Below are 56,431 nucleotides of genomic sequence, written 5' to 3' on the forward strand. Positions count from 1 at the left end.
GCGCTCCCGCCGCCCCGGGGTGCGCCGACCGGTCAGCGGCGCGACCATCGGGGCATGGACCACGCCCTCCATATCGCCCAGGACCCGGACGCGGACGCCCTGCTGAGCCGCAGCCCACTCGCCGCCCTGATCGGCATGCTGCTCGACCAGCAGGTGCCGATGGAGTGGGCGTTCGCCGGCCCCCGGACCTTGGTGGAGCGGATGGGCGGCGACGACCTGGACGCGCACGGCATCGCCGCCCACGACCCGGAGGAGTTCGCCGCGCTGCTGTCGGCGAAACCCGCGGTGCACCGCTACCCGGGGTCGATGGCCCGGCGGGTGCAGCAGCTCTGCCGCCACCTGGTGGACGAGTACGGCGGGGACGCCGAGGCCGTCTGGCGCGACGCGGCGGACGGCCTCGAACTGCTGGACCGGCTCCGCGGGCTGCCCGGCTTCGGCGCGCAGAAGGCGCAGATCTTCCTCGCCCTTCTCGGCAAGCAGCTCGGCGTGCGTCCCCCCGGCTGGCGGGAGGCCTCAGGGGCGTATGGCGAGGAGGGTGCACGGCGCTCGGTCGCCGACATCACCGGGCCGGAGTCCCTGGCCGAGGTCCGGGCGCACAAGAAGCAGGCGAAGCAGGCCGCGAAGCAGCCGAAAGCGCGGGGCGGCGGGACGTGACCGCCCGCGGGGCGGCGGGTCAGGGGGTGCCGGAGACTCGGGGCCGCGGGGCCCCGGTCAGGGGGTGCCGCGGGTGCGGTGGATCTCCAGCAGCTCGGGCAGGTCGCCGAGACGGTCCAGGCCGCGTACGGCCTGCGCGGTGCGGTGGTTGTGCGAGAGCCGCTCGCGGTGCCGGTCGAGAAAGGCCCAGTACCCGACGGTGTACGGGCAGGCGCGCTCCCCGGTGCGGTCGGTGGGACGGTAGGCGCAGCCCCGGCAGAGGTCGGACATCCGATGCACGTAGGCGCCGCCGGAGGTGTAGGGCTTCGTCGTCATCAGGCCGCCGTCGGCGTACTGGGACATGCCGACGACGTTCGGCAGCATCACCCAGTCGTAGCCGTCCACGAAGCTGCGGTGGAACCAGTCGGTCACCGCGGCCGGGTCCCAGCCGTCCTGGAGGGCGCGGCTGCCGAGCACCATCAGCCGCGGGATGTGGTGGGTCCAGCCGGTGTCCCTGACCTGTGCGAGGACGGTCGAGAGGCAGCGGGCCGCGACGGCCTCCGCATCCAGCTCCACGAACCAGTCCGGCAGCGGGGCGCGGTGGCCGAGCGCGTTGCGGTGCCGGTAGTCCGCGCCGAGGTACCAGTAGAGCTGCCAGACGTACTCCCGCCAGCCGGCGATTTGCCGGACGAAGCCCTCGACGCTGTTCAGCGGGGCGTCCCCGTCCCGCCAGGCCTGTTCGGCCAGTGCGACGCACTCGGCCGGGTCCAGCAGGCCGAGGTTGAGCGGCGCGGACAGCAGGCTGTGGCTCATCACCGGGTCCGCTGCCAGCATCGCGTCCTCGTAGGCGCCGAAGCCGGGCAGCCGGTGGGTGACGAACCGGCGCAGCGCGGCGCGGGCCTCGCGCCGGGTGGCCGGGAAGCGGCGCGGCCCGTCCCTGCCGACGAAGGCGACGGTGCCCTCCCGCTCCCAGCGGTCGAGGTCGCGCCGTACCTCCTCGTCGATCCCGTCCTCGGTCGGCTGCCAGGGTCCGGGCTCGCCGAGGGTGCGGGCGCCGCGCGGTGGGCGCTCGCGGTTGTCGTGGTCGAGGTTCCACCGGCCGCCGGCCGGCTGGTCGCCGTCCATCAGGAGGTCCTGGCCGGTGCGCATCCAGCGGTAGAAGTCCTCCATGCGCAGCGTGGCGGTACGTCCGCCGGTGCGGCGGTCCGCCCAGCCGGCGAAGTCGGTGCCGGACAGCAGGAATCCGTGGGCCGGGAGCACCTCCACCCCGGGCAGCGACTCGACGAGTCCGAGCGCGACCCGGGAGGTGGGGTGGCAGACGGTGACCTCGCGCGTCCCGACGGCGGTGCGCAGTCCCTCCCGGTAGGTCTCCGCTTTGACGTACCGCACCCGGTCGCCGAGTTCGGCCGCCCGGTGGCGCATCGCGGACAGCACCAGGTGGGCCTTCGCCCGGTGGAACCGGCGGCGGCGCAGTACCGAGCGGGCCTCGATCATGACGAGCGGGGCGCCCCGGTCGGGCCCGCCGGGGCCCGGGGTGAGGAAGTGCGGGCCGAGTTGGTCACCGAAGAGCCAGTGCGGTCGGGCGGTCATGGCGGCGGGCACATCCCCTCGCGGGCCGGGCGGTCGGTCGCCGCCGCAGCGGGGCCGTGCGGCGCTCATCGACCCTAGAGCGGGCAGCGGACGAGCCCGGGTCGGCGCGCGGGAGGAGCACTCTCCTCAAAAATCAAGCCCGGGATGAATTGACATCCGGGACCTGATTCTGCGTATATTCATCTCTTGTGTCTTTACAAAAAGACACAAAAAGAAATCCTCTTACGGGCAGCTTAACGCGTCAGGAGTCGAATTGTCAACCGAGGGAATGCGGCAGGAACAGCAATTCATCACCGCTCTCCACGGCCGTCTCGACCAGCTCGCCCAGGAGGCCGAGGAGGCGGTGCGCGGCGCGCTCGTGCAGGTCGGGAACGGCTACCAGGCCAGGCTGGAGCGGGACGTGCGGGTGGCCGAGCGGTCCGGACTGCTCAGCGCGCTCCGCGCCGGGGAGAACGGCCTGTGTTTCGGGCGCCTCGACTTCCGGGACGACCGCTCGCACCACATCGGGCGCATCGGAATTCGGCAGGACGACCCGTCCCGCACACCGCTGGTGATCGACTGGCGCGCGGACGCCGCACGTCCGTTCTATCTCGCCACCGGGCACGCACCGATGGGTCTGCGGCGCAGGCGGCACATCACCACCGAGGGACGCACGGTCACCGCGCTCCACGACGAGCTGATGGACCTCGACGACCCGACCCGCACCGGCCACGAGGGCGCGAACGCCGACGAGGTCCTGCTGGCCGCGCTGGACGCGGCCCGTACCGGCCGCATGCACGACATCGTCCGCACCGTCCAGGCGGAGCAGGACCGGATCATCCGGGCGTCCCACCGGGGCGTCATGGTCGTCGAAGGAGGGCCCGGGACCGGGAAGACGGTGGTCGCGCTGCACCGGGCCGCGTACCTGCTGTACGCGCAGCGGGAGCTGCTGGCCCGGCGCGCGGTGCTGATCGTCGGGCCGAACCCGTCGTTCCTCGGCTACATCGGCGACGTGCTGCCCTCGCTGGGCGAGAGCGGGGTGCTGCTGGCCACCATCGGCGAACTGTTTCCCGGGGTCCGCGCCACCGGCACCGACACCCCGGCCGCCGCCGAGGTCAAGGGGCGCACCGTGATGGCCGACGTCCTGGCGAAGGCGCTGCGCGACCGGCAGACCGTGCCCGCGTGGGCGACCGAGGTCGAGCACGACGGCTACGGAACGCTGAGCCTCGACCGGTCCATGGCCGAGGACGCGCGGTGGCGGGCGCGCGAGAGCGGCCTGCCGCACAACCTCGCCCGTCCCGTCTTCGCGTTCCACCTCATCGACGCGCTCACCGCGCAACTGGCCGAGCGGATCGGCGCCGACCCGTTCGGCGGACCCGACCTGCTGGGACCCGACGACCTGGCCCAGTTGGGGCGGGAGATCGCGACGAGTCGCGAAGTGCACGCGGCCGTGGAGGAGCTGTGGCCGCAGCTCACCCCGCAGGAGTTCCTCGCGGACTTCCTCGCGGAGCCGGTCCACCTCGACGAGGAGTCGGCCGCGCTGATCCGCCGGCAGGACGGTGCGTGGACGGCGGCCGACGTACCGCTCCTCGACGAGGCGGCCGAGCTGCTGGGCGAGGACGACAGCGCGGCCCGCGCCGCGGCCGAGGCCGAGCACCGGGAGCGGATCGCCTACGCCCAGGGCGTGCTGGAGCTGTCCGCCGGATCGGAGACCTACGAGTTCGAGGACCAGGAGTCCGAGGTCCTCGCCGCGCACGACGTCATCGACGCCGAGCGGATGGCCGAGCGGCAGGAGGAGGCGGACCATCGCAGCGCGGCGGAGCGGGCGGCAGCCGACCGCACCTGGGCGTTCGGGCACATCGTCGTGGACGAGGCGCAGGAGCTCTCGGCGATGGCCTGGCGGCTGCTGATGCGGCGCGTGCCGACACGCTCCATGACCCTCGTCGGGGACCCGGCGCAGACCGCCGACCCGGCCGGGCTCGGCTCGTGGGAGCGCATCGTGGAACCGTACGTCGGCGAGCGCTGGGAGCACGTGCGGCTCGGTGTCAACTACCGCACGCCCGCCGAGATCATGGAGGTGGCGGCCGCGTTCCTGCGGGCGCACGACCCGTCGTTCGCACCGCCCGGCTCGGTGCGGTCGACCGGGACGCGGCCCTGGTCGCAGCGGGTCGCCGCGAGCGGCCTCGCGGCCGCCGTGGCGTGGGAGGCCGCGGCGGCACGCGACGGCGGACGGGTCGCGGTGATCGCCCCGGCCGCGCTGCACGCCGCGCTCCGCGCGGAACTGCCGGACGCGGCGCATGGTCCCGTCCCGGACCTCACCCGCGACACGGTGCTGCTGGACCCGCGGCAGGCCAAGGGCCTGGAGTTCGACACCGTGCTGGTCGTGGAGCCGGCCGCCTACGGGGTGAGCGACCTCTACGTCGCGCTGACCCGCGCCACCCAGCGGCTCGGCGTCCTGCACACCGCCGACCTGCCCAAGGGCCTCGGCGGCCCCGAGGGCACGGAGGAGGGCACGCTTCGGGAGCGGCCGGGGAGCGCGACCGTCGACGGGAGGCGTACAGGGCCCTGACGGACCGTGCCGCGGCCGAACAGGGCCGCGGTCGCGGACCGGGGCCGTCGAGTGGGGGGTGGGCGGCGCGCGGGCCGATGCCGGGGCGGGACGACGGGGGCGCGATCGAGCGGGCGGTGGCGTCAGCTCTTCCGCTGCTCGGCGCGCGTCGCCGCACGGTCGGTGCGCTCCCCTTCCTCCTCGCGCCGCGCCTGGCGCTCCCGCTCCCGCTCGCTGTAGGCGGCCTGTCGTACCGCTTCCTCACCCGCGAGACCGGCTCCGAGAGCCCCCGCGATCGTCCCCATGGAGGCGGAGAGCCACGCGATCACCGCGAGGTCGGGGACACCCGAGCCGTGCCGGAGCGTGGTGGCCAGATAGCCGGTGGGGATGGCGACGAACGCGGCAGCCAGGGTGACGGCGTACAGCAACAGGTACATGCAGAGGACGCCGAAGGATACCGTCAGCGTCGTCACCAGGTTGTACAGCGCCGATTCGGACCGCAGGCCGCGGTTCCTGGAACTCTCCCACAGGTTGTTGTCGAAGATCAGCCAGACGATCATGGCGAGCACCGCGGCCGCGTTCGCCATGATCAGGCGGCCGATGCTGTAGGCCTCCGCCAACTGCCAGATGTTGGAGTAGAACACGCCGAACGCGGCACCGGCGGCAGCACCGGCCAGCGCCGGCGAGAGACTCGGGACCAGACGCCACGGACGGTTCGCCCGCACCATCCCGGTCAGCAGCCGCATCTTCCCGCGCGCACCGGTCAGGACGAGGTGCAGGGACTCGCCCCGAGAACCGAGTTGGACGTCGGAATCCTCGCCGTCCTCCTTCTGATCGGCGCGCTGCTCCTCGCTGTCGCTGATGACGCCGTAGGCGAAACCCAGCGCGGGCCCGGAGGGATGCCGCTCCTCACGTGGCTCCGTGGCCGCGGAGCGGGCACCACCCCGGTCGGCGAAGTGTTCGGCCACCAGATACACGATCGTGTCGCGCGCCCGTCTGCGCACCCGAAAGGCCCCGAAGGCGGGCAGCGTCACGAGCCCCACCCCGGCCTCGGGGTGGCAGTCGGCGAAGATCGGCTGCTTGCCCGCTCTTCGCGGCAACTCGGTCAGCAGGACCGTGACGTCCCAGCCCTGCTCCTCGCGCTGACGCCGGCCGATGTCGAGCAGCGGCAGCAAGCCCCTCTCATCCAGGGGCAGCAACTGCGTGGAGATCTCCACCCGCCAGCGCTCCGGGCCGCCCTCGCGCTCCGCGAGGAGAGCAGGCAGCTCCTGCCCGATCGAATCCGCGAGGTCGGCCGCCAGACCCGGGTCGGCGACCAATCCGAGGACGGCCACCGCGCCTTTCCCCGGACCGCCGCCCACTCCTCTCACGTCCTCTCCCACACTCAAGGTCGCCTCCCGATCGTCCCGCCCGGACCCACCGCCACGGACGTGGCCGCGGGCGGGTCGGCGTCTCTTCCAGCCACACATGCCTGCGGCGAGGGCCCCGTGGAGAAACCGGGCTCCCGGCGGGCCCCGAACGCGCACGGCTCGGACCCACGAGACTGCCACAGTCGGGTCAGCTGGCCGCACATCGTACAGACTGGTGAAATATCGTACTCATGAGCCAACGAAAGAGGGCCGCCGCCACGGGGAGGCTTCAGGAGCGGCCCGGCGGGAACCCCGCCCGTACCCGGCCCCGGGCATCGGTCCGAGCCACGGGCGCCGGCCGGGCGTCCGCCCCCGGGCGCGCCAGGAATGCACCCGGGGGCGGACACGCTGGAACGGATACATACCCCAGGGGGTACCTTGGTCACCCCGGACCGGAAGGAGTACCATCATGCATTTCGTCGAGACACTGGAACTGTCCGGGCTCGGGAACCGCAGCTACCTGGCGGGCGGACGGCAGCAGGCAGTCGCCGTCGACCCGCCGCGGGACATCGACCGGGTGATCGGGGCCGCCACCCGCCGGGGCGTCCGGATCGTCGCGGTCGTGGAGACCCACATGCACAACGACTACGTCTCCGGCGGCCTGGAACTGGCCCGGCTGACCGGCGCCGAGTACCTCGTCCCGGCCGGTGCCGAGGTGGCGTTCGCCCGCACCCAGGTGTCCGACGGTGACACCTTCGCGGTGGACGAGGGCCTCGTCCTGACGGCACTCGCCACCCCGGGCCACACCCCGCACCACACCTCCTACGTCCTGCGCGAGACCGGAAGCAACGACGGACCCGCGAACGGCTCCGCGAACGGCTCCGGGAACGGGCGCGAGGTCGCGGCCTTCACCGGCGGCTCGCTGCTCATCGGCACGGTGGGCCGCCCGGACCTGGTGGAACCCCGGCTGACCGAGCACCTGGCGCGCGCCCAGCACGCCTCCGTGCGCCGCCTCGCCGACCGGCTGGCCGACGAGGTGCCGGTGCTGCCGACGCACGGCTTCGGCAGTTTCTGCTCGTCCGTCCAGGCCGAGGGCGACGAGACGACCATCGGCAAGGAGCGCGGCGTCAACGCGGCACTGCTCCGCGACGAGGACGACTTCGTCGCCGAGCTGCTCGCCGGGCTGGACGACATCCCGGCGTACTACGTGCACATGGGTCCGCTGAACGGCGGCGGCCCGCCACCGCTCGACCTCCGGCCGCCGCACACCGCGGACGGGACGGAGATCGCCCGGCGGCTGGCGTCCGGCGAGTGGGTCGTCGACCTGCGCAACCGCGTCGCGTTCGCCGAGGGACACGTCGCGGGGAGCTACAACTTCGAGGCGGACGGAAAGCTCGCGACCTACCTGGCGTGGCTGATCCCCTGGGGCAAGCCGGTCACCCTGCTCGCCGAGTCCGCCGGGCAACTGGCCGGGGCACAGAGGGAACTGGCCCGGGTCGGGATGGAGCCGGTGGCCGCGGCCACCGGCGATCCCGCCTCCTGGGCGGCCCCCGGCGAGGAACCGCGCAGCCACCGCCACGGGTCCTTCGCCGACCTGGCCGCGGCGAGGGCCGCGGGCGAACGGTCAGTGGTGCTGGACGTGCGCCGGGACAGCGAGCGCGCGGGCAGCGGCCGGGTCGCGGGGTCGGTGCACATCCCGATCCACGAGCTGCACGGGCGCCTGCACGAGGTACCGGCCGGGACCGTCTGGGTCCACTGCGCCGGTGGCCTGCGCGCCGCCGTCGCGGCCTCGATGCTGGACGCGGTCGGCCGCGAGGTGATCGCGGTGGACGACGGCTTCGACGCCGCCGAGGCAGCCGGTCTGGCCGTCCCGGCCGGCGAGGAGCACTGAACCGTTCCGTCCCGCCGGGAGGGGCAGGGAGCCGATCGGGCCGGGGAGAGGGAGAGCTTCTCCCGCCGGGCGCGCATCTCGCACCCCCGCGCGGGGAAAGTACGAGAGAGACGAGGAATCACCGCATGACGCACTCCGCACTCGCTCCCGACGAGGCCCGGTCCCGGCTGCACGAGCTGATCGTGATCGACGTCCGCACCCCCGGCGAGTACGCCTCGGGCCACCTCCCCGGCGCGTACAACGTCCCGCTGGACCAGGTCGACCGGGCACTGCCCGCGCTGACGTCCGCCGCCCGGCGCGGCGACCTGCTCGTCGTCTGCCGGTCGGGAGGGCGCTCCGCCGAGGCCTGCCGGGCCCTGTCCGAGGCGGGCCTGTCCGCGTCCGTGCTCAGCGGCGGCACCGGCGCCTGGACGGAGGGCGGCCACGACCTGCACCGGCCGGACGGCGCCCGGACCGTCTGGGCGATGGAGCGCCAGGTCCGGCTCGCCGCCGGCGGCCTCGTCCTCCTCGGCCTGGCCGCCGGGCTGCGGGCGCCGGCCGCGCGCTGGCTCTCCGCGGGGATAGCCGGCGGGCTGGTCTTCTCCGCCGCCAGCGACACCTGCGGCATGGCCGTCGTCCTGGCCCGGCTCCCCCACAACCGCCCGGACGCGCAGACCCTTGCCGACACCCTCGACGCCCTGGCCCGCTGACCGCCGCGCAGACCGCGTACGGGTCCGGCCACCCGCCCGCGGCGGACACGCACGACGTGCCCCCGCGAACGCGACGCACCGGAGGCGCGCCCCCTGTCGTCCTCCGGTGCGCGCGGTCGCGTGAGGGGCCGGGCGGCGCGCTGCCGCCGGGGAACTACAGCCCGTTGGCGAACCGCTTGAACGCCGCCTGGGTACCCGAGCCGGCGATGCCGTCGATGGCGCCGTCGTAGTTCCAGTGAGCCGCCAGGTAGCGCTGCAGCGCCTTCACGGTGCCGGGTCCGACGATCCCGTCGATCCCGCTGTTGTAGCTCCAGAACTTCTGGAGCCAGCGCTGCGCGGCCTTCCAGCTGTTGGTGCCGAGCAGTCCGTCGATGGGACCGGTGTAGCCGTAGGCGTCCCGCATCGCTCGCTGGAACTTCTTCGCCTGCGTGGTGCTGAGGCCGAGATTGACCACCGCGAGCGGGGCGACCGACTCGGCGCTCGCCGCGGGCTGCGCGGCGGTCGGGGGCGCCGCGAACGCGGTGCCCGCGGTCGCCAGGCTGCCACCGGCAATCCCGACGGCCGCGGTGATGCCGACCAGGGTCTTGGTCATGGGTCGCATGTGCTTTCCCTCCCTTGGACCGAGCCGACCGCACCGGCCGGCTCGGCACCAACTCTGGGGTTGGGTGCCGCAGTTCCACCACAATTGCCGCAGAAGCCGACGTACTCCTGGGACGTCCCACGCGTTGACCTGACGGGACGTCCGCCGGACGTCGGGTCCGGTGGGACGGCGGCAGGGCCCGGGACGCGCCCCGGGACGAACCGGAACGCGGGGCGCCGGGCCCGTCAGCCCTTCAGGAGGCCGGTGACGACGCGGCCGAACAGCAGTCGGCTCGACAGGGCCGTCGGTGCGTCCAGGAGGCGGGGCAGCTTCCCCACCCGCAGCTCCTCGATCCACACCACGAGCGAGCCCGCGTCGCGGGCGGTCACCTCGAACTCCGCCCAGCCGGTGACGACCTTCCCGCGCTTTTCCAGCCGGCAGCGTCCCGGACTCCCGGCGGACGGGGGCTCCCAGCGGGTGACCTCCATCGGGTCGTCGAAGGCGGCCGGGCCCACGCCCGTACGTGCGAGGAGGCGCGTGCCGGCGCGGTTCGGCGGCTCGGTGACGACCGTGACGGCGGTGAGGGGCACGTGCTTCCCGTGGCCCTCCCAGGTGGTCAGCCTGCGCCAAGCCTCCTCGACGGGAAGTGCTGTCCGACGTTCGATCCTGATCCGGGCCATCCCCCGACCGTAGGCGCCGCCCGCGACCCGGAGCCGCCGACCCGCCGCTCCGACCCGCGGAGACGCGGGGCGGGTCGGAGCGGGGCGGGGGCGGGACGGGGACGCGGGCTCAACCCTCCTCGCCCTCCAGCTCGCCCTCGGTCTCCAGGTAGGCCTGGCGCAGTGCCTCCAGGGTCGCGGCGTCGGGCTTGGCCCACATGCCGCGGGACTCCGCCTCCAGCAGCCGCTCGGCGATGCCGTGCAGCGCCCAGGGGTTGGCCTTCTGGAGGAAGTCCCGGTTCTCCTGGTCCAGTACGTAGGTCTGGGCGAGCTTGTCGTACATCCAGTCGGCGACCACGCCGGTGGTGGCGTCGTAACCGAACAGGTAGTCCACGGTGGCGGCGAGCTCGAAGGCGCCCTTGTAGCCGTGCCGGCGCATCGCCGCGATCCAGCGGGGGTTGACCACCCGGGCGCGGAACACCCGTGAGGTCTCCTCCACCAGGGTGCGGGTGCGGACGGTCTCCGGGCGGGTGCTGTCCCCGATGTACGCCTCGGGGGCGGTGCCGCGCAGCGCCCGCACGGTGGCCACCATGCCGCCGTGGTACTGGAAGTAGTCGTCCGAGTCGGCGATGTCGTGCTCGCGGGTGTCGGTGTTCTTCGCGGCCACCGCGATCCGCTGGTACGCGGTCTCCATCTCCTCGCGGGCGGGCTTCCCGTCGAGTCCGCGACCGTAGGCGTAGCCGCCCCACGTCGTGTAGACCTCGGCCAGGTCGGCGTCCGTGCGCCAGTCCCGCGAGTCGATCAACTGGAGCAGCCCGGCCCCGTAGGTGCCGGGGCGGGAGCCGAAGATCCGGGTGGTGGCCCGGCGTTCGTCGCCGTGCTCGGCGAGGTCGGCCTGCGCGTGCGCCCGTACGTAGTTGGCCTCCGCGGGCTCGTCCAGTCCGGCGACCAGCCGGACGGCGTCGTCCAGCAGCGCGGTGACGTGCGGGAAGGCGTCCCGGAAGAAGCCGCTGATGCGCAGCGTGACATCGATCCGGGGGCGGCCCAGCTCCTCCGGCGCGATCGCCTCCAGGCCGGTGACGCGGCGGGACGCGTCGTCCCACACCGGGCGGACGCCGAGCAGCGCCAGCGCCTCCGCGATGTCGTCGCCGGAGGTGCGCATCGCGCTGGTGCCCCACAGCGACAGCCCGACCGACCGCGGCCAGTCGCCGTTGTCGCCGCGGTAGCGCTCCAGCAGCGAGTCGGCGAGGGCCTGGCCGGTGTCCCAGGCGAGCCTGCTCGGTACGGCCTTGGGGTCGACGGAGTAGAAGTTGCGGCCGGTGGGCAGCACGTTGACCAGTCCGCGCAGTGGTGAACCGGACGGGCCGGCGGGGACGAATCCGCCGTTGAGCGCGTGCACCGCGTGCTCGATCTCGTCGACCGTGCCGGCGAGCCGGGGCACCACCTCGCGCGCGGCGAAGTCCAGGATGCGGGCCACGGCGGCGCGCTGCTCCTCCGGTGCGCCGGCGGCGACGGCCGGGACGGCGGACGGGTCCCAGCCCGCGTCCTCCATGCCCTGCACCAGCACCCGGGCGCGCTCCTCGGCCTCGTCGGCGCCGGTGCGGGTGGCGGCGGACTCGTCGAGGCCGAGTGCCTCGCGCAGGCCGGGCAGGGCGGTGGTGCCGCCCCAGATCTGCCGGGCCCGCAGCACCGCCAGGACCAGGTTGACGCGTTCCGGTCCGGTCGGTGCGCCGCCCAGGACGTGCAGGCCGTCGCGGATCTGCGCGTCCTTGACCTCGCAGAGCCAGCCGTCGACGTGCAGCAGGAAGTCGTCGAAGCCGTCGTCGTCCGGCCGGGCCTCCAGACCGAGGTCGTGGTCGAGCTTGGCGGCCTGGATCAGCGTCCAGATCTGCGCGCGGATGGCGGGCAGCTTGGCCGGGTCCATGGCGGAGATCGCCGCGTACTCGTCGAGGAGCTGCTCCAGGCGGGCGATGTCGCCGTACGACTCGGCGCGGGCCATCGGCGGGACGAGGTGGTCCACCAGCGTCGCGTGCACCCGGCGCTTGGCCTGGGTGCCCTCGCCCGGGTCGTTGACCAGGAACGGGTAGACGAGCGGGAGGTCGCCGAGTGCGGCGTCCGGCGCGCAGGCCGCGGACAGGCCGGCGTTCTTGCCGGGCAGCCACTCCAGGTTGCCGTGCTTGCCCAGGTGGATCATGGCGTCGCCGCCGAAGCCGCCCTCCTCGCGGGGCGCGGAGATCCAGCGGTACGCGGCCAGGTAGTGGTGCGAGGGCGGCAGGTCGGGGTCGTGGTAGATCGCGATCGGGTTCTCGCCGAAGCCGCGCGGCGGCTGGATGAGGATCAGCAGGTTGCCGCGGCGCAGCGCGGCGAGCACGATGTCGCCGTCCGGGTTGCGGCTGGTGTCCACGAACATCCGGCCCGGGGGCGGTCCCCAGTGCTCCTCGACGGAGGTGCGCAGCTCCTCGGGCAGCTTCGCGAACCAGCGGCGGTAGTCGGCGGCCGGGATGCGTACCGGGTTGGCCGCCAGCTGCTCGTCGGTGAGCCACTCGCGGTCGTGGCCGCCGGCGTCGATCAGCGCGCGGATCAGCTCGTCGCCGTCCCCGGACTCCAGCCCGGGCACCGGCCCCTCGCCGCCCACGGCGCCGTCGTGACCGTCCCCGAAGTCGTATCCCTCCTCGCGCAGGCGGCGCAGCAGGGCGACGGCGCTGGCCGGGGTGTCCAGGCCGACGGCGTTGCCGATCCGGGAGTGCTTGGTCGGGTACGCGGACAGCACCAGTGCCAGGCGCTTCCCTGCGTTCGGCAGGTGTCGCAGCCGCGCGTGCCGGACGGCGATCCCGGCCACCCGTGCGGCGCGTTCCGGGTCGGCGACGTAGGCGGGCAGCCCGTCCTCGTCGAGCTCCTTGAAGGAGAACGGGACGGTGATCAGCCGGCCGTCGAACTCCGGCACCGCGACCTGGGTGGCGGCGTCCAGCGGCGAGAGGCCCTCGTCGTTCCCCTCCCACGCGGCGCGCGAGCCGGTGAGGCAGAGCGCCTGGAGGATCGGCACGTCCAGCGCCGCGAGCGCGCCCGCGTCCCAGGACTCGTCGTCCCCGCCGGCGGAGGCCTCGGCGGGCTTGGTGCCGCCGGCGGCGAGCACGGTGGTGACCACGGCGTCGGCGTGCCGCAGCCGTTCGATCAGCTCGGGCTCGGGGGCCCGCAGCGAGGCGACGAACAGCGGCATCGCCCGCCCGCCGGCCTGCTCGATCTGCTCGGACAGCACCCGTACGAAGGCGGTGTTGCCGCTCATGTGGTGCGCCCGGTAGTAGAGCACCGCGACCAGCGGGCGCACGTCCCCGCCGGCGGTACCGGGACCCGCGGACGCCGGGCCGCCGGTGGGCTCGGGGTCCAGCGGGCCCCAGGCGGGGGCGGGCTCCGGCGGGGCGAAGCCGTGGCCGGTCAGCAGCACGGTGTCGGAGAGGAAGCGCCCCAGCTGGTCCAGGTTGTCGGGCCCGCCGTGCGCGAGGTACGCGTGCGCCTCGGCGGCGATCCCGATCGGGACGGTGGAGTTCTCCATCAACTGCGCGTCCGGGGCCTGTTCACCGGTGAGGACGATCACCGGGCGGTCGCCGGCGAGCAGCCGGCCCAGGCCGTCCTGCCAGGCCCGGACACCGCCCAGGAGGCGGACCACCACGAGGTCGGTGCCGTCGAGCAGCGCGTCGAGTTCGTCGAGCCCGACCCGGGAGGGGTTGGCGAGCCGGAAGCCCACCGGGCCGTCGGCGGCACGGGCGCTGAGCAGGTCGGTGTCGGACGTCGACAACAGCAGGATCATGCGGCGTCAGGCCTTCCTCGGGGTCCGCGCCCCGGGCGGTGTCATGGACGGCGGGAGTTCCTGGCTCACCCGACCTCAGGGGTCGGGGCTCACAGTGGCGGGACCGCGCCGGATTCGCACCGGGCTTCCTCCCATGTCGCCGTCGCAGGCGGTGGCGGTCCGACCGGACCGCCGAGAAGAATAGTAAGCGCTGGGCGCAAGACCCCGACCGGTGCCTTTTCGCCGATCGAGCGCGAGGCGGGCGCGGCCGGACGCCGATCGGCCCGTCCCACCGGAGCTGCCCGATCCGTTCCGCGGGCGCTGCCCGTTTCGCCCGGGGTGCGGTGGCCATGAGTATGCTCGCCGCCATGCCGCCCGCCCCTGCTCCGTACCCGCTTCCGGCTGCCGCCGCCGCCCGGACGCGCGAGGACGCCTGCCCGGGTGCCTTGCGACTGCACACGGCGGACGACGGCGCCCTGGCACGCATCCGCATCCCTGGCGGACTCCTCAACCCGACTCAGGCAAAGGCCCTCGCCGCTGTCTCGCAGGATCTCGGCGACGGTCGACTGCACCTGACCTCGCGCGGAAATGTGCAGGTGCGAGGGCTCGATCCGACCTCGGGCGAGGCGCTGGCCGCCCGGCTCGGGGCCGCCGGTCTGCTGCCCTCGGCCCAGCACGAACGGGTCCGCAACATCGTCGCCTCCCCACTCTCCGGCCTGGACGGCGAGGGGTACGCCGACACCGCACGCTGGGTACGCCAACTGGACGCGCTGCTCTGCTCGCAGGAGCGGGCCGCCGGGCTGTCCGGCCGCTTCCTCTTCGCCCTGGACGACGGTCGCGGCGATGTCCGCGCCCTCGACGCCGATGTGACCTTGGTCGCAGAACCAGCCGGCAGCGTCCTCCTCCACCTCGGCGGAGCGTCCGCTCCCGCCCTGCGGATACCGAGGGGTGCGGACGCCGTACGGGCCGCCTGGTGCACCGCGCTCGCCTTCCTCGACGCCGCCGACGGGTGCGCCCCCGAAGCCGCGGCCGGGGGGCGGATCTGGCGGGTTCGCGACCTCCCCGCGCCGCACCGCCCGTCCCCGGCCGACGTCGCCGCCCTCGCCGCCCGGCACGACGTGCCGACGGAGACCGTCCCGCACCGCCCGGCGCCGTCCGCTCCGGCGCCACCGCCGGCCCCCGGCGTGCTCACGGGCGCCGACGGCCGGGTCACGCTCTCCGTCCTGCTGCCCCTCGGCCAGGTCGGTGCCGACGCCTGGGAGCGGCTGGCGGACCTCGCCGCGGGCGGAGACGGCGAACTCCGCGTCACCCCCTGGCGCGGCGTGCTCGTCCCCGGCATCGCCCCGGACACCGGCCCGGGGGACGGGCTTCCCGCCGAGCACCTGGTCACCGACCCCGACTCCCCCTGGCGGGACGTCGGCGCCTGCACCGGACGCCCCGGCTGCGCGAAGTCCCACGCCGACGTACGGGCCGACGCGGCCGCCGCCGTCCGCGGCACCGCGACCGGCTCCGCGCAGCCGATCGCGCCCGCGTCCGCCCGGGCCGGACGCCCGCTGCCGGTCTACTGGTCCGGCTGCGAACGCCGCTGCGGCCGCCCGTCGGGCCCGCACGTGCAGGTGACGGCCGGCGCCGACGGCTACCGCGTCACCACCGCGACGGCCGCCACGCCGGGCGGCACCCAGGACGGCACCCCGCAGGCCGGCCCGGATGCCGCCGCTCCCGTCACCCCGGTCGACGAGCTGGCGTCCGCGATCGCCCGGGCCCGTGCCTCCGGCACCGCCGCCGACACCCCGCACCCCGCCTCCGGGACCCCACGCGCCGCGTCCGGGGCCGCACGCACCGACCGCCAGGAGACCCCCGAGCACCCCGAGCCCGGGACACTTCCCGCTCCCCACCCCGCAGAGCCGCCGAGATGAACGAGAGCACCGTGTTCGACTACGAAAAGGACGGCGCCGAGATCTACCGCCGCTCCTTCGCCACCATCCGCGCCGAGGCGGACCTGTCGGCCCTGCCGCCCGAGGTCGCCCGGGTCGCGGTGCGGATGATCCACGCCTGCGGGATGGTCGACCTGGTCCGCGACATCGGCTGGTCCCGAGACGTCGTGACGGGCGCCCGCGCCGCCCTGGACTCCGGTGCGCCCATCCTGTGCGACGCGAACATGGTGGCCAGCGGCGTCACCCGCAAGCGGCTGCCCGCCGGGAACGAGGTGCTGTGCACGCTGGCCCATCCCGGCGTGGCCGACCTGGCCGCCCGCATGGGCACCACCCGTAGCGCCGCCGCCCTGGAGCTGTGGCGCGACCGGCTGGACGGGGCGGTGGTGGCCGTCGGCAACGCGCCGACCGCGCTGTTCCGGCTGCTGGAGATGATCGAGGACGGCGCTCCCCGGCCGGCCGCCGTGATCGGCATGCCGGTCGGTTTCATCGGCGCCGCCGAGTCGAAGGACGCGCTCGCCGCCCACCCGGCCGGACTGCCGCACCTGGTGGTCCGCGGTCGGCGTGGCGGCAGCGCCATGGCAGCGGCAGCGGTCAACGCGATTGCGAGCGAGGCAGAGTGAGCGGGCAGCAGCACAACTCGGAGACCCCCGAAGCGCGTTCCGGCGCCGGGCGGCTGTACGGCGTCGGACTCGGCCCCGGCGACCCGTCGTTGATGACGCTGCGGGCGGTCGAGGTGATCGTCGAGGCGGACGTGATCGCCTACCACAGCGCCCGTCCCGGCAGCAGTATCGCCCGCTCCATCGCGGCGGGCCACCTGCGCGAGGACCACATCGAGGAACCGCTGGTCTACCCGGTCACCACCGGGACGACCACCCACCCGGGCGGCTACCAGGGGGCGATGGACGAGTTCTACACCGAGTGTGCCGCCCGGCTCGCCGCCCACCTGGACGCGGGCCGCACCGTCGCCGTCGTCTCCGAGGGCGACCCGCTGTTCTACGGCTCCTACATGCACATGCACAAGCGGCTCTCCCCGCACTACCCGACGGAGGTCGTCCCCGGCGTCACCTCGGTCAGCGCCGCCGCGGCACGACTCGGCCGTCCGCTGGTGGAGGGCGAAGAGGTGCTGACGGTGCTGCCCGGCACGCTTCCGGAGGAGGAGCTGGCCGCCCGGCTGGCCGGCACGGACGCCGCCGCGGTGATGAAGCTCGGCCGCACCTTCCCCCACGTCCGCCGCGCTCTGGAGCGTTCGGGGCGGCTGTCGGAGGCACACTACGTCGAGCGGGCCACCATGCCCGGCGAGCGCTCCGGGCGGCTCGCGGACGTGGAGCCGGGCTCCGTCCCGTACTTCTCGGTGGCCGTGCTGCCCAGCCGGATCGGCGCCCTCCCGCCCGGCGGCGCACCGGCCGGGACGGCGGAGGAGGTCCCGGGGCAGGCGGTGGGGCAGGACGCCGCCGGCGAGCCGGTGGCGGGCCGGGTGGTCGTCGTGGGGCTCGGACCGGCCGGACCGCAGTGGCTCACCCCGCAGGCGCGCGGCGAACTGGCCGCCGCCCAGGACCTCGTCGGCTACACGACCTACCTGGGCCGGGTGCCCGTGCGGCCCGGGCAGCGGCGGCACGGCTCGGACAACAAGGTCGAGTCGGAACGCGCCGAGTTCGCCCTCGACCTGGCCCGGCGCGGCCGACGGGTCGCGGTCGTCTCCTCCGGCGACCCGGGCGTCTTCGCGATGGCGACCGCCGTGCTGGAGGTCGCCTCCGCCGACCCGTACCGCGACGTTCCCGTCCGGGTGCTGCCCGGCGTGACGGCCGCCAACGCGGCGGCGGCCGCCGCCGGAGCGCCTCTCGGCCACGACTACGCCGTGCTGTCGCTCTCGGACCGGCTCAAGCCCTGGGAGGTGATCGCCGAGCGGCTGCGCAAGGCGGTCGCCGCCGACCTGGTGCTGGCCCTCTACAATCCCGGCTCCCGCAGCCGTACCTGGCAGGTCGGCAAGGCACGGGAACTGCTGCTGGAGCACCGCGCCCCGGACACCCCCGTGGTGCTCGGCCGGGACGTCGGCGGCCCGGAGGAGTCGGTGCGCGTCGTCCAGCTCGCCGACCTCGACCCGCAGCAGGTGGACATGCGCACCCTCGTCCTCGTCGGCTCGTCCCAGACGCAGGCGGTCCGGCGCGGCGACGGCACCGAGATCGTCTGGACCCCGCGCCGCTACCCGGAGGACTGACCCGGCCGCCGGACCCGTGCCCGACGGCCGGGGCGGCCTGCTCCGCGTCGATGGTCTGCACCCCCGCCTCACCCTGCACTACTGTCGGGCCGCGCGGTCGGGCGGCGGGTGCGCGGGCCGGGGGCGAACGGTCAGGGGCGGGCGCGCGATCAGGGGACGGGGTGCTCCGGAAGGGCGTCCAGCCAGTCGGTGAGGAGGCGGTTCACCTCGTCGGGCCGCTCCTGCTGCACCCAGTGGCCGCACCCCGGGAGGATGTGGGAGGCGGAGAGCTGCGGCAGGGTGGTGGGGAAGGCCTCGATGGCCTGGCTCATCCAGGCGGTCGAGGCGTCGAGTTCCCCGCCGACGAAGAGCGCGGGCCGGCGGATCGCGGCGCCGTCCCAGGCGGCGAGGTCCTCCCAGTCGCGGTCCACGTTCCGGTAGCGGTTGAGCGCTCCGGTCAGCCCGGTGCGCTCGAACTCGGCCGCGTACCGGTCGAGAGCGTCCTCGGTGAGCCACCCGGGCCGGGCACCGCGGGGGAAGCGGTCGGCCATCCGACCGCCCGGCGGGACGAAGAAGAGTCTGCCCTCGCCACCGGGCGGCATGGTGTCCGCCGACAACCCGGCGTAGAAACCGGCCAGCCACCCCCGTACGTCCGGCTCGATCTCGGCCTCGGCACGGCCGGGCTGCTGGAAGTAGCTGACGTAGAACTCCTCCGGCCCGCCCATCGCGCCGAAGGCGTCCGTCGGGCGCGGGCCGCCGCGCGGCGCGTAGGGGACGCCGAGCAGACCCACGGCCGTGAACACCTCGGGCCTGAGCAGCGCCGAGTCGGCGGCGATCGTCGACCCCCAGTCGTGGCCGATGACCGTCGCGGTCTCCTCGCCCAGCGCGCGCACCACACCGACGTTGTCCCCGACGTGGGCGGTCATCCGGTAGGCGGCCACCTCGGCGGGCCTGGAGGAGCGTCCGTAGCCGCGTACGTCGATCGCCGCGGCCCGGTAGCCGGCGGCGGCGAGCGCAGGCAGTTGGTGGCGCCAGGAGTACCAGGACTCCGGGAATCCGTGGACCAGCAGCACCAGCGGGCCGGTGCCCTGCTCCACCAGATGGATTCGGCCCCCGTCCGGTACGTCCACCAGTCGGTGCGTCGCCTCCGGTGGCTGCGGTGCGGCGGACGGACCTGCGGGCTGCTGGGTCATGGCTCCTCCTGAGACTCTGCCGGGTGCACCGAGGGGCAGCGGGAGGCAGCGCGGCGCCGAGCCGGTGGGGCCGGGGTGGGTCGATGCGCTGCTGCTGCCCTTCGGGGCCTTGCAGGACCGACGATCGCCCGAAGCCGGCACCACGACAAATTATGTTGCCGTAGCAGCAAACCTCGCCGGAGTCTGCCGGAAACCCGACCCCTGGCCCCGCCGGGACGTACTCGCCTGCGGAACGGTTCGCGCGCGCCCCTCGTGCCACTGCCGGAGCGTCTCCGACGACCTCCCGGACCCTAGGGCCCCCGGGCCCCCGGGCCCCCGGGCCCCCGGGCCCCCGGGCACGCAGCGCCCCGCGCCGACCGCCGGCGCCCCGGCTCCGCCTCCATTCGCCCTGAGGGGCGACCCCGGGCGGCCGGACGGGTCACCCGTGCGTGGGAACCCACCGCACTCCTCCTGCTCCCGGTGCGGGGGACCGGAGCCTGCCCGCCCAAACGATTCCTCTCCGCGCCTGCCCGTGTCGCGGAGCAGAGGGAGGACGACGGAGGGCGGATGGCCGGCTCGTCTGCCGCTCCTCGGCCTGACACGGTGCCCGGTCGCGGCCTTCAGGCTGAGCGAGTGGCGTCGGCCGGTACGACCACGGTTCGCTCCTGGCCGTCTCCCACCGGCGTCGTGAGACGTGATTGCCGAAGAACCTCCATCGAAGGAGAACGATGTCCACGTTCCGCCTCCACCGTGCCCTCACCGCGGCAGCAGCTGCGGCCGCCCTCCTCACCACCTTCGGCACGGGAAGCGCCTCGGCGGCCGACCGCACCGGGCAGGACCTGATCAACCGGACCGACGGAAGCCGCCTCGCGCTGTACGGCGATTCCACCGCGGAGGGCGCCATCGCGGTCTCCCTCCGCGACCCGGCATGGAAGTACAGGACCGAGGTCTGGGACGAGGTCGGCGGTCAGTGGGAGAACGGCCGCTACACGCTGACCTTCAAGAACCAGGCCGCCGACAAGTGCCTCCAGCCGGCCGACGCGAAGCCCGCTCGCGGCACCACGATCGTCGTACGGACCTGTGACGGGTCCGACCTCCAGCGCTGGGTTCTGCGTCCGGAGGGCGACAACAACTCCCGCTGGTGGATCTGGCAGCCCAAGGTCGACACCGGCCTCGCCCTGACGCTCAACCGCTACGGCGACGGCAGCTGGAACACCCTCTACCTGGACACCTCTTACCCGAGCGCTGACCGCCTCTGGCACCTGGCGGACGACAACACCAGCTGGTGACGGCAACCGCGCCTCCCTCGCGACCGGAATGGGCGGAGGTGCGGCCTGGAAAGCACGGAGTCCCCGGCCGCTCGGCCGGGGACTCCGTGCTTTCAGACGACTCCGCAGCTCATTCCGATGACCGGCAAGGAACGTACCCGCCTGCGGGGCGGTTCGCGCGGGGGCACGAGCCGCCCCGGGGCTCAGTTGCCGACCTGCCGGTACGCGCGCCCGCTCGCGTTGGGCACGGAGCCGTCGTACAGGCCGGTACGGTGCACCTCGGTGTTGAGGGTGAACCACGCGTACCGCTCCACGAACGGCAGCCCCTCCAGCATCGCCGTCGAGCCGTTGACGAAGTCGACCTGCTGCTGCGCACCGGGGTAGCGGGGCGTGGAGCCACTGAAGTCGATCAGCGCGTACTCGGTGAGCCAGACGGGCTTCCCGTAGCGGTCGTGGACGGCCTGGACGTAGCTGCGCAGGTGGTCCACCGCGTTCGGCCCGAAGTCCGCGCCGTACCAGTGCAGCGGAATGAAGTCGACGCGCAGGCCGCGCTCCTCGGCGCCGCTCATGAAGCGGTCCAGCCAACCACCCGCGGTGTCCCCGCCGTACGCCACCGCCGGAGCACCCAGCCGCATCCCGGTGGCCTCCAGCCGCGGCCACAGGTCGAGGGCCTCCTCGACGGACATCTCCGCCTGGCCCGGCAGGTCGGGCTCGTTGAACCCGAGCAGTTGCGAGCCCTCGCGCGCGGCACGGTTCAGATCGCTGTCGTTGACGTTGTCCCGGCCCCAGATCATCGGGACGAACTCGGTCCCGGCGGGCTTCGTGATGTCGCCCGTCCCGGAGGCCCAGTTGTAGTACCAGGACGCACCGACGTCGGCCAGCGCCTCGGACGCACCGGGCACCGGGTTCATGCTCACGCCCTTGCGGTCCGAGACCGCCTCGGCCTTGACCGGTTTCCGCTTCTCGGCGCCGCCGGCCTTCTTCGTCCCGGTGGATTCCTCGCCCCCGGTGGCCTTGTCGCCCCCGGTCGACTTCCCGGCCTTCGTGGACTCCTCGGCCTCCGCGGCCTCACCGGTGCCCGCGGGCTCGGCGCCCGTGGACTTCTGCCCCTTGGCGGACACCACCGCTCCCGCCTCCGCCTTCTCCGGGCCCGCGAGAGCGGAGGGCACGAGTACGGCACCGACGAGCAGCGCCGCCAGCGCGACGAGCAGCAGCGCCGGTTTGCGGAGAAGAGGGGGAAGGGGTCTCGCACGCTTCATCAAAAGTCACCTCGGGGGGAAGGGGGGAAGGAGCAACCCGCCTGTGGAACGGCCGGTCCCGGCCGCCCCGGCGCAGCTCTCGTCCGGGCCGCCGCGACGGCCCGCCGGACCACCGCGCGGCGCGCAACGCGGGGACGGGCGGGACGGAGGGACGGGGCGGGGGCCCGAGCGGTACGCAGGGGGGATCACCGGGAGGGCTCCTTCGGAGTGGGGGGTCAGGAGCAGCGCGCCAGATCGCAGCCAGTCTGACCGGGCCCGCGCACGGCCGTCAATCAAGCCCACCTTAAGAAAAGGGAGTTGATCCCCATCGTGGAGGCGCGACCGCACGGGCCGAATGGGGCGGCGGCCGGACTCGCAGCCGCGACCCCGCCCCACTGCGCCACAAAAGCGGAAGAACACCCTCGGGCGAACTCTCCACCGCGGAGGGTAATCGGGCGACTACAGAACATATGCTGGGTCGTATCGACCTGGTGTGCGAAGAACGGCACCGAGGTGGATACGACCGATTGCGCACGCACGACCCGTGGGGGAGGTGGCGGACCGATGGGAAGCCAGCCACAGAAGAAGCCGAACGACGACGACCGCCCGGAGGCATGGCGCTGCTACGGCAGGCTGCTGAAACTGTTCCGCGAACAGGCCGGTATGACCCAGGCGGCTCTCGGCGATGCCGTCGGGTACTCCGTGGAGCTGATCGCCTCGGTGGAACGGGCCCGCCGCCCGGCGAAGAGCACGCTCACCGAAGCCGTGGAACGCACTCTGGACGCCCATGGCGCCCTGCTCGCACTCCAGGAGGAGGTGGAAATCGCCAAACTCCCGAAGTTCTTCCAGGACTTCGCCAAGTTCGAACTAGAGGCCGTCAGCCGTTTCGAGTACGAACCGCAACTGGTACCGGGGCTGCTCCAGACCGAGGACTACGCCCGCGCCGTCTTCCGCGGTCACTGCCCGCCACTGGACCCGGAGATCGTGGAGCAGCACCTCGAAGCCCGCATGGAACGGCAGAAGCTCCTCACCCGGCACCCCACCGTCCAGTTCGCCTTCGTCCTCTGGGAACCGGTCCTCAACAACCCGGTCGGCGGCCGCGAGGTACTGGCCGCCCAACTACGCCACCTGTTGAAGCTCTCAGAAGCCCGCAACGTGGAAATCCAGGTCATCTCCGCAACCACCGGCATGCACCCGGGCCTCAACGGCCCGATGGTGGTCATGGAGACGACCGAACACCGCCAGGTCGGCTACCTGGAGTCGCAGGGCGTCGGTACTGTTATCAGCAACCTACCGACGGCAAGTATGCTCGGCCTGCGGTACGGCAAGCTGCGCTCGCAGTCCCTGAACCTGACCGAGTCCATCCAACTGATCGAGCGGAGAGCGGGAGAGTCATGAGTGAGAAGCTGACCTGGATCAAGAGCACCTACAGCGGCAGCGACGGCGGCAACTGTGTCGAGGTGGCGAGCGAACCAGAGCGAGTTCACATTCGGGACTCCAAGTTCCCCGCATTCCCACACCTCACCACCACCCCCAACGCCTGGGCGGCTCTGGTCAACTTCGCAGCAACCACCTGACTCTCCCGGCCTTCCTCACACGCCCCTCCGGATGCCGGATTTCAGCGCCGCACCGGCGTCTCGCGCACTACCGGAGGTTCGCTGAAGTCCACCGCCCCCTCGGGCACTCACCACCCCACCGGACCAGTCCCTTCACCCTGGGGTCCTCATAGCCCCTACGAGGGGTAGCAGCAGTGGCCTCAGCGGTGGCTGAGGATGTTGAGGACGCGGCCGTCGGGGTCACGGACGAAGAAGCGGCGGACGCCCCACTCCTCGTCCTGCAAGGGGTGGACGATCTCGGCGCCCTCGGCGAGCAGGGCGGCGTGGACGGCGTCCACGTCGTCCACCTCGATGCTGACGTCGGGCCGGACGGGTGCCGTGCGGTCCTCGGTCATGAAGATGATCTGGGCGGTGGGGTTCACGGTGGAGGCGAGGGTCGAGACCCAGCCCAGGTTCATGACCTCCTCGAATCCGAGCAGCGCGTAGAAGTCGCGGCTTCGGACGAGGTCTTCGCTGGGGAAGTCGGGGGCGACGCGGCGGACTGACATGGCGGACTCCCTGGGGTTGCTCGTACCGTCCGGCTTCGGACGGAGGCGTCACCCGTTTGCACACAGACGGTGTACGTTGGGTCACGTTCTGCTTCGTCCGGACGACGAAGCGGCCCCCGGCGGGTGCTACCAACACTGCGCCAGGGGCCTACACCGACACGTGGAAGCAGCCACCGCCGATGCCTTGCGATGTTAACGCGCACCACCGCCCGCCCTTCCTGCAAACGCCGGAAGCGCTGATCGACAATTCCGAACTCACCGACGCCGCTCTCCGTCTGCTCCAGGCGATGGTGAAGCTGCCGCCGCGCAACACCCGCAACAGCGACGTGGTGGCCCGCGGCGTACGGATGGGCAAGGAGAAGACCAACGCCGCCCGCAAGGTGCTGCGCCTGCACGGGCACTGGCATGCGCGCAAGCGGCAGAACGCCCACGGCGAGATCCGGGACCAGCGGCTCGCCTCCCTTCTTCCCCTGTGTACGCCGGAGGCGCTGGCCGACGGTTGGGCAGCCGCCGAGGAGGCGGCCGCGCTCGGCAGGGACACGCCCCGCTCCCGGCAGCTCGGCGTCCGCATCCTCAACTCGCACGAGTGGCTCCGTACGCGCCCCTCCGCGCCCGGCGGCTCCGGTCCCGCACCTGCCGTGCCCCTCACCCCCTCCGGCCCCGCGGCCGGCGTACGCGCCCTGCCGACCACATCGGTCACCGGCGTGGCCCGGCCGGCGGGACGCCTCCCGACGAGCTGCCCGGCCGCGGGCAGCGGGCAGCTCGCGACGGGTGCGGATTCCGCGGTGCGGCGACCGGCCGCCGGGTCGCTCGCCGGTCGGGTCGTCCGGCGGCGTCCTCCCGAGGAGGACCAGACGGAGAGGAACCAGACCCCCCTCCCACTCCCCGGCCTCCGACCGGACACCCGCCGAGCCGACGGCGCCCCACCGCCGCTCGGCCAGGACCCGGACACCCGACGGCCGGAGTCGGCACGCCCGCTCCCCATCGATGGCCGCGCTCTGCCCGGAACGGAACCTCCCGCGTCGGCCGGACCGTCCGATCCACATGCGGAGCCCGGACTCCCGGCACTGGTCGGTCCGCTGGCCTGCTACGCGGAACGCGCCGAGCGCATTCTGCTCACCCTGCGGTACAGCTCGCCCCAACTGGCCCTGCCTGCTGCCGAGGCACGGAGACTCGCGCAACTCGCGGGGCAGTACCTGCTGCGGGCGGCCCACCCGACCGCGATCCGCACCGCTTGCACCCAGGGCCTCCCGGCCGAAGGGGTGCATGCACCAGCGGCGTTCGTACGGCAGCGGCTCCGCCGCTATCTCCCTCCGCTCCCCGCCTGGCCCGCGCCGAAGCCACCGTCCGCGCCGAAGCCACCGTGCCCGCCGGAGCCGCCGTCGGCACCGCAGCCGCCGTTCGCGCCACGGCCGCCGGTCGGGCAGCAGCCACCGGAGCCGAGCCCCGGGCGGCCGTCGCTCACGGCCGGCGCCGACGGCCGCTGCCCGACCGATGGCACGGGCCCCCCGCCCGGTTCCCCTCACCGCCCTGAGGGGCCTGCGGACCTCATCCGGCGCGGCTTCGGCTGGCGGGTCGCACTCGGTGTCGCTCCACCTCCGTCCGACGCCCCCGGCTGAGTCCTAGGCTGACCGCCATGACCACACTCATGATCTACGCGGGCCCGGTCGCCGAGGACGCGGCCGTGACGCGTACCGGCGGACTCCCGCTCGCACCGCCGGCCGCCGAGTGGCCGGAGTGCGCCGACTGCTCCGGGGCCATGCAGTTCCTGGCACAGGTGCGGCTCGACGACCTGCCCGCTCCGGCGGCGGCGGCAGCAGCAGCAACCGCGCCGTCCGCCCCGGTCACCGCGCCGGACACCCCACCGGCTCCGCCCGAGGGGGACGCACGCGGCGTCCTGGCGGTGTTCATGTGCGAGAACAATCCGGGTGTCTGCGAGACCTGGGCCCCCACATCCGGTGCGAACCGGGCGGTCCTGCACGGGTGCGGGGAGCTGACGACTCTCCCCGCACCCGAGAAGGGGCGCTCCACGCGGCTCCCGGAGACCTGCGGCGTCCAGTACGTGCCGGTCGACGGCGCCGACTACGACACGGCACGGGTGGGCTGGAAGGCGGAGCACGCCGAGCGCCCCCGGGACGTCCTGGGCCAACTGGGCGGCGAACCGGGGTGGGTGCAAGGCGAGGAGACGCCGGACTGCCCGTCCTGCGGCCTGCCGATGCCGCTCGCCGCCCAGTTCGAGCAGGGCCGGGACCATCGGACGGAAATGAACTTCGGTGGGGGCTGCGGCTATCTCTTCGCCTGTGAGCCCTGCCGCGAGGGGATCTTCCTCTGGCAGTGCTGACAGCGCGCTGCCGGGGCTGCGGCCGTGCCGTCGCCGGCCTGCCTCCGACGCACGGGCCCGACCTGCTCCCCGGCTGAAATGCGCACCCGCCGCAGCTGTGGTGCACCACCTGCGGGCGGCGACAGGGCCCCGGCAGCCCGTTCAGCATCTCGACGCTCCCGGACCCGCCCCGCACGGCGCTGCCCGATACCGCCCGGACGGTGTCTCGTTGGTCAGGCAGAGGCGTCCCTCCGGTGGATCGGTCCGGGGGCCCGGTGGCCACCGGGCCCCCGGGGTGCGGAGCCGCTGTCGACAGCGTGGTTGAAGGGGAGGCCTGTGCATGGTGAACGACGAGACGGTGTCCGGCCCGCCGGAGTTGCGTGAGGCGTACGAGCAGTGCGAGACCTTGCTACAGCGGTTCTACGCACCGATGTGGCGGGCGACGGAGCTGCTCCCCGCCCGGGTGCGCCCCCACATGCACGCGGTCAACGGCTTCGTGGCACGAACCGACACCATCGCCGACAGGGGCGGAAGCCCGGCGGAGCGCGGGCGACGTCTCGCCCGGTGGTACGCCGACACCCGTGACGCGCTGCGTTCGGGAGGCGGCGAGCACCCGGTGCTGCGGGCGTTCGTGGACACGGTGCGAGGGTGGGACCTCGACCGTGCGGTGATCGAGGAGATCATGGAGACGGTGCAGGCCGACTGCGTCAGTCCGCCCGCCTTCGAGACATTCCAGGACCAGCGGCGGTATCTGAGAGGCACGACGGGTGCGGTCTTCGAGCTGGCGTTCCCCCTTCTGGGCATGAGGGATCCGGAGGCATTGGCGCTGGCCTCCCTGCTGGGCGAGGTGAGCCAAGCGGTGGACAACTTCGAGGACCTGCCGGAGGACCTCGCTGCCGGCCGGTGCTATCTGCCGCGCGCCGATCTGCGGGCGCTGGGGCTGGAGGTGAGTGATCTCCGACGCGGTGAACACCCGGAGGCCCTGGCGGAACTGGTGCGTCGGCAACTCGGCTGCCTGAAAGTGCTGTTGGAGCAGGCGGCACCGGTGACGGGGAGGGTGGAACGCCCGTACCAGCCGTTCCTGCATCTGCTGGTCCTGGGAGTCAACCTGCAGCTCGACGAGGCCGCACTCCACCAGGGACACGTCTTCACCCGGGGCCTTGAGCCGTTGGTCTCCACCGACGGAACCGTTCGCCGCCCGGTATGGCCGCACGCGGACGTGGCCGCGGTGCCGGAACATGTCGCGGTCATCATGGACGGCAACCGGCGATGGGCCTCGGAACAGGGGCAACCAACCTTCCGGGGGCACCAGGCCGGTCAGTGGGCCGCGATGCGTGTGATCAACGCCGCGCTGCGGCTGGGAGTGCGGCACCTGACCCTCTACGCCTTCTCCACCGAGAACTGGACCCGTTCCCAGGAGGAGCTGGACGTACTGTTCGCGACCATGGGCGAGGCGACTGCCCATGGCGCGGAGTGGCTGCACGCGCTGGGGGTGCGGGTGCGCTGGTGCGGGCGGCGTGATCGCATCGACCCGTCGCTGGCCTCCACGCTGACGCTGGTGGAGAGCATGACGTCGAACAACGAGCGACTGTCGCTGACCGTCTGCGTCGACTACGGCGGGCGCCGGGAACTGGTCGACGCGGTCCGCGCGCTGGCCGCTGAAGCGGCCGCCGGCGCTGTCCGGCCCGAGGACATCGGCCCCGCCGACCTGGATCGGCACCTGTACGTGCCCGGCCTGCCGGACGTCGATCTGCTGATCCGCACCTCCGGCGAGCAGCGGATCAGCAACTTCCTTCCCTGGCACCTGGCCTACGCCGAGATGATCTTCGATCCCACTCCCTGGCCCGGCTTCGGTCTGGAGCAGCTACGGGAAGCCGTGAGGGTCTACGCCGGTCGCCGGCGCCGCTTCGGCGGCACCCTTCCCGAGCCGGCCCGTCCGAGCGAGCCGCTCCCTTCGGCGGAGCCGGCCTGAGAGCTTCCGCCCCGAGCCGGGCCTGGGGGCGCCGGGCCCGAGCCGGCCCTGGGGGCGCCGGGCCCGGGCCCGGGCCCGGGCCCGGCACCCCTGCCTCACGGCTTCGGCGGCGTGTACGTCCCGGCCACGGTCACATGGCCGAGGACCGTCCCGGCGCTGAACGTGGACGTGCCGAAGGTCGCGGTGTACGCCTCAAGCATCTCGGGGGTGGCGTACAGCGGCACCTCACTGAGCCGGACCTTCAGGGGCATGCCCACCGGAACGTCGTCGGTGGACAGCCTTCCCTCGTCCACGCCGCACCGGAGGACCGAAGGGTGCTCGACAGTGAGACCGTTCACCTCGCACTTCCCCGACACCAGTCGGTCCTCCAGCGCACTCTCCCAGGCGGTGAGCCGGACCTCGGCCAGCGGCGTGCGCACCGACACTCCCCCGTCGAGAGCACCGCTGCCCCGGGCCTCCGGCAGCTTCGTCAGCGAGGGGTCGCCGCTGCCGGAGCGCACGGGGAACCGCAGCGCCGGACCGCCGGAGGACCCGACCACTTCGGCCGGGGCCACGGCCTCGACCACCGCGTCCAGCCGGTCCAGCTCGGCCTGGACCGCTTCGGACCACCGGACCTCGATCCAGCCGTCGGAGACCGTGCCGTACTTCTCGTCCGCCGCGGACGCCGTGGCGGCGAACTGCGCCAGCAGGGGCGCGGCCAGCGCGGCACCCAGAACATTCCGTCGTGTCGCACTCATCGATGCGCACCATCCTTCCCCGGGCCGTGGGGCACGGCCCGAGGAGAATTCTTCAGACACCTCGCCTCGCAGACCTCCGAGTGCCCGCGAATCCCCCGAAAGGAGGCACATTGCCGAGCGCTGCCCTACTCCGCATGCCCCGGGGCCCGGCGGTCCCCGGCTCCTGCGTCGAGCCCGGGGCGGCGGCCGCGGCGGGGCCGCTCCCGCCTCAGAAGGAGAAGCAGCGGCGCTCGCCGGACTCGGCCGACGTCAGGCAGGCCGCCACGCCTTCGGGGCCGATTCCGAGCATGGGGGTCGAGAGATAACCCTGCGCGTCGTACTTGTCGGCCACTTCGACGGACTGAGTGCCCGCCTCGGGGTGGATGATCTCGATGCGGTCCCCGATGCCGCCGAACCGTATACGCACCCAACTCGCGTCGCACGAGGAGCTGTAGCGGATCTCCAGGGCCGTCCGGGCACCGAATCTGCGCTCGGTGACCGTCCGCGGCCCGCTGCTGTTGATCCCGCAGCCCTGCGGCTGGCTGTGCTTCCCGGAACACTCGCCGCCCCGGCAGCCGGGCCACACGCTGTCCGCGGCCGAGTCGGCGTCGTGGTTCCGCGCCAGCACGAGTCCGGTCGCCGTGAAGGCCAGCAGCAGGCCGCTGGCCAGGGCCGCCCACGTCCGCCGCCTGCGCCCGAGCAACCACCGCAGCACCGAGCCGAATCCGCGGACCCCCGCGGCCCCGGTGGCGCTCGCCCCGCGCCCCGTATCCGACTCCGACTCCGACTCCGACTCCGACTCCGACTCCGACCGGGACGGTCCCGCGGTGAACTCCGCCGCCCGCACCCCGTCCGGCAACCGCGCGGGGCCGGTCACGCGTCCCGAACCGGGAGCGGGGCCGGCGACGGAGCCGGGGGCCGGCCCGGGAGCGGAGGCGTCGGGGGCCGACGCACGGAGAGCGAGCGACCGTCGACGGGCCGACTCGGCGAGGTCCCGCAGGGCCAGCAACCGCCCCGGTGACTCATCGGCCAACTCACACAGCTCACGGACCAGTTCACGCGGCGGCAGCTTGTGCCCGTTGAGGTAGCGCTGCCAGGACGACTTGCTGGCGGTGGTGCGCCGGGCCAGAGCCATCAGACTCAGGCCGGTGCGGTCCCGCAACTCGGCCAACTCCCGGGTGAGGCGGGCACTCTCGACGGACTGCTCCCCCCTCATCGGCGCAGCACCTCCCAGGTGTGCGGCCCGACGATGCCGTCGTCCACCAGTCCGGCGTCGTCCTGGAGCCGCTTCACCGCACGCTCGGTCGCCATACCGAAAGCGCCGTCCACGCCGCCGATCTCGTAGCCGTGGTGCTCCAGCAGGCACTGTGCCTCGACGACGTCCCAACTGGTCGTGATCTGCTGGAGCAGAGCCTCCTCGGTCTCGCTGCGGCCCGCGTAGAGCAGGCCGTTCGCACGGTGCACATCGCACTCGTACGTGCTACCCGGTTCGAAGACGAAGGTTGACCGGTCCACCCGACGGTTGCCGCCGTCCGGCGGGCCTTCCCCCTCCCGGTCCCAGGCGAGCAGGAGCGTCACGAAGGCGAGCAGTCCGACGAGCCCGGCGACCGTCGCCGGCACCACGCTGCGGCGGCGCCGCGCCCCCGGCGCGGAGGGGCTGTCCGCGCCGGGGGCGTCCTCGCCGACGCCGTGCGCGGCGACCTCGTCCGCCTCCCGCGAAGGCTCCGGGGCCGCGGGCCCCTCACCGGCGGGAGCGGAGGGCGGGGTCTCGCCGTCGCCCGTCCCGGCAGCGGTGTCCCCCTCGGCCGGAGGACGGTCGGCGCCCGCGGCCGTTCCCGAAGGAGCCGACGGCTGCGGTGGCGGCTCGTCCCCTTCCGTCTCCCCGTGCGGCACCGCCTGGTCATGCCCCTGCTGGGGCGGGAAGCGCGACACCGCGGCGCCCTCGTCCCGCTTCTCCCACTCCTCCGCCGCGAGCGAGTGGATCGCCAGCATCCGGTCCGGATCGGCGCCGCAGACCCGCGCCAGCTCCGACACGGCCCCGGCCGGCGGGAGTTTGCGCCCGTTGAGGTAGCGCTCCCACGAGGACTTGCTGTAACTCGTGCGTCTGGCCAGCGCCGTGAAGCTGAGTCCGCTCGTGTCCTTGAGTCTTCGCAGTTGGTCGACCAACCGCCGGGCCTGCGGCCCGAGTGTCTCCCACTGTCCTTTCCCACGCGTCATGAAGAAGCCCTTCTTCCCCCCGCTACCGCGTCCCCCGACCGGCCCTGCAAAAGCTCTCCCCGGGCACGGTTCACGCAGGTCACAGCCCGAGACGTCTCAGGATACCCGCACAGGACGACGGGAGGTGGAGACGGAATCGGCCAAGCCCGCAGGCTGGGAACCGCTCCCCGCACCCAGAGATCCGGAGGACTCAGCCATGCGTATCAGCAACGGAGATCGGACCGTCGCCAAAGCGACGACCGTGGGAGCAGCGCTCGCCCTGCTGCCCGCCGCGGCGGCCTCCGCGACCGCCCCACACCGAACGCCCCGGCGGCAGCGGTCTCCTGCTCCCTCCCGGACGTGCTCATCGGCTGGTACTGCGGGTACCACGCTGCCGCCCAGTGGGCGGAGCGCGGCAGCCAGGGCAACCACGTCCGGGAGATCGAGATCGTGATCAACCAGACCACTCCCTACCGGGGCATCACCGGCAACACCCGCGCTGTGGACGGCGACTTCGGACCGGCGACAGAGAGCGCCGTCCGCCGGTTCCAGGGCCGGTACGGCGGGTCCCCGGCGGTGGACGGCATCGTCGGCCCGAACACCTGGGACCTGCTGCGCCACCTCCGCTGACGGGGAAGGCGCGAGCTACGGGCTCGGGCGCAGTCGGGCCCGGCACCACATGCCTCGACATCGGCCGCTGTGCCAGGGATGCTTCACACCATGGCAAGAACCGACGACACGCCGCCTGCGTGGGACGAGCGCACCCAGCTCACCACGTTTCTCGACTACGCACGTGACACCGCCCGTGCCAAGTGCGAGGGCGTCTCCCCGGAGAACGCCCACAAGGCGCTCCTGCCGGGCTCACCACTGATGAGCATGGGCGGAGTGATCAGCCACCTTCGCTGGGTCGAGTACTTCTGGTTCCAGGTGGTCTTCCTCGGCCAGGAGGACCAAGGCCCCTGGACCGAGGAGGACCCCGACCGCGAGATGCGTATCGCCGTCGACTACCCGCTCACGCAGTTGCTCGACGAATACGCCGAGCAGAGCGCCCGGTACCGCGACCTGGCCGCCGGGAACGACCTCGACAAGCGGGCCAAGCGTCCCATCAGCGACGGCCGCCACGTCGACCTCCGCTGGGTGCTCCTCCACCTCGTTGAGGAGACGGCCCGCCACAACGGCCACTTGGACATCCTGCGCGAGATGCTCGACGGCACGACCGGCGACTAGGTGTGCTGTCGTCCGACGGAGTTCCCGGGCGGAGCTCACGGACGGAGCCGGTCTCGGATCGCAGCCACGGTGCCGCGGGAGACGCAGCCGCGTCTGTCGAAGCGGCCCACGGCCGCGGCTCCCCATCGGCCCCGGCGACGGGCTGACGGGCCCGGCAGAAGGCCGAACCCACACCCACCACCGACCCGGCCGATCCGGTCCACCGCGTCGACATCGGCCAGGGCTGTCGCGGCGGTCGCCTGATCCGCCCGCCCGGCCCTCAGCCTCCGCGGGGACCCACCACCGGCCCGGGGAGGCCGAGCAGCTCGCGCAGCCAGGACGCGGCGGCAACCGGGTCGGGCGCCGCCGGGACGCCTTCGGGGACCGGCGGGCGCCGGACGACGACCACCGGAAGCCCGGCCTCCCGGGCGGCGGTCAGCTTCGCCGCCGTCGCCGGTCCGCCGCTGTCCTTGGTGACCACGACATCGATCCGGTGCCGGTGCAGCAGCGCCCGTTCGCCCTCCCGGGTGAACGGGCCGCGGGCGAGAAGCACCTCCATCCGGGCCGGATGCGGGGGCCCGGGCGGGTCGACCGACCGGGCCAGGAACCACAGCTCGTCCAGCGCCGCGAAGGCCGCCAGCCCCAGCCGCCCGGTGGTCAGGAAGACGCGGCGGCCGAGGCCGGGGAGGACCGCCGCGGCCTCGTCCAGTGAGCCGACCGGGTGCCAGTCGTCACCCGGTCCCGGCACCCACCCGGGCCGACGCAGTGCCAGCAGGGGAACATGGGCCTGGGCGGCGGCTCGCGCCGCGTGAAAACCGATCGTGCCGGCGAAAGGATGGGTGGCGTCGATGAGCGCGTCCACCTGGTGCTCCCGCAACCAGCGGGTGAGGCCCTCGGTGCCTCCGAACCCACCGACGCGCACCTCCCCCGGCGGCAGCCGCGGTGCGGCGACGCGGCCCGCGAGCGAGCTGGTGACCCGCAGCTCCGGAAGCCCCTGGCCGGCCAGTTCCCCGGCCAGGAGCCGGGCCTCGGTCGTGCCGCCGAGGACGAGCACGTGCCGTGGCGTACGGGACGCCGGCGCAGGTGGAGTGCTGGCCGCCGGCACAGGTGGCGTACCGGACGGCGGGACGGGATTGACGTGCACCGGTGACCTCCATGCCTGAGCCCGCGGGCTCCGACCGGCCCGACCTCGCTGAGCAGCCCGAGCAGTCCGAGCAGCCCGCCCACTCTGCCGAGCCGGGGGGCCGGGGGCAAACCCGCGCCGCCGGCCACTCCGAGCAACCCCCCGGCGTCCCGTTCGCCCCGGGAGACACCGCGGGTCCGGACGGGACCACCGAAGGTGGCGGAGGGCGTGAAGCGCAGCTCAAGCACACCGGTCTGCGCCCGGGCTGGACGACGGGGGCGTGCGCGACGGCCGCCACCACCGCCGCCTACACCGCCCTGCTGACCGGTGAGTTCCCCGACCCGGTGGCCATCACCCTGCCCAAGGGCCAGACACCCGCCTTCGCGCTCGCGGTGGAGGCGCTGACCACCGGCGCCGACGGCGCCCCGCGGGCGATGGCGGGCATCGTCAAGGACGCCGGGGACGACCCGGACGTGACGCACGGTGCCCTGGTCCGGGCCACGGTGACGGCGCTCCCGCGCGGGTCCGGGGTGGAGTTCCGGGCCGGTCCCGGCGTGGGGACGGTCACCAAGGAGGGCCTCCCGCTCGGGGTGGGCGAACCCGCGATCAACCCCGTGCCGCGCGAGATGATGCGCACCCACGTGGCCCGGGTCGCGGCGGAGTGCGGCGGCAGCGGGGACGTGCGGATCGAGGTGTCCGTCGACCACGGCGAGGAGATCGCCCGCAGCACCTGGAATCCCCGCCTCGGCATTCTCGGCGGGCTCTCCGTGCTGGGCACCACCGGGATCGTGGTGCCGTACTCCTGCTCTGCGTGGATCGACAGCATCCGCCGCGGAGTGGACGTCGCCAGGGCCGCCGGACGCACCCACCTCGCGGGGTGCACGGGCTCGACCTCGGAGCGGACCGTCGTCGCCGAGTACGGGCTGCCCGAGGAGGCGCTGCTGGACATGGGCGACTTCGCCGGGGCGGTGCTCAAGTACGTACGGCGCCACCCGGTGGACCGGCTGACGGTGTGCGGCGGTTTCGCGAAGCTCTCCAAGCTGGCCCACGGCCACCTTGATCTGCACTCCGCGCGCTCGCAGGTGGACAAGGGCTTCCTGGCCGACCTGGCCCGGCAGGGCGGCGCGGACGAGGCGCTGGCCGGAGCCGTGGCCGAGGCCAACACCGGCCTTGCGGCGCTGCAGCGCTGCGCGGCTGCGGAGGTGCCGCTCGGCGACCTGGTCGCGGCGGCCGCGCGCGACCAGGCCCTGGACGTGCTGCGCGGAGCGCCCGTCGGGGTGGACGTGCTGTGCATCGACCGTGCGGGGACGGTCGTCGGGCGCGCCGGCGTGCGCGGCCCCCGCCCCGGCTGACGGCCGGCCCCACCACGGCCCGCCACGGCCGCCCGTACGCCGGGGGTCCCGGGGGCTCCGCCGCTACGGTGCGGGGTCGGCGCAGGGGACGTGGCCGCGGTCGCGGTCGGCGGAGTACAGGTGGCTGTCGCGGAACTGCCCGGCGGCCAGCGTGCGGCCGACCATGATCACCGCGGTCCGGGTGATGCCCGCCTCCTTCGTCTGCGCGGCGATGGAGTCCAGGGTGCCGCGCAGCACCACCTCGTCCGGCCTGCTGGCCATGGCGACGACGGCGGCCGGGCAGTCGGCGCCGTAGTGCGGCAGCAACTCGTCCACGACGCGGTCCACGTAGCGGGCGGCCAGGTGCAGCACGAGCAGGGCGCGGCTGCGGCCGAGTGTGGCGAGGTCCTCGCCGTCGGGCATCGGGGTCGCCTGCTGGGCGACCCGGCTGAGGATGACGGTCTGCCCGACGGTCGGCACCGTCAGTTCGCGCTTGAGCGCCGCCGCGGCGGCGGCGAACGCGGGGACGCCCGGGACCACCTCGTAGGGCACCCCGGCGGCGTCGAGCCGGCGCATCTGCTCGGCGACGGCGCTGAACACCGAGGGGTCGCCGGAGTGCAGCCGGGCCACGTCGCGGCCCCCGCGGTGGGCGGCGGTCAGCTCGGCGACGATGTCGTCCAGCGTGAGACGGGCGGTGTCGACGAGCCGGGCGTCCGGCGGGCACTGCGCGAGCAGCTCGCCGGGGACCAGGCTGCCCGCGTACAGGCACACCGGGCAGCGGGCGAGCGTCCGGGCGCCGCGCAGGGTGATCAGGTCGGCGGCGCCGGGACCGGCACCGATGAAGTACACCGTCATCGCGGCTCCTCGAGAGGTTCGCCGGCGGGCCGCTGCCCGGCCGGTCGGGGTTTCAGGGCGGCCCACTGGGTGACAGGCATGGCCTGGCGCCAGCCGGTGAACCCACCCACCGGACGGGCGTGCGCCACGGCGAGACGGACCAGTTCGCCGCCGTGGCGCTGGTACCAGTCGGCGAGCAGCGCCTCCGACTCCAGGGTGACGGTGTTGGCGACGAGCCGGCCGCCCGGCGGCAGCGCGTCCCAGCAGGCGGCGAGCAGCCCGGTGGCGGTGAGCCCGCCGCCGACGAAGACCGCGTCCGGGGTGGGGAGCCCGGCCAGCGCGGCCGGGGCACGGCCGGTGACGACGTCGAGGTGCGGGACGCCCAGGGTGTCCGCGTTGCGGGTGATCCGTTCGGCCCGCACCGGGTCGCGCTCCACGCTGATCGCCCGGCAGGCGCGGTGGCTGCGCAGCCACTCGACGGCGATGGAGCCGGAGCCGCCGCCGACGTCCCACAGCAGCTCGCCCGGGGCGGGCGCGAGGGCGGCGAGCGTGGCGGCCCGGACGTGCCGCTTGGTCAGCTGGCCGTCGTGCTCGTACGCCTCGTCGGGCAGTCCGGGCACGGTGCTCAGCCGCAGCACGTCCGGCGCCCGGCGGCACTCGACGGCGACGAGGTTCAGTGCAGCGCCCGGCGGATGGTCCCAGGAGTCGGCGACCCCGGTCAGCGACCGCTCCTCCGGGCCGCCGAGCTGCTCCAGCAACTGCATGCGGCTCGGGCCCCAGCCGCGCTCCCGGAGCAGGACGGCGATGTCGGCGGGGGTGCCGGGCCCGGCACTGAGCACCAGTACCCGGCGGCCCTCGTGCAGCACTCCGGCCAGGTGCGCGCGAGGCCGACCGACCAGGGTGACGACCTCGGTGGTCTCCACCGGCCATCCCAGCCGGGCGCAGGCCCAGGAGAGGGAGGAGGGGTGCGGGAGCACGTCGAGCCGCTCGGCGCCGACGGTCTCCACGAGAGTGCGGCCGATGCCGTGGAACATCGGGTCGCCGCTGGCGAGAACGGCGATCCGCCGCCCGTCGTGCGCCGCGAGCAGCGCCGGGACGGCGGGCCGCAGCGGTGCGGGCCAGGGGACGCGCTCCCCCGTGCAGTCGTCGGGGAGCAGCGCCAACTGCCGACGCCCGCCGAGGAGCACCTCCGCGTCCCGCAGGGCCTGCTGCGCGCGGACGGCGAGACCGCTCCAGCCGTCCGCGCCGATACCGACCACGGCCACCGGGAGCGGGGGGCCGGGGGCGGCTGCCTGCCGGTCGGGGGGTGCGGAGGTCATTGCCGGATACCTCGGGACGGTCGGGTGCGGGACGGGCGGGGGCGAGCGCGGACGCCCGCCGCGGTGCGGCGGGCGTGGCTGCGGGCCGGGGCACGGGGGCCGGTCCCGGCACTCTACTGACCTGCGCCGGGCCGGGCCGGAGCGGGGCGGGGCGGCCGGCAGGCACGGCCCCGCACCAGCACCTCCCCGCACGCACGACGACTCCCGGCACACACCGGCACGGGCAGCAGAAAAGAGCGGCGGGCTCCCGGCCACGGAGGCCGGGAGCTGCCGCTCTACCCGAGTCGTGCTCCGCGGGTGGGACTGAGCGCCCGGTCCCGCGGTCCGTCAAGCGTCCGGAAGGCCCGCGGGCCTCCGTCGGTGCCGGTACTGCCGGTCAGCGGCAGTACTTCACCGGGTTGAGGTTCTTCACGTACCGGGCGGTGACCCAGCCGCTGCGGTCGGCCAGCTTGTACCAGATGTTGTTGCCGGCGACCCACTGGCCGTGGGACTTGCAGGCGATCCGGACGACCATGCCGCTGCTGACGCCGCCCAGCGCCCGGGAAGCGGTGGTCGCCTTGGCCCGGACGACGACGCCCGTGCGGGAGACGACCTTGCCGCGGGGGTAGCGGTGGGCGGCGACGTCCTGTGCGGTGTGGTCGGCGGTGGCCGCCTCGACCGAGCTGTTCTCCATGGCGTCCTGGGCGGAGGGACCGTCCGCGGCGAGTGCCGGGGTTCCGGCGGTCAGGCCGAGGGCGAGCGCACCTGTCACCAGCGCGGCGGCGATTCTGCCGTTCGTCTGCTTGAGCTTCATGCGGAACGTCTCCTTTTTCGCGTCCGGAAGGAAGGACCGGGAAGACAGCCGGCGCAGGCTGCGGGCTTCCCGCGGACGACGATGGGGGTCGCGAGGCCCCGGACGGCGCCGCCATACCGTCAAGTCACCCGATAAGCGCACGGGAGTGCGAGCTGTACGCGGGATGCGAACCCCAGAACGGGCAGCCGGGTGACGTGGCCGTGCACGGGCAGCGGGCCTACGTGACCGGTGCACGGGCAGCGGCGGCTGCGGGCCGGGAGGCGGACCGGTCGGTGGAACGGGCGGCGCGGTGAGACGGGCGCGGCGCGGTGAGACGGCCGACGGCCGGTGCTCAGCCGCCCGCCACCGGCTCGGCCGTGACGACCACATTGTTGAGGTAGCCGCCGTGTTCCGGTTCGTACGGGGGCGCACAGGTGATGAGGGCGAGCGACGGCGGACCGTCGCGCCGGAAGGTGTGGTCGGGCAGCTCGTCCTTGGGGACGGTGGTCCTGGCGGTGACCCGGTAGCGGAACGACGCGCCCGACTCCCGCCGGACGGTCACCGTGTCGCCCTCCCGCACCTCGTAGAGGGCGGCGAACGCGCCGAGGTCGCCGGTGCGGGCGTCGACGTGGCCCATCAGGACGGCGGAGCCCGACGCCGAGCCGGGCGCCGCGCCGAAGCGGTACCAACCGGCCTCGGACGGGTCGTCGGGCACCTCCGCGGCGCCGTCCGGCTCCACGCCGACCGGGACCACCCCGGCGTCCATGCCGGCCCGTCCTGCCGTCACCCGCACCGGCGGATCGGCCGCGGCAGCCGCGGCCGAGGACGACGCGGCCGAGGACGACGGATTCGCGGAGGACGGGGCGGCGCTGCCGTCCTCCGAGCCGGCGCGCGGGGAGGCGGGGGCCGGGGCGCCGAAGTCGTCGGGGGCGTCCTCGCCGGTGCGCGAGAAGCCGATCAGCAGCGCGACGACGGCCAGCGCCAGCAGCGCCGCCCCCGCGAGGGTGCGGCGCGGAACGGGACGCCGTGTCGGCATCATGCTCCTCCTTGACGGCCCCCGGTCGGCTGCGCAGGCGCTACTGCGGAGCCGACCGGGGCGGGGACGGTTCCCCGGCCGGGGCCCGGGGGCCGGCCGGCCGGGGAAGCGGGCGGACGAGCCCGCGGCGGGTCAGCCGCGCCCGGTGACCCGGCGCCGGGCGATCAGTACACCGCCGGCGAGGGCGAGTACCCCGGCCCCGCCCCAGGCGGCCCATGCCTCGGAGGAGTTCGTCGCCGCGGCGCCGCTCTCCCCGGCGTCCACCGAGTCCGGTGCGGAGTGCATGCCGCTGAGCGACTGGACCGCCAGGTCCAGGTTCTCGTCCTCGGCACTGCCCCAGGCGTACACCACGTTGCTGGTGCCCTCCTTGAGTTCCAGGTCGGCCGGGCCGATCACCACGTCCTCCGTTCCGGCCAGGGTCACGTCGGCCTCGACGGTTCCGGCGTCCACCTCACCGGTCTCCTCGCCGGGGTTCTCCAGACCCTCGAAGATCGGGGCGCCCCCGGCGCGGACGTCCACCGCGGGTGCGGCGGCGACGTGCCGGACGGTCAGCCGGGACTTCCCGGCCGCCACCTCGTCCACGTCGTTGACGAACGCGGTGAGCTGCGGCTCCCCGTCGGCCGAGAGGTGCGCGGCGACGGTGGCGTTCGCCCCTGCCGGTACCTCGACCTCCTTGGCGATTGCGGGGTCGTCCGCCTCGGGGTCGGCACCCGCCTCGAAGACCTCCAGTTCGTAGGTGCCGGCGTCCAGGGTCTGCGGCTCGGTGACGGTTCCCGGCTCGAAGTCCGGCAGCAACTCGTCGCCGTTGGCGTAGACGTCCACGGTCATGCCGGGGACGCCGTGGAAGACCGAGACCATCGCCTGGTCGTCGGTGGCGCCGTGGCTGTCGGCTCCGGCGGGGGCCGTGGCCAGGGCCAGGGAGCAGGTTCCCACGGCAGCCACGATCGCTGCGGCGGTACGCGTGTTCAGCATCGCTCTTCCCTTCACGTTGGACCGATCCCCGGGTTGTCGGTCGGATCGGTTCTTCCGTCGGTCGTCGGAACGGTGTCGGTCGGTGGTGGCTGGTCGGTCGTCGGAGCCGGGTGGTCTGTCGGAGGGCGGGGGGCGGGGGGCGGGGGCAGCAGGGGGAGGGGGAACGGCGCGGCGGGCCGGGGGCCGCCCGTCAGTGCTTGTGCCGGTCCGCTGCCGCCGGGGCCGTCCGCCCGTCGGCCGAGTCGCGGGAGCTTGAGGTGAGCGAGGAGCGGGCGGAGGCGCCCACCGCCGGAGCGGACGTCCCGGCGGGGTCCGGCGAGTCGTGGTGCCCGTGCTGCTCACGGGCCGCTGCCTCCGGATGCCTGCTGCGCCAGTAAGGATTGTCGTGCGGGAGTCCGCCGCTGACCCGCCCGTACATGCCGAAGGTGAGGATGATCAGGCCCATGAGGAAGCTGAAGATCACATTGGGCATCCGGAACGCCAGGATGTTGGCGTCCCGCTCCAGCACGATCAGGTTGGCGAAGCCGCTGACGATGAACAGGGCACCGATCGTCATGTTGAGCGTGGAGGCGAAGTTGCCGCCGATGACGGCACCGGCGATGAGCAGCAGACCGACCACCACCGAGATCGTGCTCAGCAGGCCGTTGCTGGACAGTCCCGCGATCCGCTGGCCCGTGGTGTCGAAGAAGGCCAGCCGGTCGAGGAATCCGAGAACGCCGAACGCGAGCAGGATCAGCCCGCTGAGCGCCGCGCCGACGCGATAGACGGTGGTGAGCCGGTGGTCCACCGGCAGTTCGTCGCTGAGTTGCATGACGGGCTCTCCTTCTCCGGCGGGCGGCGCACCGCGCTCGCCCGGTCAGACCCCCGCCGTCGCCCGGCCCCCGGCCCGGGGACCGGGGAGGAGGGGACCGGCGGCGTGGGGGTGCGGGGACGGCCCGGACTCGGGTGCCTCCGCCGGGGCCGCGCGCAGGCGGAGCATCCCGCGGCGGATGTGGCTCTTGACGGTGCCGAGCGGCAGTCCGGTCCGCTCCGCGATCCGGGCATGGCTGAGCCCGGCGTAGAAGGCCAGACAGAGGAGCCGGCGCTGGACGGACGCGAGCACGGCCAGTTCGCGGGTGACGAGCATCCGGTCGAGCACGGCCTCGTGGGGCAGGGCGGTCCGCTCGGCGGCGGAGTGCGGGGCCAGGGCGCCGAGTGCCTCGGTCACCGCGCGGCGGCGGGTGCGTGCGGTGAGGGCGTCGGCCGTCTTCCTGCGGGTGATCCCGACAAGCCAGCCGCCGAAAGTGCCGCGGTCGGGGCGGAAGTTCTCCCTGCCGCGCCAGGCGGCCAAGAACACCTGCTGGGTGACGTCCTCGGCCTCGACCGGGTCGCCCAGGGAGCGGTGGGCGAGGCTGTGCACCAGCGCGCCCCAGCGGTCGTAGGCGGCAGCCAGGGCCCGTTCGTCGCCGCGGACGAGCGCGCTCGCCGTCTCGCCGTCGTCGGACGGGCCGCCTCCGAACAGGCCGTTCCCGGGCCCGGGAACAGGACGGGAGGGGCGGCGAACCGCGGCTGTGGCCACCATGGGATAGCTCCTTCCACCGGATGCTGCCAGGGCGGTCCGGCGGCGTCCGTCCCCCTCCCCCCGCTCGGGGCGGTCCGGCGGCGTCCGTCCCCCTCCCCCCGCTCGGGGCGGTCCGGCGGCGTCCGTCCCCCTCCCCCCGCTCGGGGCGGTCCGTCCGCGACACCACCACCGGACGGACGGGCCGTCCGGTGATTACACCGTCGAACGGCGCCGAGCGGCCGGCAACCTGCATCGTTTGTGCGTCGTATAGTCGGGGCCATGGCGAGCGACCGGGGAAGCGACGCGACCGTCCCGAATCCGCCGGGTCTGAACACCGGCGCGGTGGCCCGGCGGCTGGGCGTCGCGCCCACCACGGTGCGGTCCTGGGACCGGCGCTACGGGATCGGCCCCGCGGTGCGGGACGACGGGCGGCACCGCCGCTGGACCCCGCGGGACATCGCCGTGCTGGAGCACATGTGCCGGCTGACATCGGCCGGTGTACCGCCCGCCGAGGCCGCCCGGCAGGCTCGCGCCACCTTTCTCCAGCACTCGTCGGCCGGGGCCGGGGCCGAACACGGCCCCGGCCGCCCGGCGTCCGAGCGCCCGGCCCGCCCTCACGGCCACGCCGACACGCCGCCACCCGTTCGCCCGTCCGGCACACCGGCCGCGCCCACCGCACCGGGGACGCCTTCGCGGGACGCCTCCGCCCCGGACAACCGGCCGGCCCCGGGCCCGCCTCCCCCGGCGGGCGCTGCGTCGGACGACCCGGCCGCGCCCTCGGGTCCGCTCGCGCAACCACCGCCCCCCGGAACCGTCCGCGGCCGCGAACCCGCCTCACCGAGCGCCCCCGGCACCAGCACCGACGACAGCAGCGGGAACGACGACGCGGAGGCGTATCCCGGGAGTGAAGCGAGTCCGTCCGGGGGCAGCCGCCACCTGCCCCTGGGGGACGTCCGCCAGGAGTGCCGCGGACTGGCGAACGCGGCGATACGGCTCGACTCCCCGGCGCTGGACGTGACACTCGACGCGGCGGTCGCCGAACACGGACTCCTGGTCTCCTGGGACGAGGTGATCACGCCCGCGCTGCGTGCCGTGGGCCGCAAGTGGGCCTCCTACGGGGAGCGTTACGTCGAAGTGGAGCACCTGCTCTCCTGGCACATCTCCTCCTTGCTGCGCCGCTCCGTCCCCTCTCGCGGGGCGGGGGGCAGCACCGGGCCGCCGGCCCTGCTCGCGTGCATGCCGGGCGAGATGCACTCGCTCCCCCTGGAGGCCCTGGCCGCCCTGCTCGACGAACACCGCGCTCCAGTGCGGATGTTCGGAGCCGCGGTGCCGGCACCCGCGCTCGACGAGGCGGTGCGGAGGACGGGCCCGGCCGCCGTGGTGCTCTGGTCCCAGTCGCGGAGGACCGCCGACCGCGACCTCGTCCAGCGCCTGCACGCCACCACGTGGGGTGTGCGCGGCGCACGCCTGCGTCCGGCGCTCCTGCCCGCCGGACCGGGCTGGGCGGGCGGGCGGACACCCCCGGGCACCACCCGGCTCCGCAGCCTCGGCGAAGCACTGGAGACCCTCCTCGCACTCCCGTCCCTCCGTCCGCCCGATCGGGCCGGTTCGCCGACAGGCTCCGCCACGCGGGCGAATCACCGTGAATCGCCGGGCCGCAGCGCGTAGTTTCGTGTCCGGCCCCTCCCGAATCCGACTCCCCTCCCCCTCCCGAGAGGCAGCACCAGGATGGCGAACCACTGCGGGCAGCAGCGGGACTCCGCGGACGTGCTGGTCCTCGGCGCCGGCGCGGCGGGACTCGCCTGCGCGGCCGACCTGACCACCGCCGGACTCCAGGTACGCGTGCTGGAGGCCTCGGACGGGGTCGGCGGCCGGATGCGGACGGACCGGGTGGACGGTTTCGTGCTCGACCGCGGCTTCCAGGTGTTCAACACCTCCTATCCACAGGTGAAGCGGCGGCTGCGCCTGCCCGCGCTGAAGCTGCGCCCGTTCACCCCGGGGGTGCTGGTGCACACCGAGGGCGGGCTGCTGCGCTTCACCGATCCGACCCGCCGCCCCCGGCAGGCCGCCGACCTGCTTCCGGGCCGCCTGGCCTCCGGACGTGACCTGCTGGCACTGGGCACGATGTCCGCCCGGGACCTGCTCGGTCCCGCGGCACTGCTCAAGCGCGGCGAGGACCGCACCACCCGGACCGCGATGGCGGCGGCCGGGATCTCGGAGGACCTGGTGGATCGCCTCTTCCGCCCCTTCCTGTCCGGGGTCTTCCTGGAGGACGAGTTGGAGACGAGCAGCCGGTTCTTCCACCTGGTCTGGCGCAGCATGCTGCGCGGCACGCTGTGCCTGCCGTCACGGGGCATCCAAGCCGTCCCGGAGCAGTTGGCCGAGGCGCTGCCGGGGGACGCGGTCACCCTGGAGCACCCGGTCGACACGCTCGTCGAGGACGGGGTGCGTCTCGCCGACGGAACCGAACTGGGGGCGCCGGCCGTGGTGGTGGCCTGCGGTCAGCGGGAGGCGGCGCGGCTGCTGCCGGGGCTGGAGGCGCCCGGGGGCCGGACCGTCACGACCTACTACCACGCGGCTCCGGTGTCGCCGCTGCCCGAGCCGACGCTGATGGTGGACAGCGCGCACCGCTTCCTGAACACCTGCGTGCTGACGGAGGTGTCGGCCGGATTCTCCCCGGACGACCGCGCGCTGGTCGCCACATCCGTGCTGGGGCCCGACCGGGCCGAGGGCCGGGACGCGCTGTGCGGGGCGCTCGCCGAGGTGTACGGCGCGGACACCGGCAGCTGGGATCTGCTGGCCGCGCGCACAGTGGCCGACGCGCTGCCCGTGATGCGTCCGCCCTGGCCGCTGAGCCGCGGCACCCGGTACGGCGCGGGCCGGTACGTCTGCGGGGACCACCGGGCCACGGGCTCGGTGCAGGGCGCGCTGGCCTCCGGGTCCAGGGCCGCCCGCGAGGTGCTGGCCGACCTGGCGGCCGGGGCCGCCCCGCGGGCGGGGAACGGGCGTTCCTGAGAGTCGGCATCGGGTGCGTTCCATGTGATTCCTTCACCCATCGGATTATCACTCAGGGTGAAACGCGGCGGAGCCGTTCCCTCCGGCTCGTTCGGCCGCTAGCTTCTCCTCGAACGTGTTCGCAAGCCGAACACTGCAACCCCCACGCCGGACAGCTCTACTCCCGTCGTTGCACCACGGAAGGACTGCCTGTGCCCTCATCCATTCGCGGCATCCGCGGCATCCGCGGCAGACACCGTACCCTGGCCGCACTCGCCGCCGCCGCACTCGCCACCCCCCTGCTGGTCGCCACCACCGCGGCCCCGGCCGCCGCGGAGGGCGACCCCGCCCGCGAAGGCCAGAAGCTCGCCGGGCAACTCGTCAAGAAGACGAACGCCCGGAGCGCCATGAAGCACGTCAGGGCGTTCCAGTCGATCGCCGACGCCAGGGACGACAACCGGGCGGCCGGCACCCGCGGGCACGAGCTGTCCGCCAAGTACGCCGGCACGCTGCTCAAGCTCGCCGGCTACGAGGTGACCTACCAGGACTTCGAGTTCACCTTCCGCGAGACGGTCGCCGAGCGGCTGACGGTGCTCGGTCCGGACGAGCGGGACGTGCCGATCACGCTCATGACCTACACCGACAGCACCCCCGAGGGCGGCATCGAGGCGCCGCTCGCCGAGGTGCCGATCGACGAGGACGGCACGACCGGCTGCACCGCGGAGGACTTCGCCGCCGGTGTGTTCGACGGCCGGATCGCACTCGTCCAGCGCGGTGGCTGCACCTTCGCCGAGAAGCAGGCCGCCGCCGCGGAGGCCGGTGCCGCCGGCGCCCTGATCTACAACAACACCGAGGGCGAGCTGAACGGGACGCTGGGCGACGCGGACGCCGCCCGGGTGCCCACCGGCGGGCTCAGCCAGGCGGACGGCGACGCGCTGTCCGAGCAGGTCGCGGCGGGTGAGGTGTCGGTGAACCTGGAGCTGATCGAGTTCCAGGAGGAGCGCACCACCCCGAACGTCATCGCCGAGACCCGCGGCGGGGACCCGGACAACGTCGTGATGCTGGGCGCGCACCTGGACTCGGTAGCCGACGGCCCCGGTATCAACGACAACGCCTCCGGCTCGGCGGGCATCCTGGAGTCGGCGCTCCAGTACGCGAAGGCCACCAAGCAGTGGCACCCGCGGGCGAAGCAGCCGGCGAACAAGGTCAGGTTCGCCCTGTGGAGCGCCGAGGAACTCGGCCTCCAGGGCGCCGAGCACTACGTCTCGGACCTGAGCGACGCGGAGCGCGCACGCATCGCGCTGTACCTGAACTTCGACATGATCGCCTCGCCGAACTACGGCCTGTTCGTGTACGACGGCGACGACTCGGACGGTGTCGGCGAGGGTCCGGGCCCGGAGGGATCGGCGCAGCTGGAGTACGGCATCAACACGTTCATCACGTCACGCGGGGAGGAACCGCGCGGCACCGACTTCACCGGGCGTTCCGACTACGGGCCGTTCATCGAGGCCGGCATCCCCTCCGGCGGCACCTTCACCGGCGCCGAGGGCATCAAGACCGAGGCCCAGCAGAAGCTGTGGGGCGGCGAGGCCGGGGAACCGTACGACGCCTGCTACCACCTGGCCTGCGACGACCTCGGGAACATCGACACCACGGCGTTCGACGTGAACATCAAGGTGATCGCGGACGCCGTCGGCACCTACGCCTGGAGCACCGACGCGCTGGACGCGGAGGTCCCCTTCGTCCCGACCGACGGCGACGAGGGCAGCGGAGGCGGCCTGCACGACGGCCACGACCACGAGCGCGCAGCGGAATAGCACCGGCAGTCGTCGGGCGGATCGGCCGGGACGCGTGACGCGACTCCGGCCGGCCCGCCCGACGCGTCCCGGCCCGGCGCGCGTGGCATCCGCACTCCCGCCCCGCACCGACGCTCCCGGCACGGCAGGGCGCCGGGCGGACCCCGGCCGGGCCACCGGTCCGTACCGGGATGCGGGCAATGGCCGCTTTTGCTCGGGCGTGACAGGGCTGCACCCGAAGCCTCCGGCCCGGTAGGCTTTCCGTGTGATCTTCAAGCGAATCGGAAACGGTCGGCCGTATCCCGACCACGGCCGGGACAGCACCCGCCAGTGGGCGGATGTTGCCCCTCGCCCGGTGCGCCTTGACCAACTGGTCACCACCAAGGGCCAGCTCGACCTGGAAACGCTGCTCGCCGAGGACTCCACCTTCTACGGCGACCTTTTCGCCCACGTCGTGAAGTGGCGGGGCGACCTCTATTTGGAGGACGGGCTGCACCGCGCGGTCCGGGCCGCGCTCCAGCAGCGCCAGGTGCTGCACGCGAGAGTGCTCGAACTCGGCTGAGCCCGGCCGTCCCACCTCCCCGCGGCTCGTCCGGGCTCCGGCGGTCAGCGCCACGGCGCCGTACGGCCCCGCGCGGGGCCGTACGGCCGACAATGTGCCCCTTTGGGGTTGGCTTGCCCCGCATCCATTGATCATTTAGTAGGCACTGTTCGTCCGCCGGGCTACCCTGCGCATATGAGCATGCTGACGCCCCCTGGCATGGGCGGTGAGTACCGCATCACGGGTGACCGCTACCCCCGTATGCGACGGCCCCGCGGCCGCCGCAGACTCGTTCTGGGCTCCCTCGCCACGGTCACCGCCCTGGGCCTGGCGGCCTGGGGGACGGTCCAGCTCGTCGACGTCTTCACCGGAGGGGGCGGCAGTACGCGAGTGAGCGCCGCCGCGAACGAGTGCAAGCCTTCGGTCGCCCCCGCCGAGCAGAACGGACCGGAGCGCCCCGAGGCGGCGCCCGAGCCGGACGCCGTCACGGTGAACGTCTACAACGCCACGCCCCGCAGCGGCCTGGCCCAGAAGACGGCCGACGCGCTGGAGAAACGCGGCTTCACGATCGGCGAGATCGACAACGCCCCGCCGGAGCTGGACAAGAAGGTGAAGACGACCGGCCTGCTGTTCGGCACCCCGGAAAGCAGGGAGCAGGGCGCCTTGGCCGTGCTCGCCGCCCACCTGGACGACCCGGAGGTCGAGACGGACGCCGCTCGCGAGGGCAAGGCCGCGAAGAGCGTCGACCTGGTGCTCGGCGACAAGTGGAAGGCGCTGGCCGCGCCGCAGAGCGCCGCCAGCGCCGTGGCCGCCCTGACCCAGCCCGCGCCCTCTCCCTCCGCGACCCCCTGCTGAACCGCGGGTCCCGCCGGTCCGCCCCGGCGATCCGGGGCGGACCGGCCGCTCAGCCCGCGGTGCCGTACATCCGGTCGCCCGCGTCGCCGAGCCCCGGCACGATGTAGCCGACGTCGTTGAGCCGCTCGTCGACGGCGGCCGTCACCACCGTCACCGGGGTGCCGGACAGCTCGCGCTCCATCAGCTCGACGCCCTCCGGCGCGGCCAGCAGGCAGATCGCCGTGACGTCGTCCGCGCCGCGCGAGATCAGCTCCCGGATCGCCGCGACGAGGGTGCCGCCGGTGGCAAGCATCGGGTCCAGCACGTAGACCTGGCGTCCGGAGAGGTCGTCCGGCATCCGGGTCGCGTAGGTGGACGCCTGGAGCGTCTCCTCGTCGCGGATCATGCCCAGGAAGCCGACCTCGGCGGTGGGCAGCAGCCGCACCATCCCGTCGAGCATGCCGAGGCCGGCCCGCAGGATCGGCACCACGAGCGGCTTCGGGTGCGACAGCCGCACCCCGGTGGTCGCCGTGACCGGGGTGCGGATGTCGACCTGCGCCGTGCGCACGTCCCGGGTGGCCTCGTAGGCGAGCAGGGTCACCAACTCGTCGGCCAGCCGGCGGAATGTGGGGGAGTCGGTGCGCTCATCGCGCAGCGTGGTGAGTTTGTGTGCCACCAGCGGGTGGTCGACGACGTGGGTCCGCATCCTTCGACAGTATCCGAGCGCCCTGTGACCAGGGTCCCTGCGGTGGCACGAAGGCACGGGCACGGGGGAGACTGGGGGCACACGCCGGAGGTGAGGCCCTATGTCCAGCCCCAGGGAACGCGGTCTGGCCAGCGGTTCGGTGGACGCGGACCGCCTGCGCAAGCGGGCGCTGTTCCTGCGTGAGTTGAGCGAGGCCAAGGCGCTGCGCGAGCGGGTGCAGCCGCGCCGCGCCCGGGCCGCCCGGATGCGCCAGCAGATGCGGATGCGCACTTTCCGGTGGTGAGCGAACGGCCGTCCGGCGCCCGGTTCCGGCGCTCCGGAAGGTCCCGGCCCGGCAACGGGCGCACAACCGATCCGCAAACACCGGCCCGACTCATGGCCGAAGACCTCTCGCCGGGCGGTTGTTTCTGTCACGATTCCGGTGGAGCGGGGCGTCGCCCCTCTTGAGCACTCGGGAACGCCGGAAACCAGTGGGAGAGTCACGGTGTACTTCGCCGCACTGCTCGCGCGCACCGAAGAGGGTTGGGCAGCGAGCGACACGGAACTGGACGAAGTGGAGACCCTCGCCGATCTCGCCGACCTCGCCCGCGAGGCGGCGGGCGAGGACGAGACGGTGCTGATCTGCATCGAGCAGGAAGGTGTGTGGTTCGGTGTCGTCCGGGTGGACGGCGAGGACGACCCGCGTATCTACGTATCCAACGCAGCGGCCGCCGCCCGCAGCTCGTACGGCGAGATCCTCCTCACCGACGAGCTGCTGGGCCGCGACCCGGAGGGCCCCGAGGACCTGGACAGCCTCGTCGACCTCGACGGCACCGAGGACGGCGAACCGGACGGGAGCGGCGGTGCCGACTCCGCCGAGGACCCGGCCGGCGGCGCCGCAGCGCCCGAGGGACCGGTCGGGGACGTCGCGCTGCTGTCCGACCTCGGCATGGAGGAGAAGGCGCTGCTGTCCCTTCCCCCGGAGGAGGCGATCGGCGAGATCGCCGACGCTCTCGGCTGCACGGACGTGCTGGAGGCGGTCCGGTGACCGGGTGAGACTGGGTTCATGACGTACGACCCCCTGCGCGACCCCTGGACCGCGAGCATGCGGCTCGCACTCACCGAGGCGTCGCTGGCCGCCGCGGCCGGCGACGTCCCGGTCGGTGCCGTGGTCCTGGCGCCGGACGCGACGGTCGTCGGCCACGGCCGTAACGCCCGGGAGGCGTCCGGCGACCCCACGGCGCACGCCGAGGTGCTCGCGCTGCGGCAGGCGGCCGCCGCCCTCGGCGAGTGGCGGCTGTCCGGCTGCACCCTGGTCGTCACCCTGGAGCCGTGCACCATGTGCGCGGGCGCCCTGGTGCTGGCCCGCGTCGACCGGGTCGTCTACGGCGCCGCCGACCCGAAGGCGGGAGCCGCCGGTTCGCTGTGGGACGTGGTGCGCGACCGCCGGCTCAACCACCGCCCGGAGGTGATCGCCGGCCTGCTCGGCGAGGAGTGCGGGTCCCTGCTCACCGGCTTCTTCCGGGACCGCTCGGGGGCGGATTTCGGCACACGGCCCCCCGTGGGCTAAGCTTGCTCACGGTAGCGTGTCCGAGCGGCCGAAGGAGCTCGCCTCGAAAGCGAGTGAGGGGGCAACTCCTCCGTGGGTTCAAATCCCACCGCTACCGCTCTCAAGCAGCGCGAACGAAGGGCCGGACCCGGCAGGGTCCGGCCCTTCGCCGTACGTGCGCCGCCGCCCGTCCCCGGCAAGGCCCCTCCGCAGCGCCCTGCCTCGTGCGGCCCTCCTCCCCGCTCCCGTGCCCTACATCCCGGCCCCACTGGCCGGCGGCTGCGGTCCGCGGACCGCACAACCCCCGCCCGTTCCACGGTTCACCGCTTTCACACCTCCCAATTACCCGGCGAAGAGCACCGCTTGGCGGCGCTTTGCCCCAACATGTCCGGATCGCGGCACGCGATCATCCGGTTAGACTCGCGCGACTGCACAGCAGATCACGGCAGCCCCGGGGAGGCGGCGACGGTGGACATCAAGAAGATCGCGCTCTACATCGTCATCGTCTTCGTGCTGTACACGATCATCACCTCACCCACCCGCGCGGCGGATTTCGTCCTGGTCGGATTCGAGGGCATCTCCAGCGCGGCGCAGGGCGTCGGCGACTTCATGACCGAACTCGTCAACTGAGGACCGCCGGCCGCTCCGGCCGATTAGCCCAGCCGATCGATTCTCCACCGAACGGCCCCCACCGGGAAGCACCGAGCCCGGCGGGGGCCGCTTCCGTGTCCGGGGCCCATCAACACGGAGTCATGCGGTGCTTGCTTATCGCGGCCATGAATTGTGATGCTATGACCGCTTTTGCAGGCTGATGACACAGGAAAGGGGTGGGGAGACGTGGCGGCGACGCAGACCCGCGAGAGCCGCAGTGCCACGACCAGGGCGCTGACCCAGGCCCTGTTCGCACAGTTGTCGGAGCAGCGGCCGGGCACCGCGGAGCACGACCGGGTACGCGGCGCCCTCATCGAGGCGAACATCCCGCTGGTGCGCTACGTCGCCGCGCGCTTTCGCAGTCGCAATGAGCCGATGGACGACGTCGTCCAGGTCGGCACCATCGGGCTGATCAACGCCATCGACCGGTTCGACCCCCACCGCGGGGTCCAGTTCCCCACCTTCGCGATGCCCACGGTCGTCGGCGAGATCCGGCGCTACTTCCGCGACAACGTGCGCAGCGTGCACGTGCCGCGCCGGTTGCACGAGATGTGGACGCAGGTGAGCGCCGCCACCGAGGACCTGACGGTGCAGCACGGCCGCTCGCCCACCACCGCGGAGATCGCCGAGCGGCTCCAGCTCTCCGAGGAGGAGATCCTGGCCTGCATCGAGGCCGGCCGCGCCTACCGGCCGACGTCCCTGGAGGCCGCCCAGGAGCGCGAGGACGGCCGCCCCGGCATCATCGACCGGCTCGGCTACGAGGACCCCGCCCTGGACGGCGTGGAGCACCGCGCACTGGTGCGCCACCTGCTCGTCCAGTTGCCCGAGCGGGAGCAGCGCATCCTGCTGCTGCGGTACTACGGCAATCTGACCCAGTCGCAGATCAGCGACGAACTGGGCGTCTCGCAGATGCACGTGTCCCGGTTGCTGTCCCGGAGCTTCGCGCGCTTGCGCGCCGCGAACACCATCGACGCCTGACGGCCGGCGCTTCATCAGTTCGAGCGATCGGGATCACGCCAACCCCGGCCGACCTGTGCAGTTTTATCGACATGGCACTACATCGCGTTGCTGACTTGTGACATTCTGCGAGAACCGCGTTTGCGACGGCGGCAGTGCCGGTATTCAGGTGAGGGTGCTGTCTCGTCCCGTAGGCAGTCGCTGCGACCCGTCCGCGACCCAAGGGGGTGGCATGTCCGTAGAACTGGGCAGCTCGAAGGTGCTCACCGACGTGATCAGTACCGAAGCACCGCACAACGGCCTGTCGGATGCCGAGGTTTCCCGACTCGAGGACCCCTCGTTGCTCTCCGGCCCCCCGGTCCCCGGCGCCCCGGAGGCGGCTCCCGTGCTGCTGTCCGGGCTCCCGGGCCTGCCCGGCGGTCTCGGGGAGCCGGGTGCCGCCGGTGGCTCGGCCGCGCTGAACTCCGCCGGCGCGGCGCCCGTTCCGGCGGACGGCGGTCCCCTCGACACCCGGACGCTCTCCCGCTCGCTCTTCCTGCGGCTCGCCACACTGGGGCCGGACAGCACCGAACGCGCCTACGTGCGGGACACCCTGATCGAGCTGAACCTTCCGCTGGTGCGCTACGCCGCCGCCCGGTTCCGCAGCCGCAACGAGCCGATGGAGGACATCGTCCAGGTCGGCACGATCGGGCTCATCAAGGCCATCGACCGTTTCGACTGCGAACGCGGCGTCGAGTTCCCGACGTTCGCGATGCCGACGGTCGTCGGGGAGATCAAGCGCTTCTTCCGCGACACCTCGTGGTCGGTCCGGGTCCCCCGCCGGCTCCAGGAGCTGCGGCTGGCGCTGACCAAGGCCAGCGACGACCTCTCCCAGCAGCTCGACCGCTCGCCCACCGTCCCCGAACTCGCCGCCTGCCTCGGGGTGTCGGAGGAGGACGTGGTGGACGGCCTGGCCGTGGGCAACGCCTACACGGCCAGCTCGCTCGACTCCCCCTCCCTGGAGGAGGACGGCAGCGAGGGCTCGCTCGCGGACAGACTCGGCTACGAGGACGCCGCGCTGGAGGGCGTCGAGTACCGCGAGTCGCTCAAACCGCTGCTGGCCCGGCTGCCTTCCCGGGAGCGGCAGATCATCATGCTCCGCTTCTTCGGCAACATGACCCAGTCGCAGATCGGTGAAGAGGTCGGCATCTCGCAGATGCACGTCTCCCGGCTGCTGACCCGCACCCTCGCCCAGCTGCGGCAGGGGCTCGTCTCGGAGGAGTGACGGCCCGCTCCACTCACCGGCAGAGGAACTCCACCGCTCGATCGAGCCCGTACCCCCGCAGCCGGCCGCCCGCACGGCACCGCCACCGGACGGCAGCAGGCGTACGGGCCGCACGTCGTCGGCAGGACGCCCGCACGGGCGTGCCCCTACCGACCGACGGCGGTTCGTCGTGCGCCGCCGCAGGAGCGGCGCTCACGCGGCCCGGTCAGCGACGCCTACCCGCTCGGCACCGCTTTCATCCCCGCGTACGTGCCCGTCCCCGCGGGGGGGGCACGCCGCGACGGGCCCCGGCCGGATCAGGTCAGGAGACGGCGATCCAGGCCACCACGGCGACCACGGCGATCGCCACGACCACGGCGGCGATCAGGCCGATCCGGGGTCCCCCGGCGGCGGCCGGAGCCGCCGGGCGCTGCGGCGCGCCCTCGTCGACGAAGGCGCGGAACATCTGGGTGTTGCCGGCCGGGTCCGGGTTGCCCTCGGGGCCCTGCGGGTTCTGGGGATTGTGAGCCATGTGCGCGACCTTAGCGAACCCGCCGAGCCGACGGCATCCCCGGTCGCTTTAAGCATTATTTGCCCGCGCGGCCCGGTTTCGGCTTGGTACCGACTCCCCCTCGTCCGTATAGTTGCTTAGAGCAACAAACTATGGAGGAACTCAGGGTGAGCACCACGACAGCGGAGACTCTCGGTCCACCGAAGGGCGCCGAAACACCGGGAATGACCCACCGGCAGATCATGGAGGCGCTCTCCGGCCTTCTGCTGGGCATGTTCGTCGCGATCCTGTCGTCGACGGTGGTCTCGAACGCGCTGCCCGAGATCATCGCCGACCTCGGCGGCGGTCAGGGCGCGTACACCTGGGTGGTCACCGCGTCCCTGCTGACGATGACGGCCTCCGTCCCGCTGTGGGGCAAGCTCGCGGACCTCTTCAGCAAGAAGCTGCTGGTCCAGATAGCCATCGTGGTCTTCGTCCTCGCCTCCGCGGGCGCCGGGCTGTCGCAGTCGACCTCGACGCTCATCGGGTTCCGCGCCGTGCAGGGCCTCGGAGTCGGCGGACTCGTCGCCCTCGCCCAGGTGATCCTGGCCGCGATGATCTCCCCACGGGAGCGCGGGCGCTACAGCGGCTACCTCGGCGCCACCTTCGCGGTGGCCACCGTCGGCGGGCCGCTGCTCGGCGGGGTCATCACCGACGCCTCCTGGCTCGGCTGGCGCTGGTGCTTCTACGTCGGCGTCCCCTTCGCCGTCGCCGCCTTGATCGTCCTCCAGAAGACCCTCAACCTGCCGGTGGTCCGCCGGGAAGGCGTCCGGATCGACTGGGCCGGCGCGCTGCTGATGGCCTCTTCGGTCTCGCTGCTGCTGATCTGGGTGACACTCGCCGGCGACTCGTACGCCTGGATGTCCTGGCAGACCGTCACCATGATCGCGGGTGCACTGCTGCTCGGCGCCCTCTTCCTGGTCGTCGAGCAGCGGGCGGCCGAGCCGATCATGCCACTGCGGCTGTTCCGGAACCGCACCATCACCCTGACCGCGCTGGCCTCGATGTTCGTCGGTATCGCGATGTTCGGCGCGACCATCTTCCTCAGCCAGTACTTCCAGCTCGCCCGCGGCCACTCGCCCACCGAATCCGGGCTGATGACGATCCCGATGATCGCCGGACTCTTCCTCTCCTCCACGGCCTCCGGCCTGATCATCACCCGTAACGGCCGCTGGAAGGTGTGGCTGGTGACCGGAGCCGTCGGTGTCACCGCGGGCCTCGGCCTGCTGGGCACCATGCGCCACGACACCCCGTACTGGCACGTGGCCGTCTTCATGGCCATGCTCGGACTGGGCATCGGCATGATGATGCAGAACCTGGTGCTGGCGACCCAGAACCAGGTCTCGCCGGCCGACCTCGGCGCGGCCAGCTCCGTGGTCACCTTCTTCCGCTCGCTCGGCGGCGCGGTGGGCGTCTCCGCCCTCGGGGCCGTGCTGGCCACCCGGATCAGCGGCTACGTCGAGGACGGACTCAGCAAGGCCGGCATTCCGGCCGGCGGCGCCGCGGACGGCGGCATCCCCGACCTCGACACGCTCCCCGGCCCGGTCAGGGCCGTCGTCGAGAGCGCGTACGGGCACGGCATCGCGGACATCTATCTGTTCGCCGCACCGGCCGCCCTGCTCGCTCTGGTGTGCGTGCTGTGTGTCAAGGAGGTCCCGCTGCGGACCACCTCCGGAATGGAACAGGTCAAAGCGGACTGAGTCCGGAACGGCACCGCACGGCGGCACGAGGCGGGCGGCCCCGGGGTACCTCGCCCCGGGACCGCCCGCCTCGTGCGTGCGCAGAACGCGGCCGCGGCGTACGGGCTTCAGTCCAGCGGGTCGGTGAGGTCGTAGAGCGTGGTGCCGTCCTCCAGCACCACCTCGGTGAAGTGCTCCGCGGCCCAGGCGCCGATCTCCGCCCCCTCACCCCGGTCCGACCCCGGGCCACCGCGCGAACCCGCTCCGTCCGCAACGGCGCCCGGCGGTGCGCCGCCGGGCCCGGGGGACCCCGTACCCTCCGCGTCACCGGAGGCGGCGGACGTCCCGGAGCCGATGAACCAGTGGACGTGCCCCTCGGCCACGTACTCCCTGAACTGCTCCAGGGTCGGCGACGGGTCGCTGCCGTTGAAACCTCCGATAGCCATCACCGGTTCCTCGGTAGCCAGTTGATAGCCGGCACCGCTCTGCGCACCGACGGCCGCAGCCACCCAGGTGAAACGCTCCGCGTCCGTCTCCAGTATTCGCTCGGTCTCCTCACCCACCTCGGCCGAATCCAGCAGTCCCCCGGGGCCGCCACCACGCCCGGGGCCTCCCGTCCCATCCGGGTCGGGCACGTTCCTGCCCGTGCCGTCCCTGCCGGGACCGTTCCCGCCCCCGTCGGGCGCACCCCCGCCCTGGCCGGTGCCGCCCGCGGGCGGCACCCCGCCCGCACCGCCGGCGCCACGGCCGCCGCCGTCCCCGGCGCGCCCCGCGCCGCCCGTCGAAGGTCCGGCAGTGACGAGGGACCCGGTGTGCGGCGTACCGACGGTGTCCACCGCGTAGGCGGCGGGACCGGCCAGCCCGGTCAGCAGGACCGCGAGCAGCACGGTGATCGAGGTTCTGCGGCCGAGCGGGGGACGGCACGCGGCGCGGCGTCGCAGCACGGCAGCGGCCGGCAGCGCCGCCGACGCTGCCACGCCCCCTACGAGCACCGCCCAGCGCAGCCACGGCAACCAGTCCGGGGTCCGCCCCAGCAGTACGAAGGACCAGCCCGCGGTGACCGCCACTGTCAGTGCAAGGAACGCGGCAGCCGAGACCCGGGCGCGCCGTTGCCACAGCAGCGCACCGCCCGAGCCCACCAGAGCGGCGATATAGGGCGCGAGAGCGACGGTGTAGTACTCGTGGAAGATCCCCGCCATGAAGCTGAAGGTCAGCACAGTACTCAACAGCGCACCGCCCCACAGCAGCAGCGCCGCGCGGCCCGGATCGGAGCGCGGTGCACGTCGGGTCACCACCAGGCCGCCGGCCAGCAGCAGCAGTGCGGCCGGCAGCAGCCAGGAGATCTGGCCGCCCGTGGAGTCGCTGAACAGCCGCGCGACGCCCGTCTCCCCCCAGCCGCCTCCGCGCCCGCCGACGCTTCCGGTCTCCTCGCCGTTGAGGCGGCCCAGGCCGTTGTAGCCGAAGGTGAGTTCCAGGAAGCTGTTGCTCTGCGATCCGCCGATGTACGGACGGGATTCGGCCGGCCAGAGTTCGACCAGGGCCACCCACCAACCTGCGGAAAGCACCATCGCCGCCCCTGCGAGGAGTAGCTGCCCGATCCTGCGGCGCAACGGCGCCGGAGCGCAGACCAGGTGGACCAGCACGGCGGCGGGCAGCACCAGCCAGGCCTGGAACGTCTTGGTCAGAAAGGCCGCACCGAAGCAGAGCCCCGCCAGAACCAGCGGCCGGGTGCGGGCTTCCTCCTGCGCCCGCAGGACGCACACCAGCCCGGACACCACCAGCAGGCACAGCAGCGCGTCCGGGTTGTTGAAGCGGAACATCAGCGCGGCGACCGGTGTGAGGGCGAGTACCGCACCGGCGAGCAGGGCCGCGCCGGAGCCGACCCGGCGGCGCATCCCGGCGTAGAGCACGGCCACGGTGGCCACGCCCATGAGCGCCTGCGGCGCCAGGATCTGCCAGGAGCCCAGTCCGAAGAGCCGCACCGAGAGAGCCATCGGCCACAG

Annotated in this window: 49 protein-coding genes, 1 tRNA gene, 1 pseudogene and 1 riboswitch (1 of these 52 cut by a window edge); of the genes and pseudogenes, 29 read left to right on the top strand and 22 right to left on the bottom strand. The window is 73.6% G+C overall.

Translation table 11 applies throughout. The features are described from left to right. Positions 1-54 precede the first annotated feature (54 nt). A complete protein-coding gene (locus H300_RS0110170; RefSeq protein WP_028427353.1) occupies positions 55-654 on the top strand; it encodes an HhH-GPD-type base excision DNA repair protein in 600 nt (199 codons plus the stop codon). 57 nt (positions 655-711) lie between these two features. Here H300_RS0110170 and H300_RS0110175 read toward each other — a convergent pair whose 3' ends face one another. Continuing rightward, complete coding sequence (locus H300_RS0110175; protein WP_028427354.1) at positions 712-2,223, bottom strand: cryptochrome/photolyase family protein; 1,512 nt, start codon at positions 2,221-2,223, stop codon at positions 712-714. Positions 2,224-2,491: 268 nt separating this feature from the next. Here H300_RS0110175 and H300_RS26080 point away from each other — a divergent pair, with 268 nt between their 5' ends. Beyond that, positions 2,492-4,771, top strand: a complete 2,280-nt coding sequence (locus H300_RS26080) for an AAA family ATPase (RefSeq protein ID WP_078515876.1) — start codon at positions 2,492-2,494, stop codon at positions 4,769-4,771. Positions 4,772-4,893: 122 nt separating this feature from the next. Here the strand turns inward: H300_RS26080 and H300_RS0110185 are convergent, their stop codons facing one another. Continuing rightward, a complete protein-coding gene (locus H300_RS0110185) occupies positions 4,894-6,084 on the bottom strand; it encodes a hypothetical protein (protein ID WP_037979847.1) in 1,191 nt (396 codons plus the stop codon). Between the two features lie 484 nt (positions 6,085-6,568). Between H300_RS0110185 and H300_RS0110190 the strand changes: the two genes are divergently transcribed. Then, positions 6,569-7,990, top strand: a complete 1,422-nt coding sequence (locus H300_RS0110190) for an MBL fold metallo-hydrolase (protein ID WP_028427356.1) — start codon at positions 6,569-6,571, stop codon at positions 7,988-7,990. Between the two features lie 125 nt (positions 7,991-8,115). Further along, the gene (locus H300_RS0110195) at positions 8,116-8,679 is read left to right on the top strand and encodes a rhodanese-like domain-containing protein (protein ID WP_028427357.1); all 564 of its coding nucleotides are present in this window, start codon (positions 8,116-8,118) and stop codon (positions 8,677-8,679) included. Positions 8,680-8,833: 154 nt separating this feature from the next. Here the strand turns inward: H300_RS0110195 and H300_RS0110200 are convergent, their stop codons facing one another. From H300_RS0110200 to cobN, 3 genes are all read right to left on the bottom strand, one after another. Further along, complete coding sequence (locus H300_RS0110200; RefSeq protein WP_028427358.1) at positions 8,834-9,280, bottom strand: peptidoglycan-binding domain-containing protein; 447 nt, start codon at positions 9,278-9,280, stop codon at positions 8,834-8,836. Positions 9,281-9,504: 224 nt separating this feature from the next. Beyond that, positions 9,505-9,939, bottom strand: a complete 435-nt coding sequence (locus H300_RS0110205) for an SRPBCC family protein (protein WP_028427359.1) — start codon at positions 9,937-9,939, stop codon at positions 9,505-9,507. A 109-nt stretch (positions 9,940-10,048) separates the two neighbouring features. Continuing rightward, positions 10,049-13,723: a cobaltochelatase subunit CobN gene (gene cobN, locus H300_RS0110210; protein ID WP_028427360.1), complete on the bottom strand. Its 3,675-nt coding sequence runs from the start codon at positions 13,721-13,723 to the stop codon at positions 10,049-10,051. 32 nt (positions 13,724-13,755) lie between these two features. After that, positions 13,756-13,911: riboswitch (cobalamin riboswitch) on the bottom strand. Between the two features lie 147 nt (positions 13,912-14,058). Between cobN and cobG the strand changes: the two genes are divergently transcribed. From cobG to H300_RS0110225, 3 genes are read left to right on the top strand one after another with little or no spacing between them, the layout of a single operon-like run. Beyond that, positions 14,059-15,618 (top strand): precorrin-3B synthase, encoded by a 1,560-nt coding sequence (gene cobG, locus H300_RS26085; RefSeq protein ID WP_078515877.1) that lies wholly within the window; start codon positions 14,059-14,061, stop codon positions 15,616-15,618. Then, a complete protein-coding gene (locus H300_RS0110220; protein ID WP_037979850.1) occupies positions 15,615-16,256 on the top strand; it encodes a precorrin-8X methylmutase in 642 nt (213 codons plus the stop codon). The genes cobG and H300_RS0110220 overlap by 4 nt, the downstream gene beginning before the upstream one ends. Next, positions 16,253-17,851 (top strand): precorrin-2 C(20)-methyltransferase, encoded by a 1,599-nt coding sequence (locus tag H300_RS0110225; RefSeq protein WP_037979853.1) that lies wholly within the window; start codon positions 16,253-16,255, stop codon positions 17,849-17,851. Before H300_RS0110220 ends, H300_RS0110225 begins: the two co-directional genes overlap by 4 nt. 149 nt (positions 17,852-18,000) lie before the next feature. Here H300_RS0110225 and H300_RS0110230 read toward each other — a convergent pair whose 3' ends face one another. Then, complete coding sequence (locus H300_RS0110230) at positions 18,001-19,023, bottom strand: alpha/beta fold hydrolase (protein WP_028427363.1); 1,023 nt, start codon at positions 19,021-19,023, stop codon at positions 18,001-18,003. A 707-nt stretch (positions 19,024-19,730) separates the two neighbouring features. Here H300_RS0110230 and H300_RS0110235 point away from each other — a divergent pair. Continuing rightward, positions 19,731-20,291, top strand: a complete 561-nt coding sequence (locus tag H300_RS0110235) for an RICIN domain-containing protein (protein ID WP_028427364.1) — start codon at positions 19,731-19,733, stop codon at positions 20,289-20,291. Positions 20,292-20,473: 182 nt separating this feature from the next. Here H300_RS0110235 and H300_RS26090 read toward each other — a convergent pair whose 3' ends face one another. Further along, on the bottom strand, positions 20,474-21,529 hold the full coding sequence (locus tag H300_RS26090; RefSeq protein ID WP_051269893.1) for a glycoside hydrolase family protein: 1,056 nt from the start codon (positions 21,527-21,529) through the stop codon (positions 20,474-20,476). A 543-nt stretch (positions 21,530-22,072) separates the two neighbouring features. On the opposite strand from H300_RS26090, the gene H300_RS0110245 reads away from it, so the two are divergent. After that, complete coding sequence (locus H300_RS0110245; RefSeq protein ID WP_028427365.1) at positions 22,073-22,906, top strand: Scr1 family TA system antitoxin-like transcriptional regulator; 834 nt, start codon at positions 22,073-22,075, stop codon at positions 22,904-22,906. Further along, complete coding sequence (locus H300_RS26095; protein WP_037979856.1) at positions 22,903-23,085, top strand: DUF397 domain-containing protein; 183 nt, start codon at positions 22,903-22,905, stop codon at positions 23,083-23,085. The genes H300_RS0110245 and H300_RS26095 overlap by 4 nt, the downstream gene beginning before the upstream one ends. Positions 23,086-23,264: 179 nt before the next feature. Here the strand turns inward: H300_RS26095 and H300_RS0110255 are convergent, their stop codons facing one another. Then, positions 23,265-23,612, bottom strand: a complete 348-nt coding sequence (locus tag H300_RS0110255) for a VOC family protein (RefSeq protein ID WP_028427366.1) — start codon at positions 23,610-23,612, stop codon at positions 23,265-23,267. Positions 23,613-23,791: 179 nt separating this feature from the next. On the opposite strand from H300_RS0110255, the gene H300_RS29205 reads away from it, so the two are divergent. The 3 genes from H300_RS29205 to uppS all read left to right on the top strand — a co-directional run bounded on the left by H300_RS29205 (position 23,792) and on the right by uppS (position 27,904). Then, on the top strand, positions 23,792-25,231 hold the full coding sequence (locus H300_RS29205; RefSeq protein ID WP_028427367.1) for a hypothetical protein: 1,440 nt from the start codon (positions 23,792-23,794) through the stop codon (positions 25,229-25,231). Positions 25,232-25,248: 17 nt separating this feature from the next. Next, complete coding sequence (locus H300_RS0110265) at positions 25,249-25,953, top strand: hypothetical protein (protein WP_028427368.1); 705 nt, start codon at positions 25,249-25,251, stop codon at positions 25,951-25,953. Positions 25,954-26,272: 319 nt separating this feature from the next. Next, positions 26,273-27,904: a polyprenyl diphosphate synthase gene (gene uppS, locus H300_RS0110270; protein WP_028427369.1), complete on the top strand. Its 1,632-nt coding sequence runs from the start codon at positions 26,273-26,275 to the stop codon at positions 27,902-27,904. A gap of 95 nt (positions 27,905-27,999) precedes the next feature. On the opposite strand, the gene H300_RS0110275 is transcribed toward uppS, so the two are convergent. The 3 genes from H300_RS0110275 to H300_RS0110285 all read right to left on the bottom strand — a co-directional run bounded on the left by H300_RS0110275 (position 28,000) and on the right by H300_RS0110285 (position 30,837). Continuing rightward, positions 28,000-28,641 (bottom strand): hypothetical protein, encoded by a 642-nt coding sequence (locus H300_RS0110275; RefSeq protein WP_028427370.1) that lies wholly within the window; start codon positions 28,639-28,641, stop codon positions 28,000-28,002. 208 nt (positions 28,642-28,849) lie between these two features. Beyond that, entirely contained in the window at positions 28,850-29,836 is a 987-nt protein-coding gene (locus tag H300_RS0110280; protein WP_028427371.1) for a helix-turn-helix domain-containing protein, read from the bottom strand. Next, complete coding sequence (locus H300_RS0110285) at positions 29,833-30,837, bottom strand: helix-turn-helix domain-containing protein (RefSeq protein WP_028427372.1); 1,005 nt, start codon at positions 30,835-30,837, stop codon at positions 29,833-29,835. The genes H300_RS0110280 and H300_RS0110285 overlap by 4 nt, the downstream gene beginning before the upstream one ends. Before the next feature lie 339 nt (positions 30,838-31,176). Here H300_RS0110285 and H300_RS26105 point away from each other — a divergent pair, with 339 nt between their 5' ends. Continuing rightward, the gene (locus H300_RS26105) at positions 31,177-31,446 is read left to right on the top strand and encodes a peptidoglycan-binding domain-containing protein (protein ID WP_486583685.1); all 270 of its coding nucleotides are present in this window, start codon (positions 31,177-31,179) and stop codon (positions 31,444-31,446) included. Positions 31,447-31,536: 90 nt separating this feature from the next. After that, positions 31,537-32,043 carry a DinB family protein gene (locus H300_RS0110295; protein WP_028427373.1) on the top strand — a complete coding sequence of 169 codons (507 nt, stop codon included), beginning with the start codon at positions 31,537-31,539 and terminating at the stop codon, positions 32,041-32,043. Positions 32,044-32,302: 259 nt separating this feature from the next. Here the strand turns inward: H300_RS0110295 and H300_RS26110 are convergent, their stop codons facing one another. Further along, positions 32,303-33,076 (bottom strand): cobalt-precorrin-6A reductase, encoded by a 774-nt coding sequence (locus tag H300_RS26110; protein WP_486583686.1) that lies wholly within the window; start codon positions 33,074-33,076, stop codon positions 32,303-32,305. 101 nt (positions 33,077-33,177) lie between these two features. On the opposite strand from H300_RS26110, the gene H300_RS26115 reads away from it, so the two are divergent. Next, positions 33,178-34,497 carry a cobalt-precorrin-5B (C(1))-methyltransferase gene (locus H300_RS26115; RefSeq protein WP_078515902.1) on the top strand — a complete coding sequence of 440 codons (1,320 nt, stop codon included), beginning with the start codon at positions 33,178-33,180 and terminating at the stop codon, positions 34,495-34,497. Positions 34,498-34,560: 63 nt separating this feature from the next. On the opposite strand, the gene cobM is transcribed toward H300_RS26115, so the two are convergent. The 7 genes from cobM to H300_RS26130 form a co-directional block, all read right to left on the bottom strand. Next, on the bottom strand, positions 34,561-35,331 hold the full coding sequence (gene cobM, locus H300_RS0110310) for a precorrin-4 C(11)-methyltransferase (protein ID WP_028427374.1): 771 nt from the start codon (positions 35,329-35,331) through the stop codon (positions 34,561-34,563). Continuing rightward, positions 35,328-36,629, bottom strand: coding sequence for a bifunctional cobalt-precorrin-7 (C(5))-methyltransferase/cobalt-precorrin-6B (C(15))-methyltransferase (locus H300_RS0110315; protein ID WP_028427375.1), 1,302 nt, complete (start codon positions 36,627-36,629; stop codon positions 35,328-35,330). Before H300_RS0110315 ends, cobM begins: the two co-directional genes overlap by 4 nt. A 376-nt stretch (positions 36,630-37,005) precedes the next feature. Then, positions 37,006-37,422, bottom strand: coding sequence for an SH3 domain-containing protein (locus H300_RS0110320; RefSeq protein ID WP_028427376.1), 417 nt, complete (start codon positions 37,420-37,422; stop codon positions 37,006-37,008). Between the two features lie 331 nt (positions 37,423-37,753). Next, on the bottom strand, positions 37,754-38,440 hold the full coding sequence (locus tag H300_RS30020; RefSeq protein WP_486583687.1) for a class F sortase: 687 nt from the start codon (positions 38,438-38,440) through the stop codon (positions 37,754-37,756). A 129-nt stretch (positions 38,441-38,569) separates the two neighbouring features. Beyond that, the gene (locus H300_RS0110330; RefSeq protein ID WP_037979860.1) at positions 38,570-39,409 is read right to left on the bottom strand and encodes a DUF4397 domain-containing protein; all 840 of its coding nucleotides are present in this window, start codon (positions 39,407-39,409) and stop codon (positions 38,570-38,572) included. A gap of 190 nt (positions 39,410-39,599) precedes the next feature. Then, on the bottom strand, positions 39,600-40,220 hold the full coding sequence (locus H300_RS26125; protein WP_078515878.1) for a DUF4383 domain-containing protein: 621 nt from the start codon (positions 40,218-40,220) through the stop codon (positions 39,600-39,602). Between the two features lie 45 nt (positions 40,221-40,265). Continuing rightward, positions 40,266-40,970, bottom strand: coding sequence for a sigma-70 family RNA polymerase sigma factor (locus H300_RS26130; protein ID WP_078515879.1), 705 nt, complete (start codon positions 40,968-40,970; stop codon positions 40,266-40,268). Between the two features lie 258 nt (positions 40,971-41,228). On the opposite strand from H300_RS26130, the gene H300_RS32340 reads away from it, so the two are divergent. The 5 genes from H300_RS32340 (at position 41,229) to H300_RS0110365 (ending at position 47,135) form a co-directional block, all read left to right on the top strand. Continuing rightward, the gene (locus H300_RS32340; RefSeq protein WP_486583688.1) at positions 41,229-42,617 is read left to right on the top strand and encodes a MerR family transcriptional regulator; all 1,389 of its coding nucleotides are present in this window, start codon (positions 41,229-41,231) and stop codon (positions 42,615-42,617) included. Between the two features lie 60 nt (positions 42,618-42,677). After that, positions 42,678-43,964, top strand: a complete 1,287-nt coding sequence (locus H300_RS0110350; protein ID WP_028427378.1) for an NAD(P)/FAD-dependent oxidoreductase — start codon at positions 42,678-42,680, stop codon at positions 43,962-43,964. Positions 43,965-44,155: 191 nt separating this feature from the next. Continuing rightward, the gene (locus H300_RS0110355) at positions 44,156-45,760 is read left to right on the top strand and encodes a M28 family peptidase (protein ID WP_486583689.1); all 1,605 of its coding nucleotides are present in this window, start codon (positions 44,156-44,158) and stop codon (positions 45,758-45,760) included. A 244-nt stretch (positions 45,761-46,004) separates the two neighbouring features. After that, on the top strand, positions 46,005-46,301 hold the full coding sequence (locus H300_RS0110360) for a type II toxin-antitoxin system VapB family antitoxin (protein ID WP_028427380.1): 297 nt from the start codon (positions 46,005-46,007) through the stop codon (positions 46,299-46,301). A 174-nt stretch (positions 46,302-46,475) separates the two neighbouring features. Then, a complete protein-coding gene (locus H300_RS0110365; RefSeq protein WP_037979865.1) occupies positions 46,476-47,135 on the top strand; it encodes a LytR C-terminal domain-containing protein in 660 nt (219 codons plus the stop codon). A gap of 49 nt (positions 47,136-47,184) precedes the next feature. On the opposite strand, the gene upp is transcribed toward H300_RS0110365, so the two are convergent. After that, positions 47,185-47,820 carry a uracil phosphoribosyltransferase gene (upp, locus tag H300_RS0110370; protein ID WP_028427382.1) on the bottom strand — a complete coding sequence of 212 codons (636 nt, stop codon included), beginning with the start codon at positions 47,818-47,820 and terminating at the stop codon, positions 47,185-47,187. Between the two features lie 100 nt (positions 47,821-47,920). On the opposite strand from upp, the gene H300_RS26140 reads away from it, so the two are divergent. The 7 genes from H300_RS26140 to H300_RS0110405 all read left to right on the top strand — a co-directional run bounded on the left by H300_RS26140 (position 47,921) and on the right by H300_RS0110405 (position 52,220). Next, on the top strand, positions 47,921-48,103 hold the full coding sequence (locus H300_RS26140; RefSeq protein WP_037979867.1) for a hypothetical protein: 183 nt from the start codon (positions 47,921-47,923) through the stop codon (positions 48,101-48,103). Positions 48,104-48,304: 201 nt separating this feature from the next. Continuing rightward, positions 48,305-48,847 (top strand): tRNA adenosine deaminase-associated protein, encoded by a 543-nt coding sequence (locus H300_RS0110380; RefSeq protein WP_028427383.1) that lies wholly within the window; start codon positions 48,305-48,307, stop codon positions 48,845-48,847. An 18-nt stretch (positions 48,848-48,865) separates the two neighbouring features. Continuing rightward, on the top strand, positions 48,866-49,369 hold the full coding sequence (gene tadA / locus H300_RS26145; protein WP_078515880.1) for a tRNA adenosine(34) deaminase TadA: 504 nt from the start codon (positions 48,866-48,868) through the stop codon (positions 49,367-49,369). A gap of 10 nt (positions 49,370-49,379) precedes the next feature. Further along, positions 49,380-49,466: transfer RNA gene (locus tag H300_RS0110390), tRNA-Ser, on the top strand. Positions 49,467-49,816: 350 nt separating this feature from the next. Continuing rightward, a complete protein-coding gene (locus tag H300_RS31830) occupies positions 49,817-49,978 on the top strand; it encodes a hypothetical protein (RefSeq protein ID WP_199779167.1) in 162 nt (53 codons plus the stop codon). Positions 49,979-50,185: 207 nt separating this feature from the next. Further along, complete coding sequence (locus tag H300_RS0110400) at positions 50,186-50,977, top strand: SigB/SigF/SigG family RNA polymerase sigma factor (RefSeq protein WP_028427384.1); 792 nt, start codon at positions 50,186-50,188, stop codon at positions 50,975-50,977. Between the two features lie 211 nt (positions 50,978-51,188). After that, complete coding sequence (locus H300_RS0110405) at positions 51,189-52,220, top strand: RNA polymerase sigma factor SigF (protein WP_028427385.1); 1,032 nt, start codon at positions 51,189-51,191, stop codon at positions 52,218-52,220. Positions 52,221-52,521: 301 nt separating this feature from the next. Here H300_RS0110405 and H300_RS0110410 read toward each other — a convergent pair whose 3' ends face one another. Then, the gene (locus tag H300_RS0110410; RefSeq protein ID WP_028427386.1) at positions 52,522-52,731 is read right to left on the bottom strand and encodes a hypothetical protein; all 210 of its coding nucleotides are present in this window, start codon (positions 52,729-52,731) and stop codon (positions 52,522-52,524) included. 203 nt (positions 52,732-52,934) lie between these two features. Here H300_RS0110410 and H300_RS0110415 point away from each other — a divergent pair. After that, a pseudogene (locus H300_RS0110415) lies at positions 52,935-54,434 on the top strand (MDR family MFS transporter); the annotation flags it as partial. Positions 54,435-54,556: 122 nt separating this feature from the next. On the opposite strand, the gene H300_RS26150 reads toward H300_RS0110415, so the two are convergent. Continuing rightward, positions 54,557-56,431: the 3' portion of a glycosyltransferase family 39 protein gene (locus tag H300_RS26150; protein ID WP_051269899.1), read on the bottom strand. Its footprint extends 288 nt past the window's final position; only the last 1,875 of its 2,163 coding nucleotides appear in the window; its start codon lies off the right edge, out of view — the gene reads right to left on this strand; the stop codon is at positions 54,557-54,559.

It is taken from the genome of Streptomyces sp. TAA040 (genome assembly GCF_000424845.1).

Coding starts and splice junctions, on each gene's coding strand:
- H300_RS26140 (WP_037979867.1), top strand. CDS start 47,921: ATGTCCAGCCCCAGGGAACGCGGTCTGGCCAGCGGTTCGGTGGACGCG.
- H300_RS26125 (WP_078515878.1), bottom strand. CDS start 40,220: ATGCAACTCAGCGACGAACTGCCGGTGGACCACCGGCTCACCACCGTC.
- H300_RS0110330 (WP_037979860.1), bottom strand. CDS start 39,409: ATGCTGAACACGCGTACCGCCGCAGCGATCGTGGCTGCCGTGGGAACC.
- H300_RS0110410 (WP_028427386.1), bottom strand. CDS start 52,731: ATGGCTCACAATCCCCAGAACCCGCAGGGCCCCGAGGGCAACCCGGAC.
- H300_RS26080 (WP_078515876.1), top strand. CDS start 2,492: ATGCGGCAGGAACAGCAATTCATCACCGCTCTCCACGGCCGTCTCGAC.
- H300_RS0110190 (WP_028427356.1), top strand. CDS start 6,569: ATGCATTTCGTCGAGACACTGGAACTGTCCGGGCTCGGGAACCGCAGC.
- H300_RS0110280 (WP_028427371.1), bottom strand. CDS start 29,836: ATGAGGGGGGAGCAGTCCGTCGAGAGTGCCCGCCTCACCCGGGAGTTG.
- H300_RS0110315 (WP_028427375.1), bottom strand. CDS start 36,629: ATGACCTCCGCACCCCCCGACCGGCAGGCAGCCGCCCCCGGCCCCCCG.
- H300_RS0110205 (WP_028427359.1), bottom strand. CDS start 9,939: ATGGCCCGGATCAGGATCGAACGTCGGACAGCACTTCCCGTCGAGGAG.
- H300_RS32340 (WP_486583688.1), top strand. CDS start 41,229: ATGGCGAGCGACCGGGGAAGCGACGCGACCGTCCCGAATCCGCCGGGT.
- H300_RS0110175 (WP_028427354.1), bottom strand. CDS start 2,223: ATGACCGCCCGACCGCACTGGCTCTTCGGTGACCAACTCGGCCCGCAC.
- H300_RS29205 (WP_028427367.1), top strand. CDS start 23,792: ATGCCTTGCGATGTTAACGCGCACCACCGCCCGCCCTTCCTGCAAACG.
- H300_RS0110295 (WP_028427373.1), top strand. CDS start 31,537: ATGGCAAGAACCGACGACACGCCGCCTGCGTGGGACGAGCGCACCCAG.
- cobG (WP_078515877.1), top strand. CDS start 14,059: ATGCTCGCCGCCATGCCGCCCGCCCCTGCTCCGTACCCGCTTCCGGCT.
- H300_RS26095 (WP_037979856.1), top strand. CDS start 22,903: ATGAGTGAGAAGCTGACCTGGATCAAGAGCACCTACAGCGGCAGCGAC.
- H300_RS0110350 (WP_028427378.1), top strand. CDS start 42,678: ATGGCGAACCACTGCGGGCAGCAGCGGGACTCCGCGGACGTGCTGGTC.
- cobM (WP_028427374.1), bottom strand. CDS start 35,331: ATGACGGTGTACTTCATCGGTGCCGGTCCCGGCGCCGCCGACCTGATC.
- H300_RS26090 (WP_051269893.1), bottom strand. CDS start 21,529: ATGAAGCGTGCGAGACCCCTTCCCCCTCTTCTCCGCAAACCGGCGCTG.
- H300_RS0110405 (WP_028427385.1), top strand. CDS start 51,189: ATGTCCGTAGAACTGGGCAGCTCGAAGGTGCTCACCGACGTGATCAGT.
- H300_RS0110275 (WP_028427370.1), bottom strand. CDS start 28,641: ATGAGTGCGACACGACGGAATGTTCTGGGTGCCGCGCTGGCCGCGCCC.
- H300_RS26130 (WP_078515879.1), bottom strand. CDS start 40,970: ATGGTGGCCACAGCCGCGGTTCGCCGCCCCTCCCGTCCTGTTCCCGGG.
- H300_RS0110365 (WP_037979865.1), top strand. CDS start 46,476: ATGAGCATGCTGACGCCCCCTGGCATGGGCGGTGAGTACCGCATCACG.
- H300_RS0110220 (WP_037979850.1), top strand. CDS start 15,615: ATGAACGAGAGCACCGTGTTCGACTACGAAAAGGACGGCGCCGAGATC.
- H300_RS0110320 (WP_028427376.1), bottom strand. CDS start 37,422: ATGAAGCTCAAGCAGACGAACGGCAGAATCGCCGCCGCGCTGGTGACA.
- H300_RS30020 (WP_486583687.1), bottom strand. CDS start 38,440: ATGATGCCGACACGGCGTCCCGTTCCGCGCCGCACCCTCGCGGGGGCG.
- tadA (WP_078515880.1), top strand. CDS start 48,866: ATGACGTACGACCCCCTGCGCGACCCCTGGACCGCGAGCATGCGGCTC.
- H300_RS0110265 (WP_028427368.1), top strand. CDS start 25,249: ATGACCACACTCATGATCTACGCGGGCCCGGTCGCCGAGGACGCGGCC.
- H300_RS0110255 (WP_028427366.1), bottom strand. CDS start 23,612: ATGTCAGTCCGCCGCGTCGCCCCCGACTTCCCCAGCGAAGACCTCGTC.
- H300_RS0110170 (WP_028427353.1), top strand. CDS start 55: ATGGACCACGCCCTCCATATCGCCCAGGACCCGGACGCGGACGCCCTG.
- H300_RS0110235 (WP_028427364.1), top strand. CDS start 19,731: ATGTCCACGTTCCGCCTCCACCGTGCCCTCACCGCGGCAGCAGCTGCG.
- cobN (WP_028427360.1), bottom strand. CDS start 13,723: ATGATCCTGCTGTTGTCGACGTCCGACACCGACCTGCTCAGCGCCCGT.
- H300_RS0110230 (WP_028427363.1), bottom strand. CDS start 19,023: ATGACCCAGCAGCCCGCAGGTCCGTCCGCCGCACCGCAGCCACCGGAG.
- H300_RS0110245 (WP_028427365.1), top strand. CDS start 22,073: ATGGGAAGCCAGCCACAGAAGAAGCCGAACGACGACGACCGCCCGGAG.
- uppS (WP_028427369.1), top strand. CDS start 26,273: ATGGTGAACGACGAGACGGTGTCCGGCCCGCCGGAGTTGCGTGAGGCG.
- H300_RS0110200 (WP_028427358.1), bottom strand. CDS start 9,280: ATGCGACCCATGACCAAGACCCTGGTCGGCATCACCGCGGCCGTCGGG.
- H300_RS0110195 (WP_028427357.1), top strand. CDS start 8,116: ATGACGCACTCCGCACTCGCTCCCGACGAGGCCCGGTCCCGGCTGCAC.
- H300_RS0110285 (WP_028427372.1), bottom strand. CDS start 30,837: ATGACGCGTGGGAAAGGACAGTGGGAGACACTCGGGCCGCAGGCCCGG.
- H300_RS26115 (WP_078515902.1), top strand. CDS start 33,178: ATGCCTGAGCCCGCGGGCTCCGACCGGCCCGACCTCGCTGAGCAGCCC.
- upp (WP_028427382.1), bottom strand. CDS start 47,820: ATGCGGACCCACGTCGTCGACCACCCGCTGGTGGCACACAAACTCACC.